Raw genomic sequence first — 57,671 nt, 5'->3', positions numbered from 1 at the left:
GCCGGGCACGGGGGCGGCGGGCCCGCGTTCATCTCCCAGGTCACCAACAACGGCCTCTTCCTGGTCTTCACCTCCCTCGCCGCCACCCTGCCGTTCTTCCTGCCGATGGCCGTCGGCGTGGTCGCGGGCGACTCGGTGGCGGGCGAGGCGAGCTCCGGCACGCTGCGGTACCTCCTCGTCGCCCCAGCCGGCCGCACGCGGCTGCTGCTCGCCAAGTTCAGCGCGACGTTCGCGTTCTGCTGCGCGGCGACGCTGACCGTCGCCGCCTCCGCGCTCACCGTCGGCGCGATCCTCTTCCCGCTCGGCGACGTCACCCTGATCAGCGGGGTGACCGTCTCCTTCGGGGAGGGGCTGCTGCGGGCGCTGGCGGTCGCCGGGGCGGTGGCGCTGTCGCTGGTGGGCATGGCGGCGCTCGGGCTGTTCGTCTCCACGCTCACCAACAGCGGGATCGCGGCGATGGCCACGACGGTGGGGCTGCTGATCACGGCACAGATCGTCGACCAGTTCCCGCAGCTGCACGCGGTCCAGCCGTATCTCTTCCCGCACTACTGGCTGAGCTTCGCGGACCTGCTGCGCGCCCCCGTCTACTGGGACCAGCTCCTGAACAACCTGGGCTTGCAGGCGCTGTACGGGGCGGTGTTCGGCTCGGCGGCGTGGGCGAGGTTCACATCGAGGGACGTGACGGCCTAGCGGCCGGCTCGGCCGTACGTACGGGTGCGGCCGCTGCGGATTCCGCCGGACGCTCGCCGCGGGGGTGGCTCGCCGTGGCGGCGGGCTTCTTTTGCGGCAACAGCCGCCCTGGCGCTGCGGCGGGGCCTTTCCTCCGCCGCAGCGGTGAGTAACCACTGTCCGCCGATTCGGCGGTGCCGAGCCGGGCCTCGCCGGTGAGGGGCCGTCGGCGAGGCCCGGCAGGCGTCCGCCTAGAAGGCCAGCTTCCAGCCGTCCAGGCGCCCCGTGTCCTGCGCCGCGATGTCCTGGACGCGGAGCTTCCACGTGCCGTTCGCGGTCTCCGACGAGGCGTCGACCGTGTACGTGGCGATGACGTCGTCCGCGGAGTCGTTGCCGCTGGAGTCCTTCAGGCGGTACGCGCGTCCGCTCGGGCCGACGAGGTCGACGACCAGGTCACCGCGCCACGTGTGCTTGATGTCGACCGAGACCTTGAGGGCGGACGGGGCGTTGCCCGTCAGCCCGGAGACCGTCACGGGCGACTCGACGGCCGCCCCCGCGTCCGGGATCGGCAGCTGGCTCTTGCTCTCGAAGACCTTGCCCTGCGGCGGGTTGGTCGTGCCGCCGCTCAGCGTCCACACCGCGCTCGCGATGGCGTCGGTGTCGATGTCGAGCGCCTTGTCGTTGATGTTCGCCGACGTGTCGCACGACGCGTGGTAGCAGCGGTCGAACGGCTGGCCCGCGGTGCCGCCCCACTTCTGGGCCTGCGCGGCGGTCTTGCGGTAGTCGGCGCCGCTGAAGAGGCCGCCGACGGGTATGCCCGCCTGCTGGAAGGGCGCGTGGTCGGAGCGCCCGTCGCCCTCGGTGTCGACCTCGGTGGCGATGTCCTTCGCGGCGAACCAGTTCTCGAAGAGGGCCTTGAGGTTCTGGTCGTAGCCGTAGACGAAGTAGCCCGGGTTCGGCGAGCCGATCATGTCGAAGTTGAGGTACGCGTCGATCTTCCCGCGCTCGCCGGCCGGCAGCTGGTTGACGTAGTAGCTCGACCCGCGCATGCCGAGCTCCTCCGCGCCCCACCAGCCGAACCGCAGGTGCTTGGCGGGCTTGTAGCCCTCGCGGGCGACGGCGAGCGCGGTTTCGAGGACGCCGGCCGAGCCGGAGCCGTTGTCGTTGATGCCCGGCCCCGCGGAGACGGAGTCCAGGTGGGCCCCGGCGAAGACGACGTGGTCCGCGTCGCCGCCGGGCCAGTCGGCGATGAGGTTGTAGCCGGTGGAACCGCCGGTGGTGAACTGCTGCACGGTGGTGGTGAACCCGGCGGCGTCGAGCTTGCCCTTCACGTAGTCGATCGAGGCCTTGTAGCCGCTGCGGCCGTGGGCGCGGTTGCCGCCGTTGGCCGTGGCGATGGACTGCAGCTGGGCGAGGTGCGCCTTGACGTTGGCGACGGGGATGTCGGGTCCGGCGGCGACGGCGGGCCGGGCCGAGGCGGTGGTGGGGACCGCCAGGGCCGGGCCGGCGGCGACGCCGAGCAGGGTGGCCGCGAGCGCGGCGCCGGTGGCCAGCAGGCCGGCCGGACGGGTGCGGCCCGTGGATCTCGGGGGGTGGGTGGGCAGGGTTGGTCCGTTGAGTTCAGGCATGGGGGGCTCCCAACTCCATTTGACGTGGCCATGATGTTGGGGGCGGCCTGAAAGAGCGTCAAGGGCGGATTCCGGACACGGGACGCCGGTTTCCGGATATCGGGCGGCGGGTTACTGCCCCTGAGCTGTGACTTCTGGTGTCTCTGGGGCTGATGTGACGTCTGTGTTAAGTCGCTCGCCCGAGACCGCAGTGGTGGTCGTGGCAGCCCCCGCGCCCGGTCCCGTGGCGCCGTGCGTACGGGCCCGGGCCTCCGCAGCCCGCAGCTCCAGCCGTCCGCGCCGCGCCGTCCGCAGCGCGTCCCACGTCAGCAGCGCCAGCGCGAGCCACACCAGCGCGAAGCCGGCCCAGCGCTCAGGCGGCATTCCCTCGTGGAACACCAGCAGCCCCAGCACGAACTGGAACGTCGGCGCCAGGTACTGCACCATCCCCACCACCGACAGCGGCAGTCGCACCGCGGCCGCGCCGAACAGGATCAGCGGCAGCGCGGTGATCGCCCCCGAGCACATCAGCAGCACCATGTGCCCCGCGCCCGGGGACAGGAACGTGCTGTGCCCCGTCGCCCCCAGGAAGACCAGGAATCCCGCGGCGGGGAGGAACTGCACGGCCGTCTCCGCCGCCATCGACTCCAGCCCGTCCAGCCCCACCTGCTTCTTGACCAGGCTGTACGTGCCGAACGACGCCGCGAGCACCAGCGCGATCCACGGCAGCCGCCCGTACACCACCGACAGCACGATCACGGCGGCCGCGCCGACGCCGACCGCCGCCCACTGCGCGGGGCGCAGCCGCTCCCGCAGGACGGCCACGCCGAGGGCGATGCTCACCAGGGGGTTGATGAAGTAGCCCAGCGACGTCTCCACGACGTGCCCGGAGTTGACGCCCCAGATGTAGACGCCCCAGTTCACGGAGATGGTGGCGGCGCACAGGACGATCAGGGCGAGGCGCTTGGGCTGCCGGAGCAGGGGGCGTATCCACGCCCAGCGGCGGGTCACGGCGAGGACGGCCAGGACGGCGATCAGGGACCACACCATGCGGTGGGCGAGGATCTCGGCGGCGCCGGAGGGGTGGAGCAGGGGCCAGTAGAGGGGGAAGAGGCCCCAGAGGCCGTAGGCGGCGAAGGCGCAGAGGAGGCCCTTGCGGGTTTCCGTACGGGGTTCGGTGCGGGGTGGTGGTGCGGGTATGTGCATGTCCCCTCCAAGGTGTGGTGCGTCCTTGTGAAGGTAGCGGAGGGGTTGGGGGAACTCACGGCGTACGTGATCGCGCCCGCATCCGTTCCATCGCCACCGTCACATCGAACGGCACCACCGTCACCGCCACGTTCGGCAGCCGTTGCAGCGTCTTCGCGAGTTCGTCGCCCGAGTCCGTGTGGAGGAGCGCGGCGAGCGGGCGGGCGTACGTCCGGCGGGGGACCAGGAGCGTCAGCGCCGTCGTCCCGTCGGCCGTGACCCGCGAGGCGAGCCCCGCGACCGCGTGCCGCAGCCGCCGGTCCGGGCACTCGACCAGCTCCAGCGGCACGTTCGTGCCCGGCAGCTCCTCCCAGCGGGCCGCGAGCCGCCGCGCCCGCGTCTCGTCGATGGCGAAGTGCACGGCCCGCACCTCGTCCGGCCGCAGCTCGTGCGCGTACCGCAGCGCCTTGACCGTGGCGAGGTCGAGGACGTCGACCAGGACGTACACCAGGTGCCGCCGCCACCGCGGCTCGTCGTCGGTGAACGGCGTCATCTCCTCCAGCGCCGCGGCCTCCTCCCGGTACTCGCGGTTGATGCGGATGAGCGCCCACACCCCGAGCGGGAAGACCACGACGACCAGCCACGCGCCCTCGGTGAACTTGGTGATCGCGAAGATCACGACGACGAGGGCGGACACCACGGCCGCCGCCAGGTTCGCCCAGGTCTTCCAGGCGCTCTCGCGCCGCCGCCAGTGGTGGGCCGTCATCCCGGCGGCGGCCATCGTGAAGCCGGTGAAGACGCCGATCGCGTAGAGGGCGACGAGCTTGTCGACGTTCGCGCCGGTGACGAGGAGCAGGGCGAGCGCGACGACGGTGAGGGAGATGATGCCGCCGGAGAAGGCGAGCCGGTGCCCGCGCCGCGTCAGCTTGCGGGGCAGGAAGCGGTCCTCGGCGACGAAGCTGGCGAGGAAGGGGAAGCCGGTGAAGGGCGTGTTGGCCCCCGTGTAGAGGATGAGCGCGGTCGCGAGCTGGACGTAGACGAGCCCGGCCGTGCCGATCCAGCCGCCGCCGAAGACGAGGTCGGCCTCCTGGGCGATGACGGTCGGGTTGCCGTCCGCGTACGGGACGGCGTGCGTGAAGTGGGCGAGGGCGGAGACGCCCAGCACCATGACCCCGAGGATGCAGCTCATGGCGGTCAGCGTCCGCCGCGCGTTGACGCCCTGGGGGGTGCGGAAGACGGAGACGCTGTTGGAGATGGCCTCCAGCCCGGTCAGCGAGGAGCCGCCGTTGGCGAAAGCGCGCAGCACCATGAACAGCGAGGCGCCGTAGAGCCAGCCGCTGTGCTCCTGGCCGAGCGGTACGACCCCGGCGGCGTGCAGGTCGGCGTGCGGCAGCCCGCCGTCGAGCGCCCGGACGAGGCCGACGACGAGCATCAGCGCGACGGCGAGCATGAAGAGGTACGCGGGCACCGCGAACGCCCGCCCCGCCTCACGGATCCCGCGCAGATTCCCGTACATCAGCAGCACCACGATGCCGGTGGTGACGGGGAGCTTGAGGTGGTCGATGCCGGTGTAGCCGCTGCCCATGAGGTGGGCCAGGGAGATGAGGGCGTCCGTGCCGGCCGCGGTCTGCACGGCGACGGTGACGATGTAGTCGACGAGCAGGGCGACGGCGGCGATCTGGGCGATGCGCGGCCCGAAGTTCTCGCGGGCGACGACGTACGAGCCGCCCGCGCGCGTGTACACGGACACGACGTCGCGGTAGGAGATCGTCAGGAGCAGCAGGACGAGCAGGATCGCGCCGGTCACCGGCATGAGCAGGGTGAACGCGGCGGCGCCGACGACGGGGACGAGGATGCGCAGCATCTCCTCGCTGCCGTACGCGGTGGAGGAGATGCAGTCGGAGGCCAGCACCCCGAGCGCCAGGGGGTTGCCGAGCTTCTCGCGGGCGAGCTGCTCGGTGACGAGCGGCGGCCCGAGCAGCCGGCACTTCACGCGGTAGGCGAGCCGGTCGCGGACGGCGGGAGGGGGCGTGACGTCGGGGTCGGCGGGAGGGGGCGTCACTTCGGGGTCGGCCATACCCATATGAGAGCGGCTACCCCGGCGTCCGGCCGTGAGACGCCCCGGGCCCCGGTCCCGCAAAACGCCGGACGGGCTGAATCATCAGCCCGTCCGGCGTGTGGTGACGCGGTGCGCCGCGCGGCTAGCCGGCCACCGTCCAGGTGTCGTTGCCGGCGAGGAGGGCGCCGAGGTCGCCCTTGCCCTTCTGCACGATGGCCGCTTCGAGCTGGTCGGCCATCTGGGTGTCGTAGACGGGCCGGTCGACGCTGCGGAAGACGCCGATGGGGGTCTGGTGCAGGGTGTCGGGGTCGGCGAGGCGGGACAGCGCGAAGGCCGTGGTCGGGGACGCGGCGTGCGCGTCGTGGACCAGGAGGTCGCCCTCGTTCTCGGGGGTGACGGTGATGACCTTCAGGTCGCCGGTGGCCCGGTCGCGGACGACGCCCTTGTCGTTCTCCGCGCCGAAGCGGATGGGCTGCCCGTGCTCGAGGCGGATGACGGCTTCCTTGGCCTGCTCGCGGTCCTTGAGGGGCTCGAAGGCGCCGTCGTTGAAGATGTTGCAGTTCTGGTAGATCTCCACGAGCGCCGTGCCGGGGTGGTCGGCGGCCTGGCGCAGGACCTCGGTGAGGTGCTTGCGGTCGGAGTCGACCGTGCGGGCCACGAAGGACGCTTCGGCGCCGATGGCCAGCGATACGGGGTTGAAGGGTGCGTCCAGGGAGCCCATGGGCGTGGACTTGGTGATCTTCCCGGTCTCCGACGTCGGCGAGTACTGGCCCTTGGTGAGGCCGTAGATCCGGTTGTTGAACAGCAGGATCTTGAGGTTGACGTTGCGGCGCAGGGCGTGGATGAGGTGGTTGCCGCCGATGGAGAGGGCGTCGCCGTCGCCGGTGACGACCCAGACCGACAGGTCGCGGCGGCTGGTCGCCAGGCCGGTGGCGATGGCGGGGGCGCGGCCGTGGATGGAGTGCATCCCGTACGTGTTCATGTAGTACGGGAAGCGGGAGGAGCAGCCGATGCCGGAGACGAAGACGATGTTCTCTTTGGCCAGGCCGAGTTCGGGCATGAAGCCCTGGACGGCGGCGAGGATGGCGTAGTCGCCGCAGCCGGGGCACCAGCGGACTTCCTGGTCGGACTTGAAGTCCTTCATCGTCTGCTGGGCTTCGGCCTTGGGCACCAGCTTCAGTGCCTCAGTCATCGATGGCCTCCTTGAGCACGTCTGCGAGCTGGGCGGCCTTGAAGGGCATGCCGCTGACCTGGGTGTGGGAGCGGACGTCGACCAGATAGCGGGCCCGGATGAGGGTGGCCAGCTGGCCGAGGTTCATCTCCGGCACCACGACCTTCTCGTAGCGCCGCAGGACCTCGCCGAGGTTGGCGGGGAAGGGGTTGAGGTGCCGCAGGTGGGCCTGGGCGATGTGGTCGCCGGCGGCGCGGACGCGGCGGACGGCGGCGGTGATCGGCCCGTAGGTCGACCCCCAGCCCAGGACGAGGGTGCCGGCCTTGCCCGAGGGGTCGTCGACGTCCAGGTCCGGGACGGTCACGCCGTCGGTCTTGGCCTGGCGGGTGCGGACCATGAAGTCGTGGTTGGCCGGGTCGTAGGAGATGTTGCCCGTGCCGTCCTGCTTCTCGATCCCGCCGATCCGGTGCTCCAGCCCCGGCGTGCCCGGCACCGCCCACGGGCGGGCCAGCGTCCGGGGGTCGCGCTTGTACGGCCAGAACACCTCGGTGCCGTCAGCCAGCGTGTGGTTCGGACCCGTGGCGAACTGGGTCCGCAGGTCGGGCAGTTCGTCGGGCTCGGGGATCCGCCACGGCTCCGAGCCGTTCGCCAGATAGCCGTCGGACAGCAGGAACACCGGCGTGCGGTAGGTCAGCGCGATCCGCGCCGCGTCCAGCGCCGCGTCGAAGCAGTCCGCCGGCGTCTTCGGTGCCACGATCGGCACCGGTGCCTCGCCGTTGCGCCCGTACATCGCCTGGAGCAGGTCGGCCTGCTCGGTCTTCGTCGGCAGGCCGGTGGACGGGCCGCCGCGCTGGATGTCCACGATCAGCAGCGGCAGTTCCAGCGACACCGCCAGGCCGATCGTCTCCGACTTCAGCGCCACGCCGGGACCGGAGGTCGTGGTGACGGCCAGCGCACCGCCGAACGCCGCGCCCAGCGCCGCGCCGATGCCGGCGATCTCGTCCTCGGCCTGGAACGTGCGCACGCCGAAGTTCTTGTGCTTCGACAGCTCGTGCAGGATGTCGGACGCCGGCGTGATCGGGTAGGAGCCCAGGTAGAGGGGCAGGTCCGCCTGCCGGGCGGCGGCGATCAGCCCGTACGACAGGGCCAGGTTCCCCGAGATGTTCCGGTACGTGCCGGCCGGGAACGCGGACGTCGCGGGGGCGACCTCGTAGGAGACGGCGAAGTCCTCGGTCGTCTCGCCGAAGTTCCAGCCCGCCCGGAACGCCGCCACGTTGGCCTCGGCGATCTGCGGCTTCTTCGCGAACTTCTTCCGCAGGAAGTCCTCGGTGTTCTGCGTGGGCCGGTGGTACATCCACGACAGCAGCCCCAGCGCGAACATGTTCTTGCTGCGCTCGGCCTCCTTGCGGGAGAGCCCGAAGTCCTTCAGCGCCTCGATCGTCAGCGTCGTCAGCGGCACGGGGTGGACGTTGTAGGCGTCCAGGGTGCCGTCCTCCAGCGGGCTGGTGGCGTAGCCGACCTTGGCCATGGCGCGCTTGGCGAACTCGTCGGTGTTGACGATGATCTCGCCGCCGCGCGGCACGTCCGCGAGGTTGGCCTTCAGCGCGGCCGGGTTCATCGCCACCAGCACGTCCGGGGCGTCGCCCGGGGTGAGGATGTCGTGGTCGGCGAAGTGCAGCTGGAAGGACGAGACGCCCGGCAGGGTCCCGGCGGGGGCCCGGATCTCGGCGGGGAAGTTCGGCAGGGTCGACAAGTCGTTGCCGAACGAGGCGGTCTCCGAGGTGAATCGGTCGCCCGTCAGCTGCATGCCGTCCCCGGAGTCACCCGCGAACCGGATGATCACCCGGTCCAGCCGCCGCACCTCCTTCGCCGACGGCGGACTCGCGTCCACGGGCGTCGGAGCCGCCGCGGCCCCGCTCGGCTGCTCGGCTGGTACGGCCTGTTCGGCCGGGCTGCTGACCTGGCTGGTCACTGCTTCGGACCTCCCTCTGGCGGCGGCGCGCACACGGTGGTGCCCGACCGGCGTTCCCACGGCCATCGTACGTGGGTAAGGCCTGCCTACCTGGGATGGATCACAAGAAGAAGCGGAGGGTGAGGCTTTCAGTTGTCCTGGTACGGGCGGGTTTGGCCGGTCCGGTCGGCGATGGCCGGCCGGCCCGCCCGGTCTAGGTCTTTCGTGCTAGGTCTCCGGACGGCCGACCCCCTCTCACCAGGGCGGCTGCCGATCGCTGAGGTGGCGTCAGATGATCAGGAGCGGAGGTAGGTCAGCACGGCCAGCACGCGCCGGTGATCCCCGTCACTAGGGGAAAGCCCGAGTTTCATGAAGATGTTGCTGACGTGCTTCTCGACCGCTCCGTCGCTCACCACCAGCTGCTTGGCGACGGCCGAATTCGTCCGTCCTTCGGCCATCAGCCCGAGCACCTCGCGCTCGCGCGGAGTGAGCCCCGCGAGCACGTCCTGCTTGCGGCTGCGGCCCAGCAGCTGGGCGACGACCTCGGGGTCCAGCGCGGTGCCGCCGCGCGCCACGCGCACCACCGCGTCCACGAACTCGCGGACCTCGGCGACGCGGTCCTTGAGCAGATAGCCCACGCCCGTGCTGCTGCCGGCCAGCAGCTCCGTCGCGTACTGCTCCTCCACGTACTGCGACAGGACGAGCACGCCCAGCCCCGGATGACGGCGGCGCAGCTCCACCGCCGCGCGTACGCCCTCGTCCGTGTGCGTGGGGGGCATGCGGACGTCCGCGACCACGACGTCCGGCAGCGCGCCCTCGTCCGCGAGCTCGCGGACGGCCTTGATCAGCGCCTCACCGTCACCGACGCCGGCCACGACGTCGTGGCCCCGGTCGGTCAGCAGCCGGGTCAGGCCCTCCCGAAGGAGCACCGAATCCTCGGCGATGACGACTCGTACCCTGTCCTCCACGATGTGTGGCTCCCCCGTCCGGCGGCAAATGACGGGGGCCAGCATGTCACGCGGAGCGGTGCCGATCGCTGTGGCGCCGCGGCGGCACGGCCGGTACGGCACCGCCGGTCCGCGCTCCGGTGGTTGCCCGCCGCGGCGGGCAACCTGGAGAGGCGGAGCCTCCCGACCGGCTGGAGTGCCGCGCTAGGCCCGCCAGGGCAGCTCCGCCGTCACCGTCGTCGGGCCCCCCTGCGGGGAGTGGACCACCAGGAGGCCGTCCACCGAGCCCAGGCGTTCCGCCAGCCCGGACAGCCCGCTGCCGCCGGTCGCCGACGCTCCGCCCTTGCCGTCGTCCCAGACTTGCAGCATCAGCCGGTCCGCCGAGCGCCACACGTCCACCCGCGCGGTGCGTGCCTCGCTGTGCTTGCTGATGTTCTGGAGCAGCTCGGAGACCGTGAAGTACGCGATGCCCTCGATCGCCGCCGCCGGGCGGGCCGGCAGGTCCACCTCGGCCTGCACGGCGACCGTGCAGCGCGCGGCCAGCGCGGACAGGGCCGGGCCGAGGCCCCGGTCGGTGAGGATCGCCGGGTGGATGCCGCGGGCCAGGTCGCGCAGTTCCTGGAGGGCGAGCTTCACTTCGCCGTGCGCCTCGTCGACCATCCGGGCCGCCGCCTCCGGGTCCTCCTCCAGCTTCTCCTTGGCCAGGCCGAGGTCCATGGCGAGGGCGACGAGGCGGGCCTGGGCGCCGTCGTGGAGGTCGCGCTCGATGCGGCGCAGGTCGGCGGCCGCGGTGTCCACGACCACCCCGCGGTCCTCCTCCAGCTCCCACACCCGCTCCGCGAGCCGCGAGGGACCGAGCAGGCCGGCCACCAGCAGCCGGTCGACGTAGGCCATGCCGCGGATCACCCAGGGGGTGGCCAGCACCACGAGCAGGCCGGTGGCGCAGGTCACGCCGATCTCGAACGGGTTGTCGACGAAGAAGTCCGCGTCGTGCGCGGAGTCGCCGTAGACCTGCATGCCGGGCTGGCCCCACCACGTCGGGTACATCCACCAGTAGGCCGGGTAGAGGAAGAGCAGCCAGCCGACGGACCACATCACGAGCGAGACGGTGAACGTCGCGATGGACCACGGCAGGAGCAGCACCGAGTAGAGCAGGTGCCGCCACGACACGCCGCTCTTGAGCAGCGCCCCGGTCCACGGCAGGAGCCCGCGCTTCCCGTTCCGCGCGCGGACGGGCTCGGGCTCGCTGATCTCCATGCCGAGCAGGGCGCGGGCGCGGGCCCGCTCGACGGCCCCCACCGCCCGTACGCCGACGAGCGCCGCGGCCAGCACCGGCACGCCCACGAAGGTGATCAGCATGCCGACGCCCGCCGCTGTCATCGTCACCGCGTAGGAGAAGGCGACGACCGCGATCGGCAGGCTGAGCAGGTGGTGGAGGAACTCGCGCCAGGTGCGGCCCTCCAGGGGCGCGCGCAGCACCGCGGGCACGCGGTGGGGCCGGCGTGCGTCGCGTGTCTCTGCCCGTCCGTAATCCATGGCCATGGCGGTGGTCTCTCCCTGGTCGCCGGGTGTGGTGGTGTCTCCAAGGCTCGCGGAGCGGACGGCCCGGGACCATGGAGGGAGTCGGTGTCCCGGGGGTGGGGTTCTCCCTACCTCCCCGGCTCTCGGTGGGCCTCGTCGGCTCAGCCCGCCGCCCGGTCCCGCCACGGCAGCTCCGCCGTGACGACCGTCGGCCCGCCGGCCGGCGAGTCCACCGCGAAGAAGCCGTCCACGGAGCCCAGGCGTTCCGCCAGCCCGGACAGCCCGCTGCCGCCCGTCGTCGTCGCGCCGCCCTGACCGTCGTCACGCACCTGGATCAGCAGCCGCCGGCCCTTGCGCCACAGCTCGACCTCGGCCGTCCGCGCCCGGCTGTGCTTGCTGACGTTCTGGAGCAGCTCGGAGACCGTGAAGTACGCGATGCCCTCGATCGCCGGCGCCGGGCGCTCGTCCAGGTCGACCGAGACCGACACGGGGACGGTGCAGCGCGCGGCGACCGACGACAGGGCGGCGTCCAGGCCGCGGTCCGTCAGCACCGCCGGGTGGATGCCGCGGGCCAGGTCGCGCAGCTCTTGCAGGGCGAGCTTCACTTCGCCGTGCGCCTCGTCGACCATCCGGGCCGCCGCCTCCGGGTCCTCCAGGACCTTCTCCTTCGCCAGGCCCAGCCCCATGGCGAGGGCGACGAGGCGGGCCTGGGCGCCGTCGTGGAGGTCGCGCTCGATGCGGCGCAGGTCGGCGGCCGCGGTGTCCACGACCACCCCGCGGTCCTGCTCCAGCTCCGCGACCCGCCGCTCCAGCTCGCTGGAGGGGCTGAGCAGGCCGCGCACCATGGCGCGGTCCAGGTTGGTCATGCCGCGCGCGGCGTAGCCGAGGAGCGGCCAGCCGACGAAGAGCAGGCACAGCGTGAGCGCGAAAGTCAGGACGCCCCAGGGCAGCCGGATGAAGCCGTAGAGCGTGGTGCGCCAGCCGACCGGGTCCTTCAGTGCTGACCACATCCAGGGGAAGAAGCCCTGGTCGCCCCGCTGCCGGGAGAGCGGGCTCGGGTCCTCGACGTGCACGCCCAGCAGCGCCCGCGCCCGCCGCCGCTCGGCCTTGCCCAGTGCCCGCGCGCCCGTCAGGCCGAGCGCCAGCAGCGGCAGGCCGATGACCGTGACGGACGAGATGACGCCGGCGTAGAGCCACAGCGACACGTAGACGAAGCCGGTCAGCGCCTCCGGGAGGTTGAGGAGGAGGTGCGCGACCTCCTTCCACGTCCGCGCGCCGAAGGCGAAGCGGGCCGGGGGGAGGGGACCGTCGCCGCTGCCGGAATCATCCCGGAAATCAGCCGAGAAAGAGGTGTTTGTATACTTTTCTTCACCTCTGATGTTTCCTCTAGAGTTTCCGGTCTTGCTCGACGTGCTTTTCGCGGCACTGCTGGCGGTCATACCCCCCAGCCTGCACGGCCGGTACCGGCCCCCGCCATGGGGACCGTGGGTGGGGAAGGGTGGGGATAACCCCACCAGGGCCTAGACTCCCGTGCGTACAGAACGTCGAACACGCGGGACAGGGAGCGAGGGCGGACGTGGCCGCGGACTACTTCCACAGCTATTCCGTGGTGGGGCTGCTCGCCGTCGTCGGCGTGCTCTTCGTCGCCGTGGCCTTCGGGGCCGGGCGGCTGCTGCGGCCCGTCGTGCCGACGCCCGAGAAGCTGCTGACGTACGAGTGCGGCGTCGACCCCGTCGGCGAGGGCTGGGCCCACACCCGGATCCGCTACTACGTCTACGCCTTCCTGTACGTGATCTTCGCCGTGGACTCGATCTTCCTGTTCCCCTGGGCGACGGTGTTCGCCGCGCCGGGCTTCGGCGGGGCCACGCTCGTGGAGATGTTCATCTTCCTCGGCTTCCTCGCCGTGGGCCTGTTGTACGCATGGAAGAAGGGCGTCCTGGAGTGGACGTGACACCCGTCGACCTCCCCCTCCCCGAGCCGCGCCGGCTCGGCCCGCTGGCCAGGCTGGCCCCGGAGCCGATGAAGGTCGTCCTGAACTGGGGACGCCGCTACAGCCTGTGGGTCTTCAACTTCGGGCTCGCCTGCTGCGCGATCGAGTTCATCGCGGCGTCCATGGCGCGGCACGACTTCATCCGGCTCGGCGTCATCCCCTTCGCGCCGGGGCCCCGGCAGGCCGACCTCATGATCGTCTCGGGCACGGTGACGGACAAGATGGCGCCGGCCGTGAAGCGGCTCTACGAGCAGATGCCCGAGCCGAAGTACGTGATCTCCTTCGGCGCCTGTTCGAACTGCGGCGGTCCGTACTGGGACTCGTACGCGGTCACCAAGGGCGTCGACCAGATCATTCCCGTGGACGTGTACGTGCCGGGGTGCCCGCCGCGGCCCGAGGCGCTACTCCAGGGCATTCTGAAGCTTCAGGAGAAGATCGCGCGGGAGTCGCTGGGCGAGCGGTACGGGTCCGGGGGCGCGGGCGCGTCGGCCGCTGCGCTGCGCAGCGGGCTGGTGACGCCGCCGCCGGCACCGTCCGCGCCGGAGGAGACGGCCTGATGAGCGAACCGACGCCCGAATCCGTGCCCGCTCCCGAGGCTGCTCCCGAGACGGCCGTCGGCTGGCTGCCGGGCGGTGCGGTCCCGCTCTTCGGCGAGGGCGCGACGGCGGAGGAGACGTACGACCTGCTCACGGTCGACGTCCCGGCCGAGCGGTGGATCAGCGCGCTCGAAACGGCCCGGGACCGGCTGGGCTGCACGTTCTTCGACTGGCTGAGCGCCGTGGACGAGCCCGGTACGGGCTTCCGTGTCTGCGCCCACCTGGCCGCGCTGCCGGGCGGGGGAGAGGGCACGCGCCGGCTGCTCCTGCGCACGACGGTGCCGCACGAGGCGCCGGCGCTGCCCACCGCTGTCGGCGTCTACGCGGGCGCGGCGTGGCACGAGCGCGAGACCCACGAGATGTTCGGCATCGACTTCCCGGGCCACCCGCACCTGGCCCCGCTCCTCCTCCCGGACGCCTTCGAGGGCCACCCGCTGCGCAAGGACTTCGTCCTGGCGGCGCGGGTCGCCAAGGCGTGGCCGGGCGCGAAGGAGCCGGGCGAGACGGCGGACGGCGGCCCCAAGCGCCGCCAGATGCTGCCGCCGGGCGTCCCCGACCCCAACGAATGGGGCCCCCTCAAGGGCCAGCTCCCTCCCGCCCCGGCCCGCCCGGCCCGCGCTCCCCGCGCAGCAGCCGACCGCCCGGCCCGCCGCACGCCGCCCCCGGCAGCCGGCGAGGCCCCGGCGCGCCGCACGCGCAGCGCGTCGGAGGGCTCGGCGAGCCAGACGGAGGGCGCGGCCCCGGCACGCCGTGCGCGCAGCGCGTCGGAGGGCTCGGCGAGCCAGGTGGAAGGCGCGGCTCCGGCGCGCCGCACCCGCAGCGCGGCAGACGGCTCGGCCAGCCAGGCAGAATCCGCCGCCCCGGCGCGCCGTGCGCGCAGTGCGAGCGAGGGCTCGGCGAGCCAGGTGGAAGGCGCGGCTCCGGCCCGCCGTACCCGCAGTGCCGCGGACGGCTCCGCCGGCCAGGCGGGGGAGCCCACCGCCCCGAAGCGCACCCGCCCGGCGCCCACCGGCTCCTCCGACGCCCCCTGGCACCACGCCCGCCCGGCTTTCGAAGAACCCCCGACCCATCCGGAAGAGGCACCGGCCTCCCCGCCCGCCGCTCCGGAAGACTCGGCCGCACGGGCAGACTCGCCCGAGCCGCAGGCTCCCTCCCGCCGCGACGGCGCTCCGGAGTCACCGTCCGCCGAGGCGGAGGACTCGGCCGCACCGGCGGCCTCGCCGGAGCCGCAGTCTTCCCCTCGCCGCGACGGCGATCAGCCCGAACGGCGGAACCCGGCGGTGCCGAACACGCCCGACCGCGAAGAGGCCCCCGCCGGCGACGGCGAACCCCGGAGCGACAAGGCCGGCGCCGGAGGCGACCCCGCCGCAAGCGGCCCCGCCCGGGACGGCGCACCCCAGAACGACACGAACCCCGCCGGAGGCGACCCCGCATGAGCGACACTCTCGACGTCGTCCTGCGCCTCCTCGCCGTCTTCGTCGTCTTCCTCGTGCTGCCCCTGGTCATCGGTCAGACCGAGCACAAGGTCATGGCCCACATGCAGGGCCGCCTCGGCCCCATGTACGCCGGTGGTTTCCACGGCTGGGCCCAGCTCGTCGCGGACGGCGTGAAGTTCGCGCAGAAGGAAGACATCGTCCCGGCGGGCGCGGACCGCCGCATCTTCCAGCTCGCACCGGCCGTGGCCCTCCTCCCGTACCTGCTGGTGCTGGTCGCGATCCCGGTCGGGCCGGGCAACGCCGTGGGTCAGCTGGTCGACGCGGGCATCTTCTTCGTGCTGGCCGTGATGGGCGTCGGAGTGCTCGGCTCGCTGATGGCGGGCTGGGCGTCGGCGAACAAGTTCTCCCTGCTGGGCGGCCTCCGCACGGCCGCGCAGCTCATGGCGTACGAGCTGCCGATGCTGCTCGCCGCGGCGAGCGTGGCGATGGCGGCGGGCACGGTCTCGCTGCCGGGGATCGTGGACGCCTTCCACTGGTGGTGGGTGCCCTGGCAGATCGTCGGCGCGGTGGTCTTCTTCGTCGCCGGCCTGGCCGAGCTGCAACGCCCGCCGTTCGACATGCCGGTCGCCGACTCCGAGATCATCTTCGGCGCGTACACCGAGTACACGGGCCTGCGCTTCGCGCTGTTCCTGCTGTCGGAGTACGCGGGCATCGTCGTCCTGTGCGGCCTGACCACGGTCCTCTTCCTCGGCGGCTGGCACGGCCCGTTCGGCGCCGACGGCCTGGGCTGGCTGTGGACCCTGCTGAAGACGGCGGTCCTGGCCTTCGTCGTGATCTGGCTGCGGGTGACCTACCCGCGCCTGCGCGAGGACCAGCTGCAGAAGCTGGCCTGGACCGCCCTCATCCCCCTCGCCCTGGCGCAGATCGCGCTGACGGGCGTCGTCAAGGTGGTGACCGCCTAAATGGGCATCCCCGGCTCCGGCCTCGCCAAGGGCCTCGCCGTCACGCTCCGCACGATGACGCGCCGCGCGCACACCGCGCAGTACCCGGACGTCCAGCCCGAGCTCCCGCCCCGCACGCGCGGCGTGATCGGCCTGTTCGAGGAGAACTGCACGGTCTGCATGCTGTGCGCCCGCGAGTGCCCGGACTGGTGCATCTACATCGACTCCCACAAGGAGACGGTGCCCCCGGCCGCCCCGGGGGGCCGCGAGCGCAGCCGCAACGTCCTCGACCGCTTCGCGATCGACTTCTCGCTCTGCATGTACTGCGGCATCTGCATCGAGGTGTGCCCCTTCGACGCGCTGTTCTGGTCGCCGGAGTTCGAGTACGCCGAGACCGACATCCAGGACCTGGTCCACGAGCGCGACAAGCTCCGCGAGTGGATGTGGACCGTGCCGGAGCCGCCGGCGCTCGACCCCGCGGCCGAGGAGCCGAAGGAGATCGCGGCGGCCCGCAAGACGGCGGAGAAACTCAGAGCCCAGCAGGAGGGAGAAGCATGACCGGCGCGATGACGACGCTCGCCGCGAGCACGGCCCCGCACGGCTTCCTCTCCCCGAGCGGCGTCGAGATCGTCTTCCTCCTCGTCGGCCTCGCCACCCTCGGCGCGGCCGTCGTGACGGTCACGACCAAGCAGCTGGTGCACGCCGCCCTCTGGCTGGTCGTCGCCCTCGGCGGGCTCGCCGTGGAGTACCTGCTGCTGACGGCGGAGTTCATCGCCTGGGTACAGGTCCTGATCTACGTCGGCTCCGTGGTCGTCCTGCTCCTCTTCGGGCTCATGCTCACCAAGGCCCCCATCGGCCGCTCCCCGGACGCCGACTCCGGCAACCGCTGGGCCGCCCTCGGAGTCGCCGTGGCCGCGGCCGCCGCCCTCGTCTGGGTGGTCGTGGACGCCTTCCGCACGACGTGGATCGGCCTGGACGGCGACGCCCCCCAGGGCACGACGAAGGTCTCCGGAGAGATCCTCTTCCGGCACTGGGTGCTGCCCTTCGAGGCGCTGTCCGTGCTGCTGCTCGCCGCGCTCGTCGGCGCGATCGTCCTCTCCCGCAAGAGGGACAAGGAGGAGGAGCGCTGATGCACCTCGTCTACCCGGCCGTCCTCGCGGCCCTCCTCTTCTGCACCGGCCTGTACGGCGTCCTGGCCCGGCGCAACGCGATCCTGGTCCTGATGTCCGTCGAGCTGATGCTCAACGCCGTCAACCTCAACCTCGTCGCCTTCGACGTCTGGCTGCGCGACGAGCTGCACGCCGGCCAGGCCCTCACCCTCTTCACCATCGCCATCGCCGCCGCCGAGATCGGCATCGGCCTGGCGATCGTGCTCCAGGTCCACCGCAACCGCGGCACCGCCGACGTCGACCGCCTGCGCGACCTGCGCGACGACGCCCCCGACGCCGGACCCGACACCGACCGCGCAGACCGCGAGGAGAAGGCCGAGGCCGCCGCGTGAGCACCACGACCACCGCCGTCCTCGTCCCCCTGCTGCCGTTCCTCGGTGCCCTCGCGGGCCTGCTCACGGGCCGCCGCGCGCCCGGCTTCGTCCGGCCCCTCGCCGTCCTGCCGACGCTCGCCGCGGCCGTGCTCGCCGCCGTCGTCGCCTGGCGGCAGGGCGGCGGGGACGCCCTCGACGCCGCCACCAGGCTCACCCCGACCGGCTCCGTGCCGATCGACCTCGCCCTGCACCTCGACGGCTTCGCCGTCCTCGTCGCGCTCCTCGTCGGCGTCGTCGCCACCTGCGTCCAGCTCTACTCGACGGCCTACCTGCGCGACGACCCCCGCTACCCCTCCTACGCCGCCCTCGTCTCCCTCTTCACCGCGGCCATGCTGCTCGTCGTCTACTCGGGCGACCTCATGGTGCTGCTGGTCGGCTGGGAGATCATGGGCATCTGCTCGTACTTCCTGGTCGGCCACTACTGGGAGACCGAGGCCGCGCGCAGCGCCTCCCTCAAGGCCTTCCTCGTCACCAAGCTCGGCGACGTCCCCTTCCTGATCGGCATCCTCGCGCTGGCCGCCGACGCCGGGACCTTCCGGATCAACGGCATCCTCACCGCCGTCACCTCCGGCGGCATCGACCACCCCACCCTGATCGCGCTGCTGCTCCTGGCGGGCGTCGCGGGCAAGTCCGCGCAGTTCCCGCTGCACACGTGGCTGCCCGACGCGATGGCCGGCCCCACGCCGGTCTCCGCGCTGATCCACGCCGCGACGATGGTCGCCGCCGGCGTCTACTTCGTGGCCCGGCTCCTCCCCCTCTTCGCCGCCTCCACGGCCGCGCTCGTCGTCCTCGCCGTGATGGCCGCCGTCACCATGGTCGGCTCCGGCCTCGCGGCCCTCGCCCAGGACGACATCAAGCGCGTCCTCGCCTACTCGACCGTCGGCCAGCTCGGCTACATGACCGGCGCCCTCGCCGTCGGCGACCGGAGCGCGGCCGTCTTCCACCTGGTCTCGCACGGCGCGTTCAAGGCCCTCCTCTTCCTCGGCGCCGGCGTGATCATCCACGCCGCCGGTACGAACTCGCTGGCCGCGATGGCCCGCACCGGAGGCCTCGCCAAGCGCATCCCCGACGCGTACTGGACGATGACCGTCGCCCTCCTCGCGCTCGCCGCCATCCCCCCGTTCAGCGGCTTCTTCTCCAAGGAAGCCGTCCTCGGCGCGGCCGAGCACGCCGCCTCCGGCGACGCCGACGGCATCCCCGGCGCGGCCGGCTGGCTCGTCCTCACCGCGGGCCTCCTCACGGCCCTCCTCACCGCCGCCTACGCCACCCGCCTGTGGCTGATGGCCTTCCGCGGCACGGGCCCCGAGGCCGCCGACCACGGCAAGCAGCCCGCCGCGATGAACACCGTCCTGTGGATCCTGTTCGTCCCCACGCTCGCCCTCGGCCTCGCCGCCTGGAAGCTCCCCCGCTGGTTCGACGGCGGATCGCTCACCCCGACGCTCACCACCTCCGTCCTCTCCACCGGCTGCGCCCTCGCCGGCGCGATCGTGATGTACGCGGCCTGGCGCCGCACCGCCGCGCTCGCCGCCCGCACCCCCCTCGGCGCCGTCGCCGCCGACCCGGGCGCCGCCCCGTACGTCTCCGAGGAGGAGAGCATCGCCACCCACGAGGCCGCCTACGGCGACATCGCGGCGGCGCCCGACCCGGCCGACCCCGGCCGGACCCTCCTCGGCCCCCTGCACCGCCACGCCGCGGCCGGCTTCCACGTGGACGCCGTCTACTCGGCCCTGTTCGTCCGGCCCACGCGCGCGGCCGCCCGCCTCGCCCAGTTCCTCGACCGCGAGGTCGTCGAGACCTACGTGCGCGGCGCGGGCACCGCACCCCGCCTGCTCGGCGAGGCCGTCCGCCGCGCCCAGACCGGCAACGTGCAGACGTACCTGAGCGCGCTGCTCGCGGGCGCGGTCGTCCTGACCGTCGCCGCCGTCCTCGTCGCCACGGGCACGGGAGCCTGATCCATGAATCACACTGTTTTGCAGTACCTCCTCGCCGCAGTCGTCGTTCTCCCCCTGGTCGGCGCCGCCGCCGCGGCGCTCCCGGCTCCTCCCGGCCTCAAGGGCAGGAGCCCCGAGCAGGCCGTGCTCCGCCACGGCGTCACCGTCACCGGCGTGGTCCTCGCGCTGAGCATCGCCCTCGCCGCCGGCTTCGACCACGGCAGCCCGGCCCGCATGCAGGCGACCACCGACATCAGCTGGATCCCGGCCCTGAACATCCGGATCCACCTGGGCGTGGACGGCGTCTCGCTCCCCCTCCTCGTCCTGACCGCGCTGCTGACCTTCCTCTGCGCGCTCTACAGCTACTTCAAAATGCCTGCGGGCCCGTCTCCCAAGGCATTCGTCGCGCTGCTCCTCGTCCTGGAGTCCGGCACCCTCGCGACCTTCGCCGTCCTCGACCTGATGCTGTTCTTCCTGGCCTTCGAGATGGTGCTCATCCCGATGTACTTCCTCATCGCCCGCTGGGGCGGCGAGGGCAGGGAGCGCGCCGCCTGGCGCTTCATCCTCTACACGCTGCTCGGCTCCGTCGTGATGCTGCTCGGCCTCCTCCTGGTCGGGATCAAGGGCGGCACGTTCGACATGGTGGCACTCGCCACTGACAATGGATCGAAGCTCAGCCACAGCACGCAGCTCATCGCGGTCCTCGCCATCGGCATCGGACTGGCCGTCAAGGCCCCCATGTGGCCCCTGCACAGCTGGCTGCCCGACGCGCACACCGCCGCCCCGACCGTCGGCTCGGTCCTCCTCGCGGGCGTGCTGCTGAAGATGGGGACGTACGGGTTCGTCCGCATCGTCCTGCCGATCGCCCCGGACGGCGCGCACACCTTCGCGCCCTACCTCGCCGCCTTCGCGGCCGTCGGCATCATCTACGGCTCGCTGGTGTGCCTGAGCCTCGCCCGCCGCGGCGCCAAGGGCGACTTGAAGCGGCTCATCGCGTACTCCTCCGTCGGCCACATGGGCTTCGTCCTGCTGGGGATCGCGACGCTCACCCCCACCGGGCTGAACGGCGCCCTCTTCGCCAACATCGCCCACGGCCTCATCACCGGCCTCCTCTTCTTCCTCGTCGGTGCGGTCAAGGACCGCTACGGCACCAGCGACCTCGACGCCCTCTCCGGCCGCACCGGCGCCGCCCTCTACGGCAAGGCCCCCCGCCTCGGCGGCCTCCTCGCCTTCGGCGCGGTCGCCTCCCTCGGCCTGCCCGGCCTCGCCGGGTTCTGGGGCGAGATGCTCGCGATGTTCGGCGCCTTCCGCCCGGCGGAGGGACTCAGCCGCCCGGCGTTCCTGACGTTCATGGCCCTGGCTGGCCTCGGCACGCTCCTGACGGCCGCCTACATGCTCGTCGTCGTCCGCCGCGTGTGCATGGGCGGCGACGGGGGCAGCACCCGGCCGCAGACCGCCGGCGCCGCGGACACCGCCGGGGCAGCCGGCCCCGTCCCCGGCATCCCCGCCGACGTGCGGTCCTACGAGTTCGCCGCCTGGACCCCCCTCGTCGCCCTCACCGTCCTCGCCGGACTCTGGCCCGCGGCCCTCCTCGGCCTCACCGACCCGGCCGTTCAGCAGCTCCTCCGAGGAGGCAACTGATGGGCTCCCTGATCCAGTCCGTCGACTGGCTCGCCATCGCGCCGCCCACCCTCACGGCCGTCGTCGCCCTGGTCGTCCTGGTCGCCGACCTCTTCCTCCCCGAGGGCCGCAAGCCGCTCCTCGGCCGGATCTCCGTCGCCGGCCTGCTGCTCGCGGGCCTGTCCCTGCTGCCGCTCCTCGACGGCGACCGGTCCACCTTCTGCCTGACGGGCGTGGGGTCACGCAGCGCGTGCAGCTACACCGCCGACCACTTCACGCTCGTCATCCAGCTCCTGGTCCTCGGCGGCGCGCTCCTGACGGCCCTGCTGTCCATCAGCGCCGTCCGCGACCAGCGACTCCCCGAAGGGGAGTTCTGGTTCCTGCTGCTGTCCTCCGCGGCGGGCGCCGCCCTGCTGCCCGCCTCCCGGGACCTCGCGACCCTCGTCGTCGCCCTCGAAGTGGCCTCCCTGCCGGCCTTCGCCCTCGTCGGCATGCGCCGCGGCGAACGCCGCTCCTCCGAGGCGGCCCTGAAGTTCTTCCTGTCCTCGGTCACCGCGACCGCCGTCACCCTCCTGGGCGCCAGCTTCGTCTACGCGGCCACCGGCACCCTGCACCTCACCGAGGTCGCCGCGAAGCTCGCCGACGTCGACCCCCGCCTCGACACCCTCGCGCAGGCGGGCGTCGCCCTCACCCTCGTCGGCTTCGCCTTCAAGACCGCGGCCGTGCCCTTCCACTTCTGGGTGCCCGACACGTACGTGGGCGCGCCGCTGCCCGTCGCCGCCTACCTCTCCGTGATCGGCAAGGCGGTCGGCTTCACCGGCCTCATCCTGGTGACGGTCGTGGCCTTCCCCTCGTACGCGTCGGTGTGGGCACCGGCCCTCGCCGTCCTCGCCGCGCTGACCATGACCGCGGGCAACGTCGCCGCGCTCCGCCAGCGCCCCGAGCGCGCCCACAGCGCGGTGCGCCTGCTCGCCTGGTCCTCCGTCGGCCAGGCGGGCTACCTGCTCGTGCCCATCGCCGCCGCCGGCTACGCCGACGACCCCGCGCACGCCATCGGCTCCACCGTCGCGTACGCCCTGATGTACGCCGCCGTGAACCTCGGCGCGTTCGCCGTCGCCGCGCTGGTGGCCCGTACGAGCCCTCGCAACCGCATCACCGACTACCGGGGCCTCTACGCCCGCCGGCCGCTCGCCGCGCTCGCCCTGGGCTTCTTCCTGCTCTGCCTGGCGGGCCTGCCGCCGGGCATCATCGGCCTCTTCGCGAAGGTCACGGTCTTCAGCGCGGCCGTCGACGCGGGGCTGGGCTGGCTGGCCGTCGTCATGGCCCTCAACGTCGTGATCGCGCTGTACTACTACCTCCAGTGGACGGCGATCCTCTTCCGCCCGGCGGAGACGGCGGAGGAGGCGGCGGAGACGCCGGCACCCGTACGGATCCCGCTGCCGCTGGGCGCGGCCATCGCCCTCGCCGCGGTGGCGGGCATCGCCCTCTCGGGCGCCCCCCAACTGGTCCTCCGCTTCGCCTCGGGAACGCTGCTCTAGGGCCGAGCGCCGCGGGCGGGCCCGGCGCGTAGGCCGCTGTCCGCCGGACGGGCGACCCGCGCCGGGGGAACCCCGCACCTTCGTCTGGCGTTGACCGGTCAGGAAGGTTCCACTGGAGACTCCACCGCGAGCCGCAGCGCGCGTGGACGCACGACAGCGCAAAGGGTTCCCCTGCCGCACCACTTGGAGGGCGTACCGTGCACCGCCGGCACAACGGGCTCAGGACCGCAGTCCTCCTCGGGGGGCTGTCCGCACTCATCATCGTCATCGGCAGCCTCTTCGGGCGGGCGGGCCTGATCATCGCCGTCCTGGTGGCGCTGGGCACCAACGCCTACGCCTACTGGAACAGCGACAAGCTGGCCCTGCGGGCCATGCGCGCCCGCCCCGTCAGCGAGTTCGAGGCCCCGGCGCTCTACCGCATGGTCCGCGAGCTCTCCACGGCCGCCCGCAGGCCCATGCCCCGGTTGTACATCTCGCCGACCGACGCCCCCAACGCCTTCGCGACCGGCCGCAACCCCCGCAACGCCGCCGTCTGCTGCACGGACGGCATCCTGCGCCTCCTGGACGAGCGCGAGCTGCGCGGCGTCATCGGCCACGAGCTCAGCCACGTCTACAACCGCGACATCCTCATCTCCTCGATCGCGGGCGCGCTCGCCTCGGTGGTGATGTTCCTGGTGAACTTCGCGTGGCTGGTCCCCTTCGGCAGGTCGGACGACGACGAGGGCCCGGGCATCGTCGGCATGATCATGATCATGCTGCTGGGCCCGGTCGCGGCGTCCCTCATCCAGCTCGCCGTCAGCCGCTCCCGCGAGTACGAGGCCGACGCCTCCGGCGCCCGCCTCACGGGCGACCCGCTCGCCCTGGCCTCGGCACTGCGCAAGCTGGAGACGGGCACCCAGCGCCTGCCCCTGCCCCCCGAGCCGCGCATCGAGACCGCCAGCCACATGATGATCGCGAACCCGTTCCGCGCGGGCGAGGGAGGCATGACCAAGCTGTTCTCCACGCACCCGCCGATGGGGGAGCGCATCGCCCGCCTGGAGCAGATGGCGGGCGGCCACCGGGACCGGTGACCGCCCGGTTGCTTTCCTGCTCGCCGCTCCGCCCGGTCAGCCGATGGGGAGGCCGTTGTACGTCCCTCCCTGGCAGACCAGCACGGGATCGAAGTCGGCCCCGACCGTCACGTCGACCGTCCCGCCCCCGCCGATGCACTGTGCGGGGGTCACCTCCGTGGACGCGGGCACGGTGGGGACGGGAGGCAGGGGCGGCAGAGGCGGAGGCTCGGGGTCGCCGGCCCGGGCGACCCCCGCGCCGAGTGTTCCGGCGAGCACCACGGCGGACACCGCGGCGCCGAGGGCATGTCGCGTACGGATGCGCATGGCGGGCTCCTCACGCTCGTCGCGTGTCAGCCGGACGGCGGACACGGCGGACAGCCCACGATGACGGTGAGGCCGGTCCGGGGCACGCGGCGTTAGGCCGTACGGGGGACGCGCAGGTCTTCCCCCGCTGCTGGCAACCGCAGGTCAGAGGCCCTGCGTCCCACTCGCTGAGGGCATCGACGCGTGGGAGGCTGTTTTCATGAGGTTCATCCTGAACATCATCTGGTTGATCTTGTGCGGGTTCTGGATGGCGATCGGTTACGTGGTCGCCGGCTTGATCTGCTGCGTACTCATCGTGACCATTCCGTTCGGCATCGCATCGTTCCGCATCGCGAGCTACGCGCTCTGGCCGTTCGGGCGGACGACCGTCGAGCGGCGCGACGCGGGCGCCGGGTCGCTGATCGGGAACATCATCTGGTTCGTCTTCGCGGGCTGGTGGCTGGCCCTGGGCCACATCGTCACCGGCATCGCCCTGTGCGTGACGATCATCGGAATCCCGCTGGGCATCGCGAACTTCAAGCTGATCCCGGTCTCGCTCTTCCCGCTGGGCCGCGAAATCGTCCCGACGGACCAGGCGTTCGCCGGCTACCGCTGAACCGGCGGCGCGCGAAAGCGGGTTGAGCGCGGTTACAGCGACCGCAGGGTCTCCTCGGCCTCGGGGGTCAGGACGAGGGGGCCTTCGCCGTGCGTCCACACCGCGCGGATGTCGAGGTGCCGGAAGCGCCAGCCTCCGGCGGTGCGCACGACCTCGCCCGCGAACGTGCCGCCGACGGTGAAGTGGTCCCCGGGGCCCGATCCGCGGACCGCGCGGGTGGAGGCCGGGTGGACGTGGATCATCAGGGCGTTCCAGTGCACCATGGCGCGGTCCCCGGTGATGTCCATGACGTAGTTGGTGCCGATGTGCTGCGTGCGCTCGAACTTGGCCATGGTGGCCGCCTGGGAGGCGGCCAGGCCGTCGATGCCCTCCTCCGTCCCGACCGGCGACGTGATCCGCACGTCCGGCGTGAACAGCCCGCGGGCCCAGGCGTCGTCGAAGCGGCGGGCGTCGAGGCTCAGCAGGTAGCGGTCGATGAGGTCCGTGAGGGCGGCGCGGTCGGTCAGGGCGTCGATGCGGGCCTGGAGGCCTGCGGTCCCGGTGGTGAACTCCGGTGCGGTGAGGGTCATGGCGGCACGCTCCCTGTGTCGGTGGACGGGCCCGCCGCGGGCGGGCCGGCCGTACACCGAAGACGCTAAAAGCTCGACATAACTTGAGGTCAAGCCCGCCGGGCGGACCGGCTCCGGGAACGCCGAAGGCGCGCCGGAAGGGATCCCTTCCGGCGCGCCTTCGGCGTGACTGCCGTCAGCCGTCGTTCCCGGGTCAGCGGTAGTTGACGAACTGGATCGCGAAGTCCAGGTCCTTGCCCTTGAGGAGGGCCTGGACGGCCTGGAGGTCGTCACGGCTCTTGGAGCTGACGCGCAGCTCGTCGCCCTGGACCTGGGCCTTGACGCCCTTGGGGCCCTCATCACGGATGATCTTGGCGACCTTCTTGGCGTTCTCCTGGGAGATGCCTTCCTCGATCGAGGCGAAGATCTTGTATTCCTTGCCGGAGGCCTGCGGCTCGCCCGCGTCGAGGGACTTCAGCGAGATGCCGCGCTTGACCAGCTTGGTCTCGAAGATGTCGAGAACCGCCTTCACCCGCTCCTCGGCGTTGGCGCGCATCTCGATCTTCTCGCCGGACCAAGCGATCGAGGCGCCCACGCCCTTGAAGTCGTAGCGCTGCGAGATCTCCTTGGCGGCCTGGTTGAGGGCGTTGTCGACCTCCTGCCGCTCGACCTTCGAGACGATGTCGAAACTGGAGTCGGCCATATTGAGTTGGCTCCTCGTACGTAGATCCATCGGGGGGTGCGGTCCGGGCTGCCGCCGGCTCGGGGCCGGCGGCGGACCGCCCCGTCAGCCTAGCCACCCCGGGCCCGTTCGCACGGGCGATGAACCGAGTGGCGGACCACCCCAGGTCATCGGGTATGGTTTACGTCGTTGCCCCGGCGCGAATCGAAAGAGAGCCCGAGGTAGCACCCCATGGCGGTGTGCCCGAGTGGCCAATGGGAGCGGACTGTAAATCCGTCGGCTTAGCCTACCCAGGTTCGAATCCTGGCGCCGCCACGGAATGAGGCCCCTGACCTGAAAAGGTCAGGGGCTTCTTTCGTTTCCGGCCCCGCCCTCCGGCCGTTTTCCCGCCCCGGCCCGTCAGCCTTCCGCCGCGGCCTTCACCGCCTCCGCCACCGGCGTGTCCCCGCTGATCAGCTCCAGCGTCCGGCCGGCCGTCCCCGGCTCGTCCAGCAGCGCCACGAGGACCGCCGCGACGTCGTCCCGGGTCACCTCGCCCCGCCCCGTGGACTCCCCGAGCGCCACCCGGCCCGTGCCGGCGTCGTCCGTGAGCCGCCCCGGCCGCAGGATCGTCCAGTCCAGGCCGGCACGCGCCCGGACGTCCGCGTCCGCCGCGCCCTTCGCGCGCAGGTACGCGGCGAAGACCGGATCGGTGCCCTCCGGAGGCTCGCGGTCGGCACCCATGGAGGAGACCACGAGGAAGCGGCGGACGCCGGCCGCCTCGGCCGCGTCGGCGAAGAGGGAGGCCGCCCCGCGGTCCACGGAGTCCTTGCGGTCGATGCCGCTGCCCGGCCCCGCGCCGGCCGCGAAGACCGCGGCGTCGGCCGACTCCAGGTGCCTCACCAGATCCGCCACGGAGGCCGACTCCAGGTCGCACACGACCGGTTCGGCACCGGCCGCCAGCAGGGCGCCGGCCTGTTCGGGCCTGCGGATGACGCCCGCGATCTCGTCCCCGCGCGCGGAGAGCAGCCGCTCCAGCCGCAGCGCGATCTGACCATGTCCACCAGCGATGACAATGCGCATGATCCGACCGTACGCCGATCACCGGAATCCGACAGAGGGCCTCGCCGGACCCCTCGGCGCCCCGCGTCAGGACGGCTCGCCCCCGCCGCGCGAGGACTGCCGGGGCAGCTCCAGGGCCGCGGCGGCCGAGCCGTCGCAGTACTCCCGCACCGCGCTCGTACGGGCCACGACGCGGCCCTTGTGCACCACGAGGCGGCTGTAGGCCATCGACAGCACGCCCTCGACGCGCTCGCCCCGTACGGCCAGGAGCTCGGCCGGAAAGCCCGCCTCCACCCGCACCCGCGGCAGCCCCATGGCCGCCCGGGCCCACCCGCTGACCGCCTCGTACGCCTCCTCGGGCCGCAGCTCGCCGTGCGAGGCCAGCAGGAACGCGGCCTCCAGGGGATCGCCGCGCCCGACCGGATTGGCCGCGTCGCGCAGGGCGCCGCTGCCGGCCGCCACCCGCACCCCCGCCGCCCGCAGCAGCCGCACCGGGGCGCAGCGCGAGACGCGGGCGCCGCGCTGCTCCAGCGTCCCGCAGTCGCCCTGCGGCAGGCAGACGACGGTCACTCCGGCGGCGGACAGCTGCTCGGCGGCGCGCACGGCCAGGTCGCGGGGGAGGCGGGCGAGGCCGCCGCAGGGGCCGAGGGTGACGCGGGGGCGCAGGCCCCCGGCCATGGCGGCCAGCCGGGCGAGCCGGGCCGGGTCGGAGCCGTCGGTGTGCAGGTCGACGGGGCAGCCGTACGCGGCGGCGAGGTCGAGGGCGGCCTCGGCGAAGCCGGTGGGGTCGGGGTCGAGGTCGGGGCAGCCGCCGACGGCCGCGCCCATCTTCACGGCGTCCCGCAGCTGGGCCAGCCCGTCGGCCCCGGCGGCGCCGGTGAGCAGCCGGGGCACGGCGACGGCGGTGAGGTCGGTGAGCCCGCGCAGGGCCCGCCGGGCCTGGAGCACGGCCTCCAGCGAGCGCAGCCCCTGGACGTCGCCGATGCGGACGTGGCAGCGCAGGGCGGTGGCCCCGTGCCCGAGCTGGAGCAGCGCGGCCTCGGTGGCGCGCCGCTGGACGTCCTCCGCGGCGTACGAGACGGGCCCGTCGGCCTCGGCGGTGAGCGCGGTGGCGCCGTGCGCGTGCGGCTCGGCGGGTGCGGGCAGCAGCAGATAGCCGCTGAGGTCCACGCGCGGGCCGGGCGCCAGGCTGCCGGCGGTGCCCACCGCCTCGATGTGACCGCCGCTCAGCCGCACGTCCACGGTGCGGCCGTCGGCGAGGCGGGCGCCGCCGAGCACGAGGGCACCGTCGCCGGGCGCGGCGGCGGGCCGGGGGGCCTCGCCCCCGGGGTTCGCCGGGGGCTGCGGCTGGCTGTCGGGCATCGCGCTCCTCCGGGGGCCGGGGCGTGCATGATCACGCAGCAGGTCCGAGCGTAGGGCGCGGCAGGAACGGCTTCGAGCAAGCGACGAATAGTCGTACTGGTGTGGTGCGAGAAGGCTTCCGTGGCGCCGCCGCGGGCGCCGTCCGGATACGGATTTCACCTTCGGCGGCCAACCGTGTAATGTCTTCCTCGCTCGCCCCAATAGCTCAGTCGGCAGAGCGTCTCCATGGTAAGGAGAAGGTCAACGGTTCGATTCCGTTTTGGGGCTCTGGTGTGAGAGTCTCCCCGCCTTCGGGCGGGGAGTATCTCCCGCATCAAAGCGGTGTAGCTCAGTCGGTAGAGCAAGCGGCTCATAATCGCTGTGTCACCGGTTCAAGTCCGGTCACCGCTACACGTAGTAGCCGATTGTGGGGTCGGTCCCTCCGGTCGGCTACTCTTGTCTGCGTTCATCCGTCCATTCCGTCAAGGAGCACTCACGTGGCTGCCACCGACGTCCGCCCGAAGATCACGCTGGCCTGCGTGGAGTGCAAGGAGCGGAACTACATCACCAAGAAGAACCGGCGTAACGACCCGGACCGTCTTGAGATGAAGAAGCACTGCCCCCGTTGCAACTCGCACACCGCGCACCGCGAGACGCGATAACAACAGGCTCGTTCGCGAGGCCGTCCCCATTCTCCGGGGGCGGCCTCGCGGCGTATCCGCCACCGTTCACCACTGCCGCAGGAGGTACCGGGCCATGGCGCTCGACCAGTCCTTCGTAGGGCGGACCTACCCGGCCACCGAACCGTACGAGGTCGGCCGGGAGAAGATCCGCGAATTCGCCGAGGCCATCGGCGACACCAATCCGGCGTACACCGACCCGGAGGCCGCCAAGGCGCTGGGCCACCCGGACGTGATCGCCCCGCCGACCTTCGTCTTCTCCGTCACATACCGGGCGGCCGGCGCGGTCGTGAACGACCCGCAGCTGGGCCTGGACTACTCGCGCGTCGTGCACGGCGACCAGAAGTTCGCCTACGCCCGCCCCGTGCGGGCCGGCGACCGCCTGTCGGTGGTCTCCACGATCGAGTCGATCAAGTCCCTCGCGGGCAACGACGTCCTGTCGATCCGCGGCGAGGTCCGGGACGAGCACGGTGAGCACGTGGTGACCGCGCACCTGACCCTGGTGGCCCGCGCGGCCGAGGAGGCGTAGATGACTGCCCGGATCTCCTACGACGAGGTCGAGGTCGGCACGGAGCTGCCGGTCCGCTCCTTCCCGGTGACCCGCGCGGACCTGGTCCGCTACGCGGGCGCCTCGGGCGACTTCAACCCGATCCACTGGAACGAGAAGTTCGCCAAGGAGGTGGGCCTGCCGGACGTGATCGCGCACGGCATGTTCACCATGGCCGAGGCGGCGCGGGTGGTCACGGACTGGGCGGGCGACCCGGGCGCCGTCGCCGAGTACGGCGTGCGCTTCACCCGCCCGGTCGTCGTGCCCAACGACGACGAGGGCGCGGTCATCGAGGTCGGCGGCAAGGTCGCGGCCAAGGACGACGAGAACCGCACGGTCCGGGTGGACCTGGTGGTCATGAGCGGGGGCCGGAAGGTCCTGGGAATGTCGCGAGCGGTCGTACGCCTCGCCTGACAGAGAGAGGGCGCCGCGCAGAAGCCCGGCGCCCTCCCCCTTTGACACCCGAACTAAGTAATCACTAACTTACTTCCATGGTCAGAATGAGCGCGGAGGAACGGCGCGAGAGTGTGATCCGCGCCGCGGTCACGGAGTTCGCGCGGTCGGGGTACAAGGGCACGTCCACGGAGGCGATCGCGCGCCGCGTGGGCGTCTCGCAGCCGTATCTCTTCCGGCTTTTCCCCACCAAGGAAGCGATCTTCCTGGCGGCGGCCCGCCGCTGCCTGGAGGAGACCCGCGAGGTCTTCGCGAAGGCCGTCGAGGGCGCGCCGCCCCGCGGGGCGCTCCAGGCCATGGCCGCGGCCTACGACCACCTCATCGCCGAGGACCCCGAGAAGCTCCGGATGCAGATGCAGATCTACGTCGCGGTGGCCTCGGCCGAGGCGGCGGGGGACCACGAGTTCGGCAGCGCGATCCGCAAGGCCTGGCTGGAGCTGTGGGACGGGGTGCATCTGGCGCTCGGCGGGGAGGCGAAGGAAACGACGGGGTTCCTGGCCAAGGGCATGCTGATCAACACGCTGATGTCCCTGGGCTTCCCGCCGGACCACAGGGTGTGGGCGGGCTTCTGAGGAAGAGTCCCACGAGCGGACCTTCATACCCACAAAAATTAGTGAGTACTCACTTAGCATATCTGGGGGGATCTTCATGCAGTCCAAGGCCGTCTGGGCCCTGGTCGTCACCGGCGTGGCGGGCTTCATGGCCGCGCTGGACAACCTGGTCGTCACCACCGCCCTCCCGGCCATCCGCCAGGACCTCGGCGGGGCGCTGGAAGACCTCGAATGGACCGTCAACGCCTACACGCTCACCTACGCGGTCCTGCTCATGTCCGGCGCGGCCCTCGGCGACCGCTTCGGCCGCCGCAAGCTCTTCGTCGCCGGCCTCACGATCTTCACCGCGGCCTCCGCCGCGGCCGCCCTGGCGCCCGGCATCGAGGCCCTGATCGCCGCCCGGGCTGTCCAGGGCGTGGGCGCCGCCATCACGACGCCCCTGTCCCTCACCCTGCTCACCGCGGCCGTCCCCGCCGCCCGCCGGGGCGTCGCGTACGGCATCAAGGGCGCCGTGGACGGGCTGGCCGTGGCCGGCGGCCCGCTGATCGGCGGCACGCTCACCGAGCACCTCTCCTGGCAGTGGATCTTCTGGCTCAACGTCCCGCTGGGCCTGGCCCTCATCCCCCTCGCCCGCCTCCGCCTCCAGGAGTCCCACGCGCCGGACGCCCGCCTCGACGTCCCCGGCACGCTTCTTGTCAGCGGCGGCCTCTTCGGCATCGTCTACGGCCTGGTCAACGCGAACCCGCACGGCTGGACGAGCCCCCAGGTCCTGACGGCCCTCGTCGCGGGCAGCGCCCTCATAGGAGCCTTCATCCGCCACGGTCTCCGGGCCGAGCACCCCGTGCTGCCCCTGCGCATCTTCGGAAACCGGGCCTTCGCCGCCGTCAACGCCGCGAGTGTCTGCATGTTCCTGGGCATGTTCGGCTCGATCTTCCTGCTCAGCCAGTTCCTCCAGAACGCCCTCGGCTACTCGCCCACGCAGGCGGGGCTGCGCATGCTCCCCTGGACCGCGATGCCGATGATCGCGGCGCCGCTCTCCGGCTACCTCGCCGACCGCGTCGGCAGCCGGCCGGTCGTCATCACCGCCCTCGCCCTCCAGGCGCTGGGCCTGGCCGACTTCGCCCTCATCATGAGCCCGGACGTCTCCTACGCGGCCCAGCTCCCGGGCCTGATCGTCAGCGGCATCGGCATGGGCCTGTTCTTCGCCCCCGCGGCGAGCCTGACCATGTCCAGCGTCCGCCCGGCGGACCAGGGCATGGCCTCCGGCGCGAACAGCGCTCTGCGCGAGGTGGGCGGGGCGCTGGGCGTCGCCGTCCTGGCCGCGCTGTTCTCGGCGCACGGCGGCTACGGCTCCCCCCAACGCTTCGCCGACGGCCTCGCCCCGGCCCTCTGGGCGGGCGCGGCGACGGTGGCGCTCGGGGCGCTGGCAGCCACGCGGATACCCGCCCGGGGTGGGGCGAGCCCCGTCCCCACCGCTGCGCGGCGGGGGCACGCCCACCCACCCGCCCGTGACTGACAAGGCAGGGGGCTGCACCGGAAAGCCGGCCTGCAGCTATCTGCGGACCACCCCCGCCGCTGCGCGGCGGGGGTTCATGCCCACCCACCCGCCCGTTACTGGAGTCGCAGAGGCGCTGCACCGGATGCCGCCAGGGGGCAAGCGGGCGGCCAGGTGGTGACGAGCGGAGGGGGGGGGGCGGGGGTGTAGGGGTGGGGGTCCGGGGCGCTGACGTGTATTTGTGGGCCCGAAGGAGAAAAGGGCGAGGGCACGTCGCGGGGGGCGGGCCCGTAAATATACGGCCCCGGACCCCCACCCCGGAGCCCCCGGCACCCGGCCCCGCCCCCGGCCCCGCACCCCCACCCCGGAGGCCCCGAGCCCCGGCCCCAGCCCACCCGTACCCTGGTCGAGTGCAGGAACGACACGACGCCCCCCTCGCCCCCCTGACCACCTTCAGGCTCGGCGGCCCCGCCCGCCGCCTGATCACGGCGACCACCGACGCCGACGTGATCGCCGCCGTCCGCGAGGCCGACGAGACCGGAACCCCGCTGCTGATCATCGGCGGCGGCAGCAACCTCGTCATCTCCGACAAGGGCTTCGACGGCACCGCCCTGCGCATCGCGACGACCGGCTTCACCCTCGACGGCACCGCCCTCGAACTCGCCGCCGGCGAGAACTGGTCCGACGCCGTGGCCCGCACCGTCGAAGCCGGCCTCGCCGGCGTCGAGTGCCTCGCCGGCATCCCCGGCTCCGCCGGCGCCACCCCGATCCAGAACGTCGGCGCCTACGGCCAGGACGTCGCCCAGACGATCACCGAGGTCGTCGCGTACGACCGCCGCACCGGCGAGACGGTCACCCTCACCAACTCCGAGTGCGCCTTCTCGTACCGGCACAGCCGCTTCAAGCAGGACCCCGCCCGCTACGTCGTGCTGCGCGTCCGCTTCGAGCTGGAGGACGCGGACGGCCTGTCCGCGCCCATCCGCTACCCCGAGACCGCCCGCGCCCTCGGCGTCGAGGCCGGCGACCGCGTCCCCGCGGCGCAGGCCCGCGAGACGGTCCTCAAGCTACGCGCGGGCAAGGGCATGGTCCTGGACCCCGAGGACCACGACACGTGGTCGGCGGGCTCGTTCTTCTGCAACCCGATCCTGACGGAGGCGGAGCACGGGGCGTTCCTGGCCCGCGTGGCGGAACGCCTGGGGCCGGACGTGGCACCGCCCGCGTACCCGGCGGGGGAGGGCTTCATGAAGACGTCCGCGGCCTGGCTGATCGACAAGGCGGGGTTCACGAAGGGGTACGGGGCGGGCCCGGCGCGGATCAGCACGAAGCACACGCTGGCGCTGACCAATCGTGGCGAGGCCACCACGGAGGACCTCTTGGCTCTCGCCAGGGAGGTCCGGGCAGGCGTCCACGAGGCGTTCGGCGTGACGCTGGTGAACGAACCGGTCACGGTGGGCGTGGCGCTGTAGCGAAGAGCGGCCTCAGGCGGCCAGCCAGGCGTCGATCCCCGCCAGCAACCCCGCCCGGACGGGCGCGGGCGCAGCCGACCCCCGTACCGACTGCCGTGCCAGCTCCGCCAGCTCCGCGTCCGTGAAGCCGTGGTGCTGCCGCACCAGCTCGTACTGCGCGGCGAGCCGCGAGCCGAAGAGCAGGGGGTCGTCCGCGCCGAGAGCTATCGGCACGCCGGCGTCCCACAGCGCCCGCAGCGGCACGTCGCCCGGCTTCTCGTAGACGCCCAGGGCGACGTTGGAGGAGGGGCAGACCTCGCACGTCACGCCCCGCTCCGCGAGCTTCCGCAGCAGCCGGGGGTCCTCGGCGGACCGCACGCCGTGCCCGACGCGCGACGCGTGCAGGTCGTCCATGCAGTCCCGCACGCTGCTCGGCCCGGACAGCTCGCCGCCGTGCGGCGCGGCCAGCAGCCCGCCCTCCCGCGCGATCTCGAACGCGCGGTCGAAGTCGCGCGCGAGCCCGCGCCGCTCGTCGTTGGAGAGCCCGAACCCGACGACACCCCGGTCGGCGTACCGCACGGCGAGCCGGGCCAGCGTACGGGCGTCCAGCGGGTGCTTCATGCGGTTCGCGGCGACGAGCACCCGCATGCCCAGCCCGGTCTCCTTCGACGCGCTCTCGACCGCGTCCAGGATGATTTCCAGGGCGGGGATCAGCCCGCCCAGCCGCGGCGCGTACGACGTCGGGTCGACCTGGATCTCCAGCCACCCGGAGCCGTCCCGGACGTCTTCCTCCGCGGCCTCCCGCACCAGCCGCTGGATGTCTTCCGGTGACCGGAGGCAGGACCGCGCGATGTCGTAGAGGCGCTGGAAGCGGAACCAGCCCCGCTCGTCCGTCGCCCGCAGCTTCGGCGGCTCGCCGCCGCTCAGCGCCTCCGGGAGGTGCACGCCGTACTTGTCGGCGAGCTCCAGCAGGGTGGAAGGCCGCATCGACCCGGTGAAGTGAAGATGCAGATGGGCTTTCGGCAGCAGCCTGACGTCACGAACACTCTCCATTCGCAGATCCTGCCGCAAGCACCGCCGAAACCGGAAGGCACTTTCGCTGAACGCCCGCCAACGGGCGGCGCACCGAACGCCGCACCGAAAACGCATACGGGCCCCCGGCACAGCCGGGAGCCCGTCGTCGTGCGGACCGCGATCAGTCGCGCGCCTCCGCCAGCAGCTTCTGAATCCGCGAGACGCCCTCGGCCAGATCCTCGTCACCCAGCGCGTAGGACAGCCGCAGGTACCCCGGCGTGCCGAACGCCTCACCCGGCACCACCGCGACCTCGACCTCTTCCAGGATCAGCGCGGCGAGCTCCACGGACGTGGCGGGCCGCTTGCCGCGGATCTCCTTGCCGAGCAGGCCCTTCACGGACGGGTAGGCGTAGAACGCACCCTCCGGCTCGGGGCAGAGGACGCCGTCGATCTCGTTGAGCATCCGCACGATCGTGCGGCGGCGCCGGTCGAAGGCGGTCTTCATCTCGTCGACGGCGGACAGGTCGCCCGACACGGCGGCGATGGCCGCGCGCTGTGCGACGTTGGACACGTTGGACGTGGCGTGCGACTGGAGGTTCGTCGCGGCCTTGATGACGTCCTGCGGGGCGATGACCCACCCGACGCGCCAGCCGGTCATGGCGTACGTCTTGGCGACGCCGTTGACGACGATGCACTTGTCGCGCAGCTCCGGCACGACCACGGGCAGCGAGGAGAACTCGGCGTCGCCGTAGACCAGGTGCTCGTAGATCTCGTCGGTCAGGACCCACAGCCCGTGCTCCGCGGCCCAGCGGCCGACCGCCTCCACCTGCTCGCGCGAGTAGACCGCGCCCGTCGGGTTGGACGGGGAGACGAAGAGCAGCACCTTCGTCCGCTCCGTGCGGGCGGCCTCCAGCTGCTCGACCGACACCATGTAACCGGTGGTCTCGTCGGCCACGACCTCCACCGGCACACCGCCGGCCAGCCGGATCGACTCCGGGTAGGTGGTCCAGTACGGGGCGGGGACGATGACCTCGTCGCCCGGGTCGAGGATCGCGGCGAAGGCCTCGTAGATGGCCTGCTTGCCGCCGTTGGTGACCAGGACCTGCGACGCCTCGACCTGGTAGCCGGAGTCGCGCAGCGTCTTCGCGGCGATCGCGGCCTTCAGCTCGGGGAGGCCGCCGGCGGGCGTGTAGCGGTGGTTCTTCGGGTCGCGGCAGGCCTCCACCGCGGCCTCGACGATGTAGCCGGGGGTGGGGAAGTCGGGCTCGCCGGCGCCGAAGCCGATCACCGGGCGCCCGGCGGCCTTGAGGGCCTTGGCCTTGGCGTCGACGGCGAGGGTGGCGGACTCGGAGATCGATCCGACACGGGTCGACACCCGGCGCTCGGTGGGGGACTGGACGGGGGGCTCGGAAGGAGTCGCAGCGGTCATGGGGGCATCGTTGCAGACGGGGGACGAAGCGGGCACACCCGTTTCACGGACGGCTCACGGTCCCCTCCCGAAGGCCCGGAATGCGACGTTCCGGCCCCACCGCGGCACAAGCTGTTCGACGCACGCCCCGGGACCACGTACACTCATCCACCGTTGGCCCTCACCGGCCGCGATCCGGCTCTGCACACACCGTGCACACACCCGGATGCGGTACGTTGGGGAACCACAAAGGGTCGTAGCTCAATTGGTAGAGCACTGGTCTCCAAAACCAGCGGTTGGGGGTTCAAGTCCCTTCGGCCCTGCTACACGCATCGTCACCAGGGTGCGTGCGTGCGTACGTAGAGAAATGCACCGCCGTGCGGCTCAACCGGGCGCGGCACGGCTCACGACCCGGATTCAGGTGAGGACGTAGTGACGGAAGCCCTTGGCTCCACCGCGACGCCTGAGAGCGGTCGTCCCGAGGACGAGGTGGCCGCCAAAAAGGGCCGCCGTGGCGGGAAGCGCGGGAAGAAGGGCCCCTTCGGCCGCCTCGCGCTCTTCTACCGTCAGATCGTCGCAGAGCTCCGCAAGGTCGTCTGGCCCACCCGGGGCCAGCTGTCGACGTACACCACCGTGGTGATCGTCTTTGTCGTCATCGTCATTGGCCTGGTCACCGTGATTGACTATGGGTTCACCAACGCCGTCAAGTACGTCTTCGGCTGAATCCGCGGGTAGGGCGGCTGCCGTGAGGCGAGCCGCCCCTTTCGCACGTTCCACCCCTTGTAGCCAGGAAGAAGCAGCCACGTGTCTGACCCGAACCTGAACGACGCCGCCGAGAAGGCCGCTGAGGCGGCAGAGGCCGACGTGGATGCCACTGTCACGGCCGAGGTCGAGGGCGACGACACCGCGCAGGAGATCGTCGAGGGCGCCGACGCCGCCGACGAGCTCGACGCCGAGGAAGCCGCTGCCGGCGAGCCGGCCGAGGAGGCCGCCCTCCACGTCGAGTCCGACGAGGACGCCGAGTCCGCCGAGAGCGACGAGGCCGCTGACGAAGCCGCCGAGGAGGCCGAAGAGGCCGCCGAGGAGGAGCCCGTCGACCCGGTCGCCGCCCTCCGCGAGGAGCTCCGCGGCCTGCCCGGCGAGTGGTACGTCATCCACACCTACGCCGGTTACGAGAACCGCGTGAAGACCAACCTCGAGCAGCGCGCCGTCTCGCTCAACGTCGAGGACTACATCTTCCAGGCCGAGGTGCCGCAGGAGGAGGTCGTCCAGATCAAGAACGGCGACCGCCGCACCGTCCGCCAGAACAAGCTCCCGGGCTACGTCCTGGTGCGCATGGACCTGACGAACGAGTCCTGGGGCGTCGTCCGCAACACCCCGGGTGTCACCGGCTTCGTCGGCAACGCCTACGACCCGTACCCGCTGACGCTGGACGAGATCGTCAAGATGCTCGCCCCGGAGGCCGAGGAGAAGGCCGCCCGCGAGGCCGCCGAGGCCGAGGGCAAGCCGGCGCCGCAGCGCAAGGTCGAGGTCCAGGTCCTGGACTTCGAGGTCGGCGACTCGGTCACCGTCACCGACGGCCCGTTCGCCACCCTGCAGGCCACGATCAACGAGATCAACGCCGACTCGAAGAAGGTCAAGGGCCTCGTCGAGATCTTCGGCCGCGAGACCCCGGTCGAGCTGAGCTTCGACCAGATCCAGAAGAACTGACACTTCTGAACAAACGCTTCCGAACAGGTCAGACGGGCTGCTGAAGCCCGTCTGACCTGCTCGGTTTTTGGCCGTAGCACGTTACCCGTTATCGTGGTGCGGTATGCCTGTGCGCACTGTGCGCGGGCAAAAAAACTCTCACTAGGACCCGGAGAGAGCAATGCCTCCCAAGAAGAAGAAGATCACGGGGCTTATCAAGCTCCAGATCAGCGCCGGTGCCGCCAACCCGGCCCCGCCGGTCGGCCCCGCGCTGGGTCAGCACGGCGTCAACATCATGGAGTTCTGCAAGGCCTACAACGCCGCGACCGAGTCGCAGCGTGGCATGGTCGTGCCGGTGGAGATCACGGTCTACGAGGACCGTTCCTTCACCTTCGTCACCAAGACTCCGCCGGCCGCGAAGCTGATCCTCAAGGCCGCGGGCGTGGAGAAGGGCTCCGGCGAGCCGCACAAGACCAAGGTCGCCAAGATCACCGAGGCGCAGGTCCGCGAGATCGCCACGACCAAGATGCCCGACCTGAACGCGAACGACCTCGACGCCGCGTCGAAGATCATCGCCGGCACCGCCCGTTCCATGGGCATCACGGTCGAGGGCTGACCTCCACCCCCCCTGGCAGTACCCGTGGAAGGGCCAGCGCCGGCCCGCACCACGACTCCAATCACCACTGAGGAGTTTCAGTGAAGCGCAGCAAGACTCTTCGCAACGCGGACGCGAAGGTCGACCGGGAGCGTCTGTACGCCCCGCTCGAGGCCGTCCGCCTGGCGAAGGAGACCTCCGCCACCAAGTTCGACGCGACCGTCGAGGTTGCCATGCGCCTGGGTGTCGACCCGCGCAAGGCCGACCAGATGGTCCGTGGCACCGTGAACCTTCCGCACGGCACCGGTAAGACCGCCCGGGTCCTGGTCTTCGCGACCGGCGACCGTGCCGAGGCCGCGCGTGCCGCGGGCGCCGACATCGTCGGCGCCGACGAGCTCATCGACGAGGTCGCGAAGGGCCGTCTGGACTTCGACGCCGTCGTCGCCACCCCGGACCTCATGGGCAAGGTCGGCCGCCTCGGCCGCGTGCTCGGTCCCCGTGGCCTGATGCCGAACCCGAAGACCGGCACCGTCACCCCGGACACGGCCAAGGCCGTGACCGACATCAAGGGCGGCAAGATCGAGTTCCGCGTCGACAAGCACTCGAACCTGCACTTCATCATCGGCAAGGTCTCCTTCGACGAGGCCAAGCTGGTGGAGAACTACGCCGCGGCGCTCGAGGAGATCACCCGCCTCAAGCCGTCCGCCGCGAAGGGCCGCTACATCAAGAAGGCCGCCATCACCACCACGATGGGCCCCAGCATCCCGCTGGACAGCAACCGCACCCGCAACCTCCTGGTGGAGGACGAGACCGTCTGATCCTGACCGGATCACGACGCCTCGGCGCGTACGCGTAAGCGAACGAGCAGGCCCCGCATCTCCTGGCGAGATGCGGGGCCTGCTCGCGTTTCCACGCCGTCTCGCCTTCACGCCGCCCCGTGTTTTAACGCCATCCGAACACCGCCCGTGCGCCCGTCCGCCACATCTGCCGGTGTGGTGAACTAACGTTCACATTGATCGCTTTTGAGTAGAGGGGGGAATGGGCATGCACAAGTCCACCTGGAAGCGCCTGAGCGTGTCGGTGACGGCGGTGGCCCTGCTGGCGGGCGTCGCTGCCTGCGGGGGCGACGAGAAGGGCGGCAAGGCGGCCTCGGAGACCTCCGCCAAGTCGGACAAGCAGCCGGCGGCGGGGGTGTCGGTCGAGGCCCTCAACGCGGCCTTCAAGAAGACGCGGTCGGCGAAGTCCGCCAGGTTCACGATGACCATGACGATGCCGGGCCTGGGTGACCAGCCCCTCACCCTGCGGTCCTCCGGCGTCATGGGCTGGGACCCCACGGTCGTGGACCAGCGCATGACCGGCGCCGGGCTGCCCGCCAAGGACGGCGCTCCGGCCGAGAGCCACACCATCACGATCGGCGCCGTCACGTACACCGACGTGGGCGCCGAGGGCGCCGCCAAGAACGACGGCAAGCGCTGGCTCAAGATCGATCTCGCCGCGATGGCCAAGGAGTCCGGCGGCGACGGCAAGGCCCTTGAGCAGCTCATGGGCGGCGGCCAGGGCCAGAGCCAGGACCCGGCCAAGCAGATGGCGCTCCTCAAGGAGTCGCCGGACGTCAAGCTGGTCGGCGAGGAGACGGTCGACGGGCAGAAGGCCCGGCACTACAAGGGCACGCTCTCCCCCGACGAGGCCATGAAGTCCAACAAGAGCCTCGACGGCCTCGGCGAGAAGGACCGGCAGGAGCTGCTGGACACCATCAAGGAGGCCGGCATCACGAAGTACGACATGGACGTCTGGGTGGGCTCCGACGACCTCCCCGTGAAGCTGGTCATGAACATGGACACCGCCAAGGGCCGGATGGAGATCGCTCAGAGCCTCTCCGACTACGGCGCCAAGGCCGACGTCCAGGCGCCGCCGGCGGACCAGACCGTCGACCTGCTGGAGAAGATCAAGAAGATGAAGGAGACCGGCGCCACCCCGTCGCTGGCCTCCTGACCTGCCCGGACGCGTCCGCCCGGGAGCCGATTTGCTTCCGGGCGCCCCGGTCACGTACCTTCGTCCAGAAGCCAAAGACCGCTGGTCGTTGCTGCGCCTCCATCCGGAAGCGTGGTGGCCGAAGGATCCGCTAGCTGCGGGCGACCTGCGCAGGTGATTTGAGGAAGCACTCCCGCGACGACTTCGGGTCGAAGCGGTCGAGTTACGCCCCGAGCGCCTGCGCCGGGGCGTTTCGTTTTGCCCAGGTCCCTTCGCATAGCGGTCCCGAATCACCCGGAAGGAGGCCGAGGCTCATGGCGACGTCCGCCAAGGCTGCTGCGGTTGCCGAGCTGACGGACAAGTTCCGTAGCTCGAACGCCGCTGTGCTGACCGAGTACCGCGGTCTCACCGTGGCTCAGCTCAAGACGCTGCGCCGTTCGCTCGGTGAGAACGCCCAGTACGCCGTGGTGAAGAACACGCTGACCCAGATCGCGGCCCGTGAGGCCGGGATCACGCTGGAGGACCAGCTCTTCGCTGGCCCGACGGCGGTTGCCTTCGTCACCGGTGACCCGGTGGAGTCGGCGAAGGGTCTCCGTGACTTCGCCAAGGAGAACCCCAACCTCATCATCAAGGGCGGTGTCCTTGACGGCAAGGCGCTGTCCGCCGATGAGATCAAGAAGCTTGCGGACCTCGAGTCCCGCGAGGTTCTGCTCAGCAAGCTGGCCGGTGCCATGAAGGGCAAGCAGTCCCAGGCTGCCTCGCTCTTCCAGGCGCTGCCGACGAAGCTCGTCCGCACTGCGGACGCGCTGCGCGCCAAGCTCGCCGAGCAGGGCGGTGCCGAGTAATTCGGCTCGCGCATTGACCGGTGCCTCCCGGCACCGGTCGCAGCGGGCCGTACGCCCGCCGACATGTACATCCCGGCACCTGCCGATTTAGTGGAAGGACCGCCATCATGGCGAAGCTCACCAAGGACGAGCTGCTCGCGCAGTTCGAGGAGATGACCCTCATCGAGCTGGCCGAGTTCGTCTCCGCCTTCGAGGAGAAGTTCGACGTCACCGCCGCCGCTGCCGCGCCGGTCGTCATGGCCGGCGGCGTCGCCGGTGGCGCCGCTGAGGCCGTCGAGGAGAAGGACGAGTTCGACGTCATCCTCACCGCCGCCGGTGACAAGAAGATCCAGGTCATCAAGGTCGTGCGCGAGCTGACCTCCCTGGGTCTGAAGGAGGCCAAGGACCTCGTCGACGGCACCCCGAAGCCGGTCCTCGAGAAGGTCGCCAAGGACGCCGCGGAGAAGGCCGCCGAGGCCCTCAAGGGCGCCGGCGCCTCCGTCGAGGTCAAGTAAGACCTCGCGAGTCGTCTGACTCTTTCCGCCGGCGGCTGCCGGTAGCCAACGGGCGATCACCCATGCGGGTGGTCGCCCGTCGGCGTTTCCCCGGACGGCTGCGCCGAGCACGTCCGGGGGCGAGTATGGTGATCTTCGTTGCCCTCCCGGACGGGCCGTGGGCCTTGACGAACGCGACGGGGCGCGCAATTCTCAGGACGCGTCGCCACATCGGTCCACCGTCCGAGGCATGGATCGAAGGCGAAGAGGGAAGTCTTGCGTCAGGCGATGCCTGCAGGCGTCCGCCGCACGGCGAGGGACAACAGGATCCCGGAGGGAGAGATTGGTATCGCACCGGTCTCCGCACATCCGCTCTGGACATCAGTGGGCCAAGTGGCTACACTGACCCTTTGCGCTGCCTGTTAGCTGCTCCCTGCCCGTCACCAGGGGCATGCCCACTATCGAGCACTGCTGATGGAAACCCGCTGACCTGGGATTTCTTATCGATGCACGGTGTGGGGCCGGTACGCGCGTAGTGAGTCCGAGCCCTCGGAAGGACCCCCTCTTGGCCGCCTCGCGCAACGCCTCGACTGCCAATACGAACAACGGCGCCAGCACCGCCCCGCTGCGCATCTCTTTTGCGAAGATCAAGGAGCCCCTCGAGGTTCCGAACCTCCTTGCGCTGCAGACCGAGAGCTTCGACTGGCTGCTCGGCAATGCCGCCTGGAAGGCTCGCGTCGAGGCTGCGCTGGAGTCCGGTCAGGACGTCCCCACGAAGTCCGGTCTGGAGGAGATCTTCGAGGAGATCTCCCCGATCGAGGACTTCTCCGGGTCGATGTCGCTGACCTTCCGCGACCACCGTTTCGAGCCCCCGAAGAACTCGATCGACGAGTGCAAGGAGCGCGACTTCACGTACGCGGCCCCGCTCTTCGTCACGGCCGAGTTCACCAACAACGAGACCGGTGAGATCAAGTCTCAGACGGTCTTCATGGGCGACTTCCCGCTCATGACCAACAAGGGCACCTTCTGCATCAACGGCACCGAGCGTGTCGTCGTCTCGCAGCTGGTCCGCTCCCCCGGCGTCTACTTCGACTCCTCCATCGACAAGACGTCCGACAAGGACATCTTCACGGCCAAGATCATCCCGTCCCGGGGTGCCTGGCTGGAGATGGAGGTCGACAAGCGCGACATGGTCGGTGTCCGCATCGACCGCAAGCGCAAGCAGTCCGTCACCGTCCTCCTGAAGGCTCTCGGCTGGACCACCGAGCAGATCCTCGAGGAGTTCGGCGAGTACGAGTCCATGCGCGCCACCCTGGAGAAGGACCACACCCAGGGCCAGGACGACGCGCTGCTCGACATCTACCGCAAGCTGCGTCCGGGCGAGCCGCCGACCCGCGAGGCCGCGCAGACGCTGCTCGAGAACCTCTACTTCAACCCCAAGCGCTACGACCTCGCGAAGGTCGGCCGCTACAAGGTGAACAAGAAGCTCGGCGCGGAGGCCCCCCTCGACGCCGGCGTGCTGACCACGGACGACGTCATCGCGACGATCAAGTACCTGGTCAAGCTGCACGCCGGTGAGCTGGAGACGGTCGGCGAGAACGGCACCACGATCGTCGTCGAGACCGACGACATCGACCACTTCGGCAACCGTCGTCTGCGCAACGTCGGCGAGCTCATCCAGAACCAGGTCCGCACGGGTCTGGCTCGTATGGAGCGCGTCGTCCGCGAGCGGATGACCACCCAGGACGTCGAAGCGATCACGCCGCAGACCCTGATCAACATCCGGCCGGTCGTCGCCTCCATCAAGGAGTTCTTCGGCACCAGCCAGCTGTCCCAGTTCATGGACCAGACCAACCCGCTGTCGGGTCTGACCCACAAGCGCCGTCTGTCGGCGCTGGGCCCGGGTGGTCTCTCCCGTGAGCGGGCCGGCTTCGAGGTCCGTGACGTTCACCCGTCGCACTACGGCCGCATGTGCCCGATCGAGACGCCCGAAGGCCCGAACATCGGTCTGATCGGCTCGCTCGCCTCCTACGGCCGCGTCAACGCGTTCGGCTTCGTGGAGACCCCGTACCGCAAGGTCGTCGACGGCCAGGTCACCGACGAGGTCGACTACCTGACTGCCGACGAGGAAGACCGCTTCGTCATCGCCCAGGCGAACGCCGCCCTCTCCGAGGACATGCGCTTCGCCGAGGCCCGCGTGCTGGTCCGCCGCCGTGGCGGCGAGATCGACTACATCGCCGGCGACGACGTCGACTACATGGACGTCTCCCCGCGCCAGATGGTGTCGGTCGCGACCGCCATGATCCCGTTCCTCGAGCACGACGACGCCAACCGCGCGCTCATGGGATCGAACATGATGCGCCAGGCCGTCCCGCTGATCAAGGCCGAGGCGCCGCTGGTCGGCACCGGCATGGAGTACCGCTGCGCGGTCGACGCCGGTGACGTCATCAAGGCCGAGAAGGACGGTGTCGTCCAGGAGGTCTCCGCCGACTACGTCACGGTGGCCAACGACGACGGCACGTACAACACCTACCGGGTCGCGAAGTTCTCGCGCTCCAACCAGGGCACGTCCTTCAACCAGAAGGTCGTCGTCGACGAGGGCGCCCGCGTCGTCGCCGGCCAGGTGCTCGCCGACGGCCCGTCCACGGACGAGGGCGAGATGGCCCTCGGCAAGAACCTGCTCGTGGCGTTCATGCCGTGGGAGGGTCACAACTACGAGGACGCGATCATCCTGTCGCAGCGCCTCGTCCAGGACGACGTCCTCTCCTCGATCCACATCGAGGAGCACGAGGTCGACGCCCGTGACACCAAGCTCGGCCCGGAGGAGATCACCCGGGACATCCCGAACGTCTCCGAGGAGGTCCTCGCCGACCTCGACGAGCGCGGCATCATCCGCATCGGTGCCGAGGTCGTCGCCGGCGACATCCTGGTCGGCAAGGTCACCCCGAAGGGTGAGACCGAGCTGACCCCGGAGGAGCGCCTGCTCCGCGCGATCTTCGGTGAGAAGGCCCGTGAGGTCCGTGACACCTCGCTGAAGGTCCCGCACGGCGAGATCGGCAAGGTCATCGGCGTCCGCGTCTTCGACCGCGAGGAGGGCGACGAGCTTCCCCCGGGCGTGAACCAGCTGGTCCGCGTCTACGTCGCCCAGAAGCGCAAGATCACCGACGGTGACAAGCTCGCCGGCCGTCACGGCAACAAGGGTGTCATCTCCAAGATCCTCCCGGTCGAGGACATGCCGTTCCTCGAGGACGGCACCCCGGTCGACATCATCCTCAACCCGCTCGGTGTCCCGTCCCGAATGAACCCGGGACAGGTCCTCGAGATCCACCTCGGCTGGCTCGCCAGCCGCGGCTGGAAGGTCGAGGGCGACGAGGACTGGATGAAGCGCCTGCAGGCCATCGGCGCCGACGACGTCGCGCCGGGCACCAACGTCGCGACCCCGGTCTTCGACGGCGCCCGCGAGGACGAGATCGCCGGTCTCTTCGAGTCCACGATCCCGAACCGCGACGGCGAGCGCATGGTGCTCCCCTCGGGCAAGGCCCGGATGTTCGACGGCCGCTCCGGCGAGCCGTTCCCGGACCCGATCTCCGTCGGGTACATGTACATCCTCAAGCTGCACCACCTGGTCGACGACAAGCTGCACGCCCGCTCGACCGGCCCGTACTCCATGATCACCCAGCAGCCGCTGGGTGGTAAGGCTCAGTTCGGTGGCCAGCGCTTCGGTGAGATGGAGGTGTGGGCGCTCGAGGCATACGGCGCCGCCTACGCCCTCCAGGAGCTGCTGACCATCAAGTCCGACGACGTCACCGGCCGCGTGAAGGTCTACGAGGCCATCGTCAAGGGCGAGAACATCCCCGAGCCCGGCATTCCCGAGTCCTTCAAGGTGCTCATCAAGGAAATGCAGTCCCTCTGCCTCAACGTGGAGGTGCTGTCCTCGGACGGCATGTCCATCGAGATGCGCGACACGGACGAGGACGTCTTCCGCGCTGCGGAAGAGCTCGGTATCGACCTGTCCCGGCGCGAGCCGAGCAGCGTCGAAGAGGTCTGACGGGTCTGACGGGGGGCTCCAAGAGCCCCCCGTCGTCCCCGGACCCTTCAGACCACTGATGTAGAGCCCGATATCTCGCTGACGCGAGGGGCACGACCCTGAAAGAGGGATTGACGAACAGTGCTCGACGTCAACTTCTTCGACGAGCTGCGGATCGGCCTGGCGACCGCGGACGACATCCGAACCTGGTCCCACGGCGAGGTCAAGAAGCCGGAGACCATCAACTACCGCACCCTGAAGCCCGAAAAGGACGGACTCTTCTGCGAGAAGATCTTCGGTCCGACCCGGGACTGGGAGTGCTACTGCGGCAAGTACAAGCGTGTCCGCTTCAAGGGCATCATCTGTGAGCGCTGTGGCGTCGAGGTCACCCGCGCCAAGGTGCGCCGTGAGCGGATGGGCCACATCGAGCTGGCCGCTCCCGTCACCCACATCTGGTACTTCAAGGGCGTCCCGTCGCGTCTGGGCTACTTGCTCGACCTCGCCCCGAAGGACCTCGAGAAGGTCATCTACTTCGCCGCCTACATGATCACGTGGGTGGACGAGGAGCGCCGTACGCGCGACCTGCCCTCGCTGGAGGCCCACGTCTCCGTCGAGCGCCAGCAGATCGAGCAGCGCCGCGACGCCGACCTGGAGGCCCGCGCCAAGAAGCTCGAGGCCGACCTGGCCGAGCTTGAGGCCGAGGGTGCCAAGGCCGACGTGCGCCGCAAGGTGCGCGAGGGCGCCGAGCGTGAGATGAAGCAGCTGCGCGACCGTGCGCAGCGCGAGATCGACCGCCTCGACGAGGTCTGGAACCGCTTCAAGAACCTCAAGGTCCAGGACCTCGAGGGCGACGAGCTGCTCTACCGCGAGCTGCGCGACCGCTTCGGCACCTACTTCATGGGTGCGATGGGCGCCGCCGCGCTGCAGAAGCGCCTGGAGTCCTTCGACCTCGACGAGGAGGCCGAGCGCCTCCGCGAGATCATCCGGACCGGCAAGGGCCAGAAGAAGACCCGTGCGCTCAAGCGCCTCAAGGTCGTCTCCGCCTTCCTGCAGACCCGCAACAGCCCCAGCGGCATGGTGCTGGACTGCATCCCCGTGATCCCGCCGGACCTGCGTCCGATGGTGCAGCTGGACGGTGGCCGCTTCGCGACCTCCGACCTGAACGACCTGTACCGCCGTGTGATCAACCGCAACAACCGTCTGAAGCGTCTGCTCGACCTCGGTGCCCCCGAGATCATCGTGAACAACGAGAAGCGGATGCTCCAGGAGGCGGTCGACGCCCTCTTCGACAACGGCCGTCGCGGTCGCCCGGTCACGGGCCCCGGCAACCGTCCGCTGAAGTCCCTCAGCGACATGCTGAAGGGCAAGCAGGGTCGATTCCGTCAGAACCTGCTCGGTAAGCGCGTCGACTACTCGGCCCGTTCGGTCATCGTCGTCGGCCCGCAGCTGAAGCTGCACCAGTGCGGTCTGCCCAAGGCCATGGCGCTGGAGCTCTTCAAGCCGTTCGTGATGAAGCGCCTGGTCGACCTGAACCACGCGCAGAACATCAAGTCGGCCAAGCGCATGGTCGAGCGCGGCCGCACCGTGGTGTACGACGTCCTCGAAGAGGTCATCGCCGAGCACCCGGTGCTGCTGAACCGTGCGCCCACGCTGCACCGCCTCGGCATCCAGGCCTTCGAGCCGCAGCTGGTCGAGGGCAAGGCCATCCAGATCCACCCGCTCGTCTGCACCGCGTTCAACGCGGACTTCGACGGTGACCAGATGGCCGTCCACCTGCCGCTCTCCGCGGAGGCGCAGGCCGAGGCCCGCATCCTGATGCTGTCCTCGAACAACATCCTCAAGCCGGCCGACGGCCGTCCGGTCACCATGCCGACCCAGGACATGGTGCTCGGTCTGTTCTTCCTCACCACCGACGAGGAAGAGCGCAAGGTCATCGGCGAGGGCCGGTCCTTCGGCTCGGTCGCCGAGGCGATCATGGCGTTCGACGCCCGGGAGCTCTCGCTCCAGGCGAAGGTCGACATCCGCTTCCCGATCGGCACCGTTCCCCCGCGCGGCTGGGTTCCCCCGGTCGCCGAGGGTGACGACGAGGGCGTCGCGGCTGCGGAGTGGCAGCAGGGCGACAGCTTCCGTCTGCGCACCACCCTGGGCCGCGCGCTCTTCAACGAGCTGCTGCCCGAGGACTACCCGTTCGTCGACTACTCGGTGGGCAAGAAGCAGCTCTCCGAGATCGTCAACGACCTGGCCGAGCGCTACCCCAAGGTCATCGTGGCGGCGACGCTCGACAACCTGAAGGCGGCCGGCTTCCACTGGGCCACTCGCTCCGGCGTCACCGTCGCCGTCTCCGACATCGTCGTGCCGGAGGCCAAGAAGGAGATCGTCCGCGGCTACGAGGCCCAGGACGAGAAGGTCCAGAAGCAGTACGAGCGCGGTCTGATCACCAAGGACGAGCGCACGCAGGAGCTCATCGCGATCTGGACCAAGGCGACCAACGAGGTTGCCGAGGCGATGAACGCGAACTTCCCCAAGACGAACCCCATCTTCATGATGGTTGACTCGGGTGCCCGAGGAAACATGATGCAGATGCGACAGATCGCCGGTATGCGTGGTCTGGTGTCGAACGCGAAGAACGAGACCATCCCGCGACCCATTAAGGCGTCGTTCCGTGAGGGTCTCACCGTGCTGGAGTACTTCATCTCCACCCACGGTGCCCGTAAGGGTCTCGCGGACACCGCCCTCCGTACCGCCGACTCGGGTTACCTGACCCGTCGTCTGGTGGACGTCTCGCAGGACGTGATCATCCGCGAGGAGGACTGCGGCACCGAGCGCGGCCTCAAGCTGGCGATCGCGACCAAGGGTCCCGACGGCGTCCTGCGCAAGACCGACGACGTCGAGACGAGCGTCTACGCCCGCATGCTGGCCGAGGACGTCGTCATCGACGGCAAGGTCATCGCGCCGGCCAACGTCGACCTCGGTGACGTGCTCATCGAGCAGCTGGTCGCGCACGGCGTGGAGACGGTCAAGACCCGCTCGGTCCTGACCTGTGAGTCCGCGGTGGGCACCTGTGCCTTCTGCTACGGCCGCTCGCTGGCCACCGGCAAGCTGGTCGACATCGGTGAGGCCGTCGGCATCATCGCGGCCCAGTCCATCGGTGAGCCCGGTACCCAGCTGACGATGCGTACCTTCCACACCGGTGGTGTGGCCGGTGACGACATCACCCAGGGTCTGCCCCGTGTCGTCGAGCTCTTCGAGGCTCGTACGCCCAAGGGTGTCGCCCCGATCTCGGAGGCGGCCGGCCGCATCCGCATCGAGGAGACCGAGAAGACCAAGAAGATCGTCGTCACCCCGGACGACGGCAGCGAGGAGACGGCGTTCCCGATCTCCAAGCGTGCCCGTCTGCTGGTCAGCGAGGGCGAGCACGTCGAGGTGGGCCAGAAGCTCACCGTGGGTGCCACCAACCCGCACGACGTGCTGCGCATCCTGGGCCAGCGCGCCGTCCAGGTCCACCTGGTCGGCGAAGTCCAGAAGGTCTACAACTCGCAGGGCGTGTCGATCCACGACAAGCACATCGAGATCATCATCCGGCAGATGCTGCGCCGCGTGACGATCATCGAGTCCGGCGACGCGGAGCTGCTGCCGGGCGAGCTCGTGGAGCGCTCGCGCTTCGAGGGCGAGAACCGTCGTGTGGTCACCGAGGGCGGTCACCCCGCCTCCGGCCGTCCGCAGCTGATGGGTATCACCAAGGCCTCGCTGGCGACGGAGTCCTGGCTGTCGGCCGCCTCCTTCCAGGAGACGACCCGAGTGCTGACGGACGCGGCGATCAACGCCAAGTCCGACTCGCTCATCGGCCTCAAGGAGAACGTCATCATCGGTAAGCTCATCCCGGCCGGTACGGGTCTGTCCCGCTACCGCAACATCCGGGTGGAGCCCACCGAGGAGGCCAAGGCCGCGATGTACTCGGCCGTCGGTTACGACGACATCGACTACTCGCCCTTCGGCACCGGCTCGGGCCAGGCGGTCCCGCTGGAGGACTACGACTACGGTCCGTACAACCAGTAAGCCGCAAGCGGTACGTCCACAGGGCGGTCACCCCACCGGGGTGGCCGCCCTGCGGCGTACCCGGGGGAGGGGACGGCGTGATTTCACCCATACGCGCGATACGAACCTCCCGCAGACCCGGGAAACCACCACATATGCAGCACATCGGGGTGTCCTCCGCGTGTGCATTTGTTTTGACCGCAGCCCATGCGCTAGGTAGGCTCTGACCTTGTGCCTGGGGTGTCCCTGGGCTCTCGTGCGTGCCCACAGTCCGCGCGGGAGACCGGACCTCACGGATCTTTTCGGTCCGATGCGGTCGAAGACACCGAAATCTGCGCCCTTTCCGACATCGGCAGGGGTCTGCAGCCTTCGACACGCCCGACCGCGTGGGTCGGCGGGTTCCAGGTTAGTTTTATCGTGATCGGCACACAGAAACCGGAGAAACGGTGCCTACGATCCAGCAGCTGGTCCGGAAGGGCCGGCAGGACAAGGTCGAGAAGAACAAGACGCCCGCGCTCGAGGGTTCGCCCCAGCGTCGTGGCGTCTGCACGCGTGTTTTCACGACCACCCCGAAGAAGCCGAACTCGGCGCTCCGTAAGGTCGCGCGTGTGCGTCTGACCTCCGGCATCGAGGTCACCGCTTACATTCCGGGTGAGGGCCACAACCTGCAGGAGCACTCCATCGTGCTCGTGCGCGGTGGCCGTGTGAAGGACCTGCCGGGTGTTCGCTACAAGATCATCCGCGGCTCCCTCGACACGCAGGGCGTCAAGAACCGTAAGCAGGCTCGCAGCCGCTACGGCGCCAAGAAGGAGAAGTAAGAATGCCTCGTAAGGGCCCCGCCCCGAAGCGCCCGGTCATCATCGACCCGGTTTACGGCTCCCCTCTGGTGACGTCGCTCATCAACAAGATCCTCCTGCACGGCAAGCGCTCCACCGCCGAGCGCATCGTGTACGGCGCCATGGAGGGTCTGCGCGAGAAGACCGGTAACGACCCGGTCATCACCCTCAAGCGCGCCCTCGAGAACGTCAAGCCGGCTCTCGAGGTCAAGTCCCGCCGCGTCGGTGGCGCCACCTACCAGGTGCCGGTCGAGGTCCGTCCGGGCCGCGCCTCCACCCTGGCGCTCCGCTGGGTCGTGGGTTACTCCCGCGCCCGCCGCGAGAAGACCATGACCGAGCGCCTCATGAACGAGCTCCTGGACGCCTCCAACGGTCTGGGCGCTGCGGTCAAGAAGCGCGAGGACACCCACAAGATGGCCGAGTCCAACAAGGCCTTCGCGCACTACCGCTGGTAGTCGCTACCCCCATCGAGATCCGAGAGAAGACTGAGCCATATGGCCACCACTTCGCTTGACCTGGCCAAGGTCCGCAACATCGGGATCATGGCCCACATCGACGCGGGCAAGACGACCACCACCGAGCGGATCCTGTTCTACACCGGTGTTTCGTACAAGATCGGTGAGGTCCACGACGGCGCTGCCACGATGGACTGGATGGAGCAGGAGCAGGAGCGCGGCATCACGATCACGTCTGCCGCGACGACCTGCCACTGGCCGCTGAACGACGTCGACCACACGATCAACATCATCGACACGCCGGGCCACGTCGACTTCACCGTCGAGGTGGAGCGTTCGCTGCGCGTCCTCGACGGTGCCGTGACGGTGTTCGACGGCGTCGCCGGTGTTGAGCCGCAGTCCGAGACCGTTTGGCGCCAGGCGGACCGCTACGGCGTGCCGCGCATCTGCTTCGTCAACAAGCTCGACCGCACGGGCGCCGAGTTCCACCGCTGTGTCGACATGATCGTCGACCGCCTGGGCGCGGTTCCGCTGGTCATGCAGCTGCCGATCGGTACCGAGGCCGACTTCAAGGGCGTGGTCGACCTCGTCCAGATGAAGGCGCTGGTCTGGTCCGCCGAGGCCGCCAAGGGCGAGATGTACGACGTCGTCGACATCCCGGACACCCACATCGAGGCTGCCGAGGAATGGCGCGGCAAGCTCCTCGAGGGCGTTGCCGAGAACGACGAAGAGATGATGGAGCTCTTCCTCGAGGGCCAGGAGCCCACCGAGGAGCAGCTGATGGCGGCCATCCGCCGCATCACCCTCGCGTCGAAGGGCGGCGGCGACTCCGTCACCGTCACCCCGGTGTTCTGTGGTACCGCGTTCAAGAACAAGGGCGTGCAGCCCCTGCTCGACGCCGTGGTCCGCTACCTGCCGTCGCCGCTGGACATCGAGGCCGTCGAGGGCCACGCGGTCAACGACGCCGACGAGGTCGTGAAGCGCAAGCCGTCCGACGAAGAGCCCTTCGCCGGCCTTGCCTTCAAGATCATGAGCGACCCGCACCTCGGCAAGCTCACCTTCGTCCGGGTTTACTCGGGCCGCATGGAGGCCGGCACTCAGGTGCAGAACTCCGTGAAGGGCAAGAAGGAGCGCATCGGCAAGATCTACCGGATGCACGCGAACAAGCGTGAGGAGATCGACTCGGTGGGTGCCGGTGACATCGTCGCCGTCATGGGTCTGAAGCAGACCACCACCGGTGAGACCCTCTGCTCCGCGTCGGACCCGGTGATCCTGGAGTCCATGGACTTCCCGGCTCCGGTGATCCAGGTCGCCATTGAGCCCAAGTCCAAGGGCGACCAGGAGAAGCTGGGTGTCGCCATCCAGCGCCTCGCCGAGGAGGACCCGTCCTTCCAGGTCCACACGGACGAGGAGACGGGCCAGACCATCATCGCGGGTATGGGCGAGCTGCACCTCGACGTGCTGGTCGACCGTATGAAGCGTGAGTTCAAGGTCGAGGCCAACGTCGGCAAGCCGCAGGTCGCGTACCGCGAGACGATCCGCAAGGCCGTCGAGCGGATCGACTACACGCACAAGAAGCAGACTGGTGGTTCCGGCCAGTTCGCGAAGGTGCAGATCGCGATCTCGCCCCTCGAGGGCGACGGTTACGAGTTCGAGAACAAGGTCACCGGTGGCCGTATCCCGCGGGAGTACATCCCGTCCGTGGACGCGGGTTGCCAGGAGGCCATGGAGTTCGGTGTTCTGGCCGGCTACCCGCTGACCGGCGTCAAGGTGACGCTGCTCGACGGTGCCTACCACGACGTCGACTCCTCCGAGCTCGCGTTCAAGATCGCCGGCTCCATGGCGTTCAAGGAGGGTGCTCGCAAGGCATCGCCGGCTCTGCTTGAGCCGATGATGTCCGTCGAGGTCACCACCCCCGAGGACTACATGGGTGACGTCATCGGTGACATCAACTCCCGCCGTGGCCAGATCCAGGCCATGGAGGACCGTCACGGCGCCAAGCTCGTCAAGGGCCTGGTTCCGCTGTCGGAGATGTTCGGCTACGTCGGCGACCTCCGCAGCAAGACTTCGGGTCGCGCAAGCTACTCGATGCAGTTCGACTCCTACGCCGAGGTTCCGCGGAACGTCGCCGAGGAGATCATCGCGAAGGCCAAGGGCGAGTAACGAGCTCCGTCTCCACAGACGAGGCTCACGCCTTAGGCTTGACACCGGCTGTCGGGGCATACCACCGCAAATCGTGGCGGTCTGTCCCGGCGGGCGGCTCCCCAGCAAAGATCCCTGGCGCCGACCCAATCCAGGCGTACAGAACCACTCCACAGGAGGACCCCAGTGGCGAAGGCGAAGTTCGAGCGGACTAAGCCGCACGTCAACATCGGCACCATCGGTCACGTCGACCACGGTAAGACCACTCTTACCGCGGCGATCACCAAGGTGCTGCACGACGCGTACCCGGAGCTGAACCCCTTCACGCCGTTCGACGAGATCGACAAGGCGCCCGAAGAGCGCCAGCGTGGTATCACCATCTCGATCGCGCACGTCGAGTACCAGACCGAGTCGCGTCACTACGCCCACGTCGACTGCCCGGGTCACGCGGACTACATCAAGAACATGATCACCGGTGCCGCCCAGATGGACGGCGCGATCCTCGTGGTCGCCGCGACCGACGGTCCGATGCCGCAGACCAAGGAGCACGTGCTCCTGGCCCGCCAGTCCGGCGTTCCGTACATCGTCGTCGCCCTGAACAAGGCCGACATGGTGGACGACGAGGAGATCCTGGAGCTCGTCGAGCTCGAGGTCCGTGAGCTCCTCAACGAGTACGAGTTCAACGGCGACGACGCTCCGGTCGTCCGCGTCTCCGCGCTGAAGGCGCTGGAGGGCGACAAGGAGTGGGGCGAGAAGCTCCTCGGCCTGATGAAGGCCGTCGACGAGAACATCCCGCAGCCCGAGCGTGACGTCGACAAGCCGTTCCTGATGCCGATCGAGGACGTCTTCACGATCACCGGTCGTGGCACCGTCGTCACCGGTCGTATCGAGCGCGGTGTCCTGAAGGTCAACGAGACCGTCGACATCATCGGCATCAAGACCGAGAAGACCACCACCACGGTCACCGGTATCGAGATGTTCCGCAAGCTGCTCGACGAGGGCCAGGCCGGTGAGAACGTCGGTCTGCTGCTCCGCGGCATCAAGCGCGAGGACGTCGAGCGCGGCCAGTGCATCATCAAGCCGGGTTCGGTCACCCCGCACACCGAGTTCGAGGCCACGGCCTACATCCTGTCGAAGGACGAGGGTGGCCGTCACACCCCGTTCTTCAACAACTACCGTCCGCAGTTCTACTTCCGTACGACTGACGTGACCGGTGTTGTGACCCTCAAGGAGGGCACGGAGATGGTCATGCCCGGCGACAACGCCGAGATGTCCGTTTCCCTCATCCAGCCCGTCGCGATGGAGGAGGGCCTGCGCTTCACCATCCGTGAGGGTGGCCGCACCGTCGGCGCCGGCCAGGTCACCAAGATCAACAAGTAAGCTCCCGCTTGCTTGAAGGTCTACAGACCTAAGAAGGCCCGCACATCTTCGGATGTGCGGGCCTTCTTGCGTTTCACCCTCGCGGGTGAGGCGATGCTGGGACGGGCACTACGTGTGGGGGATCTCCGGACGCCAGAGCCACGGGCGGGCGTCCGGGCTCATTCCGGCGACGCACAGCTGGTGGCCCGCGTCGGTGGTCATGCCGGAGGTGCCCACGGGCACGAGCCCCGCGTCCGAGCGCACCGGCTCGGAGTCCCCGGAGGCGTCGGTGAGCTGCGTCTCGCCGTTCACCGCCCGCCCGAGCACCATGACCGTGTCCTGGCCGCCCCGGGCGGCCAGGGCGTGGGCGGCGAGCGGCCCGTAGCCCGCGAAGTCCTGGAGGTCGGTGCTGCGGAAGTCCCCCGTGCCGTCGGACCCCGGCGTGAAGGTGTGGACCGCCGGCTGGACGGCCGCGGGGGAGCGGTAGACGAGGGCCAGGGCGCCCTCGGGGCCGAGGGCCGCACCAGGGAGCCCGCCGGGCTGCGGCAGGCCCTTCAGGGGCGCGTAGTGGACCGGCTTGCCCGGCTCGTCCTGCGTCCAGTGGTGGACGGTGTCGCGGCCGGTGCCGAAGACGTGGACGCGCTTGTCCTGGTCCAGGACGGCGACCAGGCCGTCCTGGATCTCCTGCCCGTGCAGGCTCTGCCACTTCCCCCAGGTGCCGTCGGCCTCGCGCACCCGGCTGGAGACGCCCTTGCCCGCGTTGCGGACGAAGAGGTGGACGCGCCCGTCGGGGGCGGCGACGGCGGCGGGCATGCCGACGCGGCGGCCGCGGTCGGGGCGGTGCTCGGGGTTGCCGAGGCCCTGCCAGGCCTTGAAGCCGCCGCCGGGGGAGCGCTCCTGGAGGACGACGATCTCGCGGGTGTCGGGGCGGCCCTGGCCCGCGAGGGCGGAGAACCGCAGGGCGAACAGCAGCCGGCGGCCCTCGGAGTCCTGGACGGACGCCAGGGCCGGTGCCAGCGGGCCGCCCCCCAGGTTCTGCGGCTCGCCCCAGCGGCCGCTGCCGGGCCGGGTCTCCTGCCAGCGCACGGCCTGCGTGCCCAGCACGCCGAAGGCCTCCAGCCGGCCGTCCTTGCCGGTGCCGGGAGGCCCGGGAGAGACGGCCGGGCCCTCGTAGCGGTAGTGGGTGGAGCGGATCCAGCCCTTGCGGTTCTTCATCGGGCGGTCGCCGCCCTGGCCGTAGTCGCCGCAGCCGCCGGGGTTGCCGCACTCCCACGCGGGGTCGCCGCCGTACGCCTCGACCAGCCGGTGCTTCTGCTCGATCACCTCGGGCGGCAGGTTGTGCGGCCAGCGCTGGTTGTAGTACCCGCGGAACGCCGTGGTCACGAAGCGGGGCGGGTGCCCGTCGCGCTTGGAGGCGTCGGCGACCCACTGCGAGAGCGCCTTCCAGGTGAAGAGCGCGGTCGGGGTGTGGTCGCGGTGGTCGGAGCAGGCGCCGTAGTCGTTGTCCTTGGGGTGGGTGGCGTCGTGGACCTGGTAGTCGGGGTCCGGGTCCATGGTGTGGATCACCGTGGGCCGGTACCGGTCCATGATCGTGGCGAGGGTGTCCACGAGGGTGCCGTGCCGGTAGGTGCTGGAGACCGTGCACGGCGAGCCGGTGGCGACGAGGGACTGCATCTCGCCCTCCGGCCGCTCCCACAGCAGGGGCAGCCGCATCTCGCGGGCCGAGAGCATGGCGATGTTGAGGAAGATCAGCCGGGCCTTGCGGTTGCCGTTGCTGAGCTCGTTGGTCTCGGCCTTGACGCCGTTGCCCAGGTCCAGGACGGACTTCTGCCAGCCCGTGAACTTGTCCAGGCCGATCATCTCGGCGTACGCCTGGCGCAGGCCCTGGTGGCGCGCGGAGGAGTAGGCGGCCTTGTCGGGCTCGGCCTTGGGCATGCCCTCGATCCAGTTCTGCCCGACGGCCTCGCCGGCCGTGACGTAGACCGAGACGACGGGGACCCCGGCCCGCACGATGTGCTCGGCGTCGGGGTTCATGAAGTACAGGTCGTCGTCGGGGTGCGCCATGACCTGGAGCAGCAGGGCGTCGCCGGCGGTGCTGAAGGACTGGGTGGCGCTGGGGTCCACCGCTCTTATGGGGTCGGGGGAGGCCTTGGGCTTCTTCTTGCCGCCCTCCCCGCTGCACCCCGCCGCGAGGGCCGCGGTCGTGGCGGCCAGCCCGGCGAGGGCGGTCCGGCGGGATATCACCATGTGCTGTGAGATGTTCAACTACATGACTCCGTCCCGTTGTGCAGCACGCGGTTCCCCGCCCCTGCTGCCCCAGCGTGATAGGGGACGATCGAGGGGGCGCGGCGGTTGCCCGGGCCCTCGGCAAACCCCGGCAAAGCCGGTTTTCCCGGCCCTGTGACGGCGTGCACTCCAGTGACCGGGGGGACCGGAGCGCCGGCCGTGGTGTAAGAGCCATAGTGTCCCGTATGTCGGCGGGGTGGTTTGACAACTGAGCCGGTCGGAGTACCGTCTTCGGCCACGATTGGCGTCCCTTCGGGCACGTATGGCACACTGTTCAGGTTGCTCGGTTGAGTGCCGATGCTGCGCGCCTCCCGCCGGGAGGACTGGAAGCGAGTCCCGCAGTACTCGTCGCCCCTTATGAGGGGCGGAAGTACGGGAATCTTCCGGGAAGTGTCAGCGGGGCCCCAGCCAGGCACTCGGTGGGTGTCTTTCCCCCACAACCCCCTTCACCAGGGAATTTCCTTAGGGAAATCTGCTGGAAGGGGCGCGACACGCCCGACCGCGTGGGTCGGAGGTGGAGCGGGGAGAGACCGCGTGCGGAAGAGATTCCGGGCGCAGCCGGCCGAGTCCCAGAGCGTTACGAGAGACAGGACTACTGAGTAGCCATGGCGGGACAGAAGATCCGCATCCGGCTCAAGGCCTACGACCACGAGGTCATCGACTCCTCGGCGAAGAAGATCGTCGAGACGGTGACGCGCACTGGTGCGTCGGTCGCGGGCCCGGTGCCGCTGCCCACTGAGAAGAACGTGTACTGCGTCATCAAGTCGCCGCACAAGTACAAGGACTCGCGCGAGCACTTCGAGATGCGCACGCACAAGCGCCTCATCGACATCCTCGACCCCACGCCGAAGACGGTTGACTCGCTGATGCGTCTCGACCTGCCGGCGGGCGTCGACATCGAGATCAAGCTCTGAGGTGACGCGCGAGATGGCTAAGAACATTAAGGGCGTCCTGGGCGAGAAGCTCGGCATGACCCAGGTCTGGGACGAGAACAACCGGGTTGTCCCGGTGACCGTCGTCAAGGCCGGGCCCTGCGTCGTCACCCAGGTCCGCACCAACGACAGCGACGGCTACGAG

General features: G+C 70.4%; 50 protein-coding genes and 4 tRNA genes (2 of these 54 running past the window's edge). 38 read left to right on the top strand and 16 right to left on the bottom strand.

The features are described from left to right. Nucleotides 1-690, top strand: partial view of an ABC transporter permease gene (locus PS271_RS12180; RefSeq protein ID WP_398381949.1) — the 3' portion only. The gene continues 195 nt to the left of window position 1, outside the view; the window shows 690 of its 885 coding nt (coding positions 196-885); its start codon lies off the left edge, out of view; the stop codon is at nt 688-690. A 230-nt stretch (nt 691-920) separates the two neighbouring features. Here PS271_RS12180 and PS271_RS12175 read toward each other — a convergent pair whose 3' ends face one another. The 8 genes from PS271_RS12175 to PS271_RS12140 form a co-directional block, all read right to left on the bottom strand. Beyond that, nucleotides 921-2,297 carry a M28 family metallopeptidase gene (locus tag PS271_RS12175; protein ID WP_398381948.1) on the bottom strand — a complete coding sequence of 459 codons (1,377 nt, stop codon included), beginning with the start codon at nt 2,295-2,297 and terminating at the stop codon, nt 921-923. Between the two features lie 111 nt (nt 2,298-2,408). After that, on the bottom strand, nt 2,409-3,482 hold the full coding sequence (gene rarD, locus PS271_RS12170; protein ID WP_398381947.1) for an EamA family transporter RarD: 1,074 nt from the start codon (nt 3,480-3,482) through the stop codon (nt 2,409-2,411). Nucleotides 3,483-3,537: 55 nt separating this feature from the next. Next, nucleotides 3,538-5,538: an APC family permease gene (locus PS271_RS12165; protein WP_398381946.1), complete on the bottom strand. Its 2,001-nt coding sequence runs from the start codon at nt 5,536-5,538 to the stop codon at nt 3,538-3,540. 124 nt (nt 5,539-5,662) lie between these two features. Beyond that, nucleotides 5,663-6,712: a 2-oxoacid:ferredoxin oxidoreductase subunit beta gene (locus PS271_RS12160; protein WP_398381945.1), complete on the bottom strand. Its 1,050-nt coding sequence runs from the start codon at nt 6,710-6,712 to the stop codon at nt 5,663-5,665. Next, nucleotides 6,705-8,663: a 2-oxoacid:acceptor oxidoreductase subunit alpha gene (locus PS271_RS12155; RefSeq protein WP_398381944.1), complete on the bottom strand. Its 1,959-nt coding sequence runs from the start codon at nt 8,661-8,663 to the stop codon at nt 6,705-6,707. Before PS271_RS12155 ends, PS271_RS12160 begins: the two co-directional genes overlap by 8 nt. 275 nt (nt 8,664-8,938) lie before the next feature. Beyond that, entirely contained in the window at nt 8,939-9,655 is a 717-nt protein-coding gene (locus PS271_RS12150) for a response regulator transcription factor (protein WP_398381943.1), read from the bottom strand. Between the two features lie 138 nt (nt 9,656-9,793). Next, nucleotides 9,794-11,131: a sensor histidine kinase gene (locus PS271_RS12145; protein WP_398381942.1), complete on the bottom strand. Its 1,338-nt coding sequence runs from the start codon at nt 11,129-11,131 to the stop codon at nt 9,794-9,796. A gap of 140 nt (nt 11,132-11,271) precedes the next feature. Further along, nucleotides 11,272-12,549, bottom strand: a complete 1,278-nt coding sequence (locus PS271_RS12140; protein WP_398381941.1) for a sensor histidine kinase — start codon at nt 12,547-12,549, stop codon at nt 11,272-11,274. A 137-nt stretch (nt 12,550-12,686) separates the two neighbouring features. Between PS271_RS12140 and PS271_RS12135 the strand changes: the two genes are divergently transcribed. The 11 genes from PS271_RS12135 (at nt 12,687) to htpX (ending at nt 23,775) form a co-directional block, all read left to right on the top strand. Then, nucleotides 12,687-13,061, top strand: coding sequence for an NADH-quinone oxidoreductase subunit A (locus PS271_RS12135; RefSeq protein WP_398381940.1), 375 nt, complete (start codon nt 12,687-12,689; stop codon nt 13,059-13,061). Beyond that, the gene (locus tag PS271_RS12130; protein ID WP_398381939.1) at nt 13,031-13,657 is read left to right on the top strand and encodes an NADH-quinone oxidoreductase subunit B; all 627 of its coding nucleotides are present in this window, start codon (nt 13,031-13,033) and stop codon (nt 13,655-13,657) included. The genes PS271_RS12135 and PS271_RS12130 overlap by 31 nt, the downstream gene beginning before the upstream one ends. Continuing rightward, nucleotides 13,657-15,132: an NADH-quinone oxidoreductase subunit C gene (locus tag PS271_RS12125; protein WP_398381938.1), complete on the top strand. Its 1,476-nt coding sequence runs from the start codon at nt 13,657-13,659 to the stop codon at nt 15,130-15,132. The genes PS271_RS12130 and PS271_RS12125 overlap by 1 nt, the downstream gene beginning before the upstream one ends. Further along, entirely contained in the window at nt 15,129-16,094 is a 966-nt protein-coding gene (locus PS271_RS12120) for a complex I subunit 1/NuoH family protein (RefSeq protein ID WP_398381937.1), read from the top strand. The genes PS271_RS12125 and PS271_RS12120 overlap by 4 nt, the downstream gene beginning before the upstream one ends. Next, nucleotides 16,095-16,631, top strand: a complete 537-nt coding sequence (locus PS271_RS12115) for a NuoI/complex I 23 kDa subunit family protein (RefSeq protein WP_398381936.1) — start codon at nt 16,095-16,097, stop codon at nt 16,629-16,631. Next, a complete protein-coding gene (locus PS271_RS12110) occupies nt 16,628-17,203 on the top strand; it encodes an NADH-quinone oxidoreductase subunit J family protein (RefSeq protein WP_398381935.1) in 576 nt (191 codons plus the stop codon). Before PS271_RS12115 ends, PS271_RS12110 begins: the two co-directional genes overlap by 4 nt. Then, on the top strand, nt 17,203-17,574 hold the full coding sequence (gene nuoK / locus PS271_RS12105) for an NADH-quinone oxidoreductase subunit NuoK (RefSeq protein ID WP_398381934.1): 372 nt from the start codon (nt 17,203-17,205) through the stop codon (nt 17,572-17,574). Before PS271_RS12110 ends, nuoK begins: the two co-directional genes overlap by 1 nt. After that, the gene (locus PS271_RS12100) at nt 17,571-19,568 is read left to right on the top strand and encodes an NADH-quinone oxidoreductase subunit 5 family protein (RefSeq protein WP_398381933.1); all 1,998 of its coding nucleotides are present in this window, start codon (nt 17,571-17,573) and stop codon (nt 19,566-19,568) included. Before nuoK ends, PS271_RS12100 begins: the two co-directional genes overlap by 4 nt. A 3-nt stretch (nt 19,569-19,571) precedes the next feature. Further along, nucleotides 19,572-21,188: a complex I subunit 4 family protein gene (locus PS271_RS12095; protein ID WP_398381932.1), complete on the top strand. Its 1,617-nt coding sequence runs from the start codon at nt 19,572-19,574 to the stop codon at nt 21,186-21,188. Continuing rightward, nucleotides 21,188-22,705, top strand: coding sequence for an NADH-quinone oxidoreductase subunit N (locus PS271_RS12090; protein WP_398381931.1), 1,518 nt, complete (start codon nt 21,188-21,190; stop codon nt 22,703-22,705). The genes PS271_RS12095 and PS271_RS12090 overlap by 1 nt, the downstream gene beginning before the upstream one ends. Before the next feature lie 197 nt (nt 22,706-22,902). Further along, the gene (htpX, locus tag PS271_RS12085; RefSeq protein WP_398381930.1) at nt 22,903-23,775 is read left to right on the top strand and encodes a zinc metalloprotease HtpX; all 873 of its coding nucleotides are present in this window, start codon (nt 22,903-22,905) and stop codon (nt 23,773-23,775) included. 36 nt (nt 23,776-23,811) lie between these two features. On the opposite strand, the gene PS271_RS12080 is transcribed toward htpX, so the two are convergent. Further along, on the bottom strand, nt 23,812-24,081 hold the full coding sequence (locus PS271_RS12080; protein WP_398381929.1) for a hypothetical protein: 270 nt from the start codon (nt 24,079-24,081) through the stop codon (nt 23,812-23,814). A 199-nt stretch (nt 24,082-24,280) separates the two neighbouring features. On the opposite strand from PS271_RS12080, the gene PS271_RS12075 reads away from it, so the two are divergent. Beyond that, complete coding sequence (locus PS271_RS12075; RefSeq protein WP_398381928.1) at nt 24,281-24,676, top strand: YccF domain-containing protein; 396 nt, start codon at nt 24,281-24,283, stop codon at nt 24,674-24,676. 32 nt (nt 24,677-24,708) lie between these two features. Here PS271_RS12075 and PS271_RS12070 read toward each other — a convergent pair whose 3' ends face one another. Beyond that, nucleotides 24,709-25,245, bottom strand: a complete 537-nt coding sequence (locus PS271_RS12070) for a nuclear transport factor 2 family protein (RefSeq protein ID WP_398381927.1) — start codon at nt 25,243-25,245, stop codon at nt 24,709-24,711. A 193-nt stretch (nt 25,246-25,438) separates the two neighbouring features. Further along, nucleotides 25,439-25,927 (bottom strand): YajQ family cyclic di-GMP-binding protein, encoded by a 489-nt coding sequence (locus PS271_RS12065; RefSeq protein ID WP_030368439.1) that lies wholly within the window; start codon nt 25,925-25,927, stop codon nt 25,439-25,441. 212 nt (nt 25,928-26,139) lie between these two features. Here PS271_RS12065 and PS271_RS12060 point away from each other — a divergent pair. Next, nucleotides 26,140-26,221: transfer RNA gene (locus PS271_RS12060), tRNA-Tyr, on the top strand. Between the two features lie 84 nt (nt 26,222-26,305). Here PS271_RS12060 and PS271_RS12055 read toward each other — a convergent pair. Both PS271_RS12055 and PS271_RS12050 read right to left on the bottom strand, forming a co-directional pair. Further along, the gene (locus PS271_RS12055; protein ID WP_398381926.1) at nt 26,306-26,968 is read right to left on the bottom strand and encodes an NAD(P)H-binding protein; all 663 of its coding nucleotides are present in this window, start codon (nt 26,966-26,968) and stop codon (nt 26,306-26,308) included. A gap of 66 nt (nt 26,969-27,034) precedes the next feature. Further along, entirely contained in the window at nt 27,035-28,309 is a 1,275-nt protein-coding gene (locus tag PS271_RS12050; protein ID WP_398381925.1) for an amidohydrolase family protein, read from the bottom strand. A gap of 194 nt (nt 28,310-28,503) precedes the next feature. Here PS271_RS12050 and PS271_RS12045 point away from each other — a divergent pair. From PS271_RS12045 to PS271_RS12010, 8 genes are all read left to right on the top strand, one after another. Continuing rightward, a tRNA-Thr gene (locus PS271_RS12045) sits at nt 28,504-28,576 on the top strand. A 50-nt stretch (nt 28,577-28,626) separates the two neighbouring features. Then, nucleotides 28,627-28,699: transfer RNA gene (locus PS271_RS12040), tRNA-Met, on the top strand. An 86-nt stretch (nt 28,700-28,785) separates the two neighbouring features. Continuing rightward, the gene (gene rpmG / locus PS271_RS12035) at nt 28,786-28,950 is read left to right on the top strand and encodes a 50S ribosomal protein L33 (protein ID WP_006604855.1); all 165 of its coding nucleotides are present in this window, start codon (nt 28,786-28,788) and stop codon (nt 28,948-28,950) included. Between the two features lie 94 nt (nt 28,951-29,044). Then, on the top strand, nt 29,045-29,497 hold the full coding sequence (locus tag PS271_RS12030) for an FAS1-like dehydratase domain-containing protein (protein ID WP_398381924.1): 453 nt from the start codon (nt 29,045-29,047) through the stop codon (nt 29,495-29,497). Further along, nucleotides 29,498-29,929, top strand: coding sequence for a MaoC family dehydratase (locus PS271_RS12025; RefSeq protein ID WP_398381923.1), 432 nt, complete (start codon nt 29,498-29,500; stop codon nt 29,927-29,929). A gap of 77 nt (nt 29,930-30,006) precedes the next feature. Then, nucleotides 30,007-30,540, top strand: a complete 534-nt coding sequence (locus PS271_RS12020; RefSeq protein ID WP_398381922.1) for a TetR/AcrR family transcriptional regulator — start codon at nt 30,007-30,009, stop codon at nt 30,538-30,540. A 76-nt stretch (nt 30,541-30,616) separates the two neighbouring features. Further along, entirely contained in the window at nt 30,617-32,035 is a 1,419-nt protein-coding gene (locus PS271_RS12015; RefSeq protein ID WP_398381921.1) for a DHA2 family efflux MFS transporter permease subunit, read from the top strand. A gap of 389 nt (nt 32,036-32,424) precedes the next feature. Then, nucleotides 32,425-33,480: a UDP-N-acetylmuramate dehydrogenase gene (locus PS271_RS12010; protein WP_398381920.1), complete on the top strand. Its 1,056-nt coding sequence runs from the start codon at nt 32,425-32,427 to the stop codon at nt 33,478-33,480. A 12-nt stretch (nt 33,481-33,492) separates the two neighbouring features. Here the strand turns inward: PS271_RS12010 and PS271_RS12005 are convergent, their stop codons facing one another. Beyond that, nucleotides 33,493-34,512, bottom strand: a complete 1,020-nt coding sequence (locus PS271_RS12005; protein ID WP_398381919.1) for an adenosine deaminase — start codon at nt 34,510-34,512, stop codon at nt 33,493-33,495. Nucleotides 34,513-34,654: 142 nt separating this feature from the next. After that, the gene (locus PS271_RS12000) at nt 34,655-35,902 is read right to left on the bottom strand and encodes a pyridoxal phosphate-dependent aminotransferase (RefSeq protein WP_398381918.1); all 1,248 of its coding nucleotides are present in this window, start codon (nt 35,900-35,902) and stop codon (nt 34,655-34,657) included. Between the two features lie 229 nt (nt 35,903-36,131). Between PS271_RS12000 and PS271_RS11995 the strand changes: the two genes are divergently transcribed. From PS271_RS11995 to tuf, 14 genes are all read left to right on the top strand, one after another. Next, nucleotides 36,132-36,204 (top strand) — tRNA-Trp (locus PS271_RS11995). A gap of 109 nt (nt 36,205-36,313) precedes the next feature. Beyond that, nucleotides 36,314-36,604 carry a preprotein translocase subunit SecE gene (gene secE, locus PS271_RS11990; protein ID WP_030368429.1) on the top strand — a complete coding sequence of 97 codons (291 nt, stop codon included), beginning with the start codon at nt 36,314-36,316 and terminating at the stop codon, nt 36,602-36,604. An 81-nt stretch (nt 36,605-36,685) separates the two neighbouring features. Then, nucleotides 36,686-37,591, top strand: a complete 906-nt coding sequence (gene nusG, locus PS271_RS11985) for a transcription termination/antitermination protein NusG (protein WP_398381917.1) — start codon at nt 36,686-36,688, stop codon at nt 37,589-37,591. A gap of 160 nt (nt 37,592-37,751) precedes the next feature. After that, on the top strand, nt 37,752-38,186 hold the full coding sequence (gene rplK / locus PS271_RS11980) for a 50S ribosomal protein L11 (RefSeq protein ID WP_120756551.1): 435 nt from the start codon (nt 37,752-37,754) through the stop codon (nt 38,184-38,186). 80 nt (nt 38,187-38,266) lie between these two features. Further along, entirely contained in the window at nt 38,267-38,983 is a 717-nt protein-coding gene (gene rplA / locus PS271_RS11975; RefSeq protein WP_398381916.1) for a 50S ribosomal protein L1, read from the top strand. 226 nt (nt 38,984-39,209) lie between these two features. Then, entirely contained in the window at nt 39,210-40,157 is a 948-nt protein-coding gene (locus tag PS271_RS11970) for an SCO4651 family lipoprotein (protein WP_398381915.1), read from the top strand. Nucleotides 40,158-40,450: 293 nt separating this feature from the next. Continuing rightward, nucleotides 40,451-40,981, top strand: a complete 531-nt coding sequence (rplJ, locus tag PS271_RS11965) for a 50S ribosomal protein L10 (RefSeq protein WP_058046835.1) — start codon at nt 40,451-40,453, stop codon at nt 40,979-40,981. A 107-nt stretch (nt 40,982-41,088) separates the two neighbouring features. After that, nucleotides 41,089-41,475, top strand: a complete 387-nt coding sequence (gene rplL, locus PS271_RS11960; RefSeq protein ID WP_106677941.1) for a 50S ribosomal protein L7/L12 — start codon at nt 41,089-41,091, stop codon at nt 41,473-41,475. 544 nt (nt 41,476-42,019) lie between these two features. Then, on the top strand, nt 42,020-45,502 hold the full coding sequence (gene rpoB / locus PS271_RS11955; protein ID WP_398381914.1) for a DNA-directed RNA polymerase subunit beta: 3,483 nt from the start codon (nt 42,020-42,022) through the stop codon (nt 45,500-45,502). Between the two features lie 120 nt (nt 45,503-45,622). After that, nucleotides 45,623-49,537, top strand: coding sequence for a DNA-directed RNA polymerase subunit beta' (locus tag PS271_RS11950; RefSeq protein WP_398381913.1), 3,915 nt, complete (start codon nt 45,623-45,625; stop codon nt 49,535-49,537). Between the two features lie 425 nt (nt 49,538-49,962). Continuing rightward, the gene (rpsL, locus tag PS271_RS11945) at nt 49,963-50,334 is read left to right on the top strand and encodes a 30S ribosomal protein S12 (RefSeq protein WP_003948652.1); all 372 of its coding nucleotides are present in this window, start codon (nt 49,963-49,965) and stop codon (nt 50,332-50,334) included. 2 nt (nt 50,335-50,336) lie between these two features. Continuing rightward, complete coding sequence (gene rpsG / locus PS271_RS11940) at nt 50,337-50,807, top strand: 30S ribosomal protein S7 (protein ID WP_030368420.1); 471 nt, start codon at nt 50,337-50,339, stop codon at nt 50,805-50,807. A 39-nt stretch (nt 50,808-50,846) separates the two neighbouring features. Further along, nucleotides 50,847-52,970: an elongation factor G gene (fusA, locus tag PS271_RS11935; protein ID WP_398381912.1), complete on the top strand. Its 2,124-nt coding sequence runs from the start codon at nt 50,847-50,849 to the stop codon at nt 52,968-52,970. Nucleotides 52,971-53,135: 165 nt separating this feature from the next. Beyond that, on the top strand, nt 53,136-54,329 hold the full coding sequence (tuf, locus tag PS271_RS11930; RefSeq protein ID WP_106677946.1) for an elongation factor Tu: 1,194 nt from the start codon (nt 53,136-53,138) through the stop codon (nt 54,327-54,329). Between the two features lie 108 nt (nt 54,330-54,437). Here the strand turns inward: tuf and PS271_RS11925 are convergent, their stop codons facing one another. Further along, nucleotides 54,438-56,573 carry a PIG-L family deacetylase gene (locus PS271_RS11925; RefSeq protein ID WP_398381911.1) on the bottom strand — a complete coding sequence of 712 codons (2,136 nt, stop codon included), beginning with the start codon at nt 56,571-56,573 and terminating at the stop codon, nt 54,438-54,440. 626 nt (nt 56,574-57,199) lie between these two features. Here PS271_RS11925 and rpsJ point away from each other — a divergent pair. Together rpsJ and rplC are read left to right on the top strand one after the other, a co-directional pair. Then, on the top strand, nt 57,200-57,508 hold the full coding sequence (gene rpsJ / locus PS271_RS11920; protein WP_003948644.1) for a 30S ribosomal protein S10: 309 nt from the start codon (nt 57,200-57,202) through the stop codon (nt 57,506-57,508). A 13-nt stretch (nt 57,509-57,521) separates the two neighbouring features. Next, nucleotides 57,522-57,671: the 5' end (the start) of a 50S ribosomal protein L3 gene (rplC, locus tag PS271_RS11915; RefSeq protein WP_030368416.1), read on the top strand. Its footprint extends 495 nt past the window's final position; only the first 150 of its 645 coding nucleotides appear in the window; the start codon lies at nt 57,522-57,524; its stop codon lies off the right edge, out of view.

Source organism: Streptomyces sp. SCA2-17, assembly GCF_044336695.1.
The sequence above is the reverse complement of the archived record's forward strand: the minus strand, read 5'-3'. Positions and strand labels throughout refer to the sequence as shown.

Bases quoted from the DNA above. Each gene is read 5' to 3' on its own strand.
- rarD (WP_398381947.1), bottom strand. From the start codon at position 3,482: ATGCACATACCCGCACCACCACCCCGCACCGAACCCCGTACGGAAACC.
- rpsG (WP_030368420.1), top strand. From the start codon at position 50,337: ATGCCTCGTAAGGGCCCCGCCCCGAAGCGCCCGGTCATCATCGACCCG.
- PS271_RS12095 (WP_398381932.1), top strand. From the start codon at position 19,572: ATGAATCACACTGTTTTGCAGTACCTCCTCGCCGCAGTCGTCGTTCTC.
- PS271_RS12000 (WP_398381918.1), bottom strand. From the start codon at position 35,902: ATGACCGCTGCGACTCCTTCCGAGCCCCCCGTCCAGTCCCCCACCGAG.
- PS271_RS12175 (WP_398381948.1), bottom strand. From the start codon at position 2,297: ATGCCTGAACTCAACGGACCAACCCTGCCCACCCACCCCCCGAGATCC.
- PS271_RS12160 (WP_398381945.1), bottom strand. From the start codon at position 6,712: ATGACTGAGGCACTGAAGCTGGTGCCCAAGGCCGAAGCCCAGCAGACG.
- nuoK (WP_398381934.1), top strand. From the start codon at position 17,203: ATGCACCTCGTCTACCCGGCCGTCCTCGCGGCCCTCCTCTTCTGCACC.
- PS271_RS12140 (WP_398381941.1), bottom strand. From the start codon at position 12,549: ATGACCGCCAGCAGTGCCGCGAAAAGCACGTCGAGCAAGACCGGAAAC.
- PS271_RS12130 (WP_398381939.1), top strand. From the start codon at position 13,031: ATGGAAGAAGGGCGTCCTGGAGTGGACGTGACACCCGTCGACCTCCCC.
- PS271_RS12090 (WP_398381931.1), top strand. From the start codon at position 21,188: ATGGGCTCCCTGATCCAGTCCGTCGACTGGCTCGCCATCGCGCCGCCC.
- PS271_RS12110 (WP_398381935.1), top strand. From the start codon at position 16,628: ATGACCGGCGCGATGACGACGCTCGCCGCGAGCACGGCCCCGCACGGC.
- PS271_RS12030 (WP_398381924.1), top strand. From the start codon at position 29,045: ATGGCGCTCGACCAGTCCTTCGTAGGGCGGACCTACCCGGCCACCGAA.
- PS271_RS12050 (WP_398381925.1), bottom strand. From the start codon at position 28,309: ATGCCCGACAGCCAGCCGCAGCCCCCGGCGAACCCCGGGGGCGAGGCC.
- rplJ (WP_058046835.1), top strand. From the start codon at position 40,451: ATGGCGACGTCCGCCAAGGCTGCTGCGGTTGCCGAGCTGACGGACAAG.
- rplL (WP_106677941.1), top strand. From the start codon at position 41,089: ATGGCGAAGCTCACCAAGGACGAGCTGCTCGCGCAGTTCGAGGAGATG.
- rpsJ (WP_003948644.1), top strand. From the start codon at position 57,200: ATGGCGGGACAGAAGATCCGCATCCGGCTCAAGGCCTACGACCACGAG.
- rplK (WP_120756551.1), top strand. From the start codon at position 37,752: ATGCCTCCCAAGAAGAAGAAGATCACGGGGCTTATCAAGCTCCAGATC.
- PS271_RS12005 (WP_398381919.1), bottom strand. From the start codon at position 34,512: ATGGAGAGTGTTCGTGACGTCAGGCTGCTGCCGAAAGCCCATCTGCAT.
- PS271_RS12065 (WP_030368439.1), bottom strand. From the start codon at position 25,927: ATGGCCGACTCCAGTTTCGACATCGTCTCGAAGGTCGAGCGGCAGGAG.
- PS271_RS12120 (WP_398381937.1), top strand. From the start codon at position 15,129: ATGAGCGACACTCTCGACGTCGTCCTGCGCCTCCTCGCCGTCTTCGTC.
- PS271_RS12070 (WP_398381927.1), bottom strand. From the start codon at position 25,245: ATGACCCTCACCGCACCGGAGTTCACCACCGGGACCGCAGGCCTCCAG.
- PS271_RS12165 (WP_398381946.1), bottom strand. From the start codon at position 5,538: ATGGCCGACCCCGAAGTGACGCCCCCTCCCGCCGACCCCGACGTCACG.
- PS271_RS12115 (WP_398381936.1), top strand. From the start codon at position 16,095: ATGGGCATCCCCGGCTCCGGCCTCGCCAAGGGCCTCGCCGTCACGCTC.
- fusA (WP_398381912.1), top strand. From the start codon at position 50,847: ATGGCCACCACTTCGCTTGACCTGGCCAAGGTCCGCAACATCGGGATC.
- PS271_RS12055 (WP_398381926.1), bottom strand. From the start codon at position 26,968: ATGCGCATTGTCATCGCTGGTGGACATGGTCAGATCGCGCTGCGGCTG.
- PS271_RS12075 (WP_398381928.1), top strand. From the start codon at position 24,281: ATGAGGTTCATCCTGAACATCATCTGGTTGATCTTGTGCGGGTTCTGG.
- PS271_RS12025 (WP_398381923.1), top strand. From the start codon at position 29,498: ATGACTGCCCGGATCTCCTACGACGAGGTCGAGGTCGGCACGGAGCTG.
- PS271_RS12125 (WP_398381938.1), top strand. From the start codon at position 13,657: ATGAGCGAACCGACGCCCGAATCCGTGCCCGCTCCCGAGGCTGCTCCC.
- PS271_RS12020 (WP_398381922.1), top strand. From the start codon at position 30,007: ATGGTCAGAATGAGCGCGGAGGAACGGCGCGAGAGTGTGATCCGCGCC.
- PS271_RS12150 (WP_398381943.1), bottom strand. From the start codon at position 9,655: ATGCTGGCCCCCGTCATTTGCCGCCGGACGGGGGAGCCACACATCGTG.
- PS271_RS11970 (WP_398381915.1), top strand. From the start codon at position 39,210: ATGCACAAGTCCACCTGGAAGCGCCTGAGCGTGTCGGTGACGGCGGTG.
- PS271_RS12015 (WP_398381921.1), top strand. From the start codon at position 30,617: ATGCAGTCCAAGGCCGTCTGGGCCCTGGTCGTCACCGGCGTGGCGGGC.
- PS271_RS12145 (WP_398381942.1), bottom strand. From the start codon at position 11,131: ATGGCCATGGATTACGGACGGGCAGAGACACGCGACGCACGCCGGCCC.
- PS271_RS12080 (WP_398381929.1), bottom strand. From the start codon at position 24,081: ATGCGCATCCGTACGCGACATGCCCTCGGCGCCGCGGTGTCCGCCGTG.